At 54.7% G+C, this 56416-nt stretch carries 60 protein-coding genes; 29 read left to right on the top strand and 31 right to left on the bottom strand.

Annotation, left to right across the window (positions count from 1 at the left end; translation table 11 throughout):
• Positions 1–1321 (top strand): hypothetical protein (locus AC2FNN_RS07670; protein WP_496757691.1); only part of this gene is annotated, 1321 nt, incomplete at its 5' end.
• Positions 1322–1416: 95 nt separating this feature from the next.
• On the top strand, positions 1417–2343 hold the full coding sequence (locus tag AC2FNN_RS07675; RefSeq protein WP_496757693.1) for a DMT family transporter: 927 nt from the start codon (positions 1417–1419) through the stop codon (positions 2341–2343).
• Positions 2344–2530: 187 nt separating this feature from the next.
• On the opposite strand, the gene AC2FNN_RS07680 is transcribed toward AC2FNN_RS07675, so the two are convergent.
• Positions 2531–2947: a hypothetical protein gene (locus AC2FNN_RS07680; protein ID WP_496757695.1), complete on the bottom strand. Its 417-nt coding sequence runs from the start codon at positions 2945–2947 to the stop codon at positions 2531–2533.
• A 331-nt stretch (positions 2948–3278) separates the two neighbouring features.
• Positions 3279–3845, bottom strand: coding sequence for a hypothetical protein (locus tag AC2FNN_RS07685; protein ID WP_496757697.1), 567 nt, complete (start codon positions 3843–3845; stop codon positions 3279–3281).
• 434 nt (positions 3846–4279) lie between these two features.
• On the opposite strand from AC2FNN_RS07685, the gene AC2FNN_RS07690 reads away from it, so the two are divergent.
• Positions 4280–5029: a hypothetical protein gene (locus AC2FNN_RS07690; RefSeq protein ID WP_496757699.1), complete on the top strand. Its 750-nt coding sequence runs from the start codon at positions 4280–4282 to the stop codon at positions 5027–5029.
• Position 5030: 1 nt separating this feature from the next.
• On the opposite strand, the gene AC2FNN_RS07695 is transcribed toward AC2FNN_RS07690, so the two are convergent.
• From AC2FNN_RS07695 to AC2FNN_RS07710, 4 genes are all read right to left on the bottom strand, one after another.
• Positions 5031–5480 (bottom strand): hypothetical protein, encoded by a 450-nt coding sequence (locus AC2FNN_RS07695; protein ID WP_496757700.1) that lies wholly within the window; start codon positions 5478–5480, stop codon positions 5031–5033.
• 103 nt (positions 5481–5583) lie between these two features.
• Positions 5584–6084: a hypothetical protein gene (locus AC2FNN_RS07700; protein ID WP_496757701.1), complete on the bottom strand. Its 501-nt coding sequence runs from the start codon at positions 6082–6084 to the stop codon at positions 5584–5586.
• Between the two features lie 350 nt (positions 6085–6434).
• The gene (locus tag AC2FNN_RS07705; RefSeq protein ID WP_496757702.1) at positions 6435–7163 is read right to left on the bottom strand and encodes a 3'-5' exonuclease; all 729 of its coding nucleotides are present in this window, start codon (positions 7161–7163) and stop codon (positions 6435–6437) included.
• Positions 7164–7199: 36 nt separating this feature from the next.
• Positions 7200–7451: a helix-turn-helix domain-containing protein gene (locus AC2FNN_RS07710; RefSeq protein WP_496757703.1), complete on the bottom strand. Its 252-nt coding sequence runs from the start codon at positions 7449–7451 to the stop codon at positions 7200–7202.
• Between the two features lie 18 nt (positions 7452–7469).
• Between AC2FNN_RS07710 and AC2FNN_RS07715 the strand changes: the two genes are divergently transcribed.
• On the top strand, positions 7470–7805 hold the full coding sequence (locus tag AC2FNN_RS07715; RefSeq protein ID WP_496757705.1) for a hypothetical protein: 336 nt from the start codon (positions 7470–7472) through the stop codon (positions 7803–7805).
• On the opposite strand, the gene AC2FNN_RS07720 is transcribed toward AC2FNN_RS07715, so the two are convergent.
• From AC2FNN_RS07720 to repA, 5 genes are all read right to left on the bottom strand, one after another.
• Positions 7793–8017, bottom strand: coding sequence for a metallophosphoesterase (locus AC2FNN_RS07720; protein ID WP_496757706.1), 225 nt, complete (start codon positions 8015–8017; stop codon positions 7793–7795). The genes AC2FNN_RS07715 and AC2FNN_RS07720 overlap by 13 nt on opposite strands.
• Positions 7995–13745, bottom strand: a complete 5751-nt coding sequence (gene proA / locus AC2FNN_RS07725) for an anti-phage protein ProA (RefSeq protein ID WP_496757708.1) — start codon at positions 13743–13745, stop codon at positions 7995–7997. Before proA ends, AC2FNN_RS07720 begins: the two co-directional genes overlap by 23 nt.
• 336 nt (positions 13746–14081) lie before the next feature.
• A complete protein-coding gene (gene repC, locus AC2FNN_RS07730; protein ID WP_496757761.1) occupies positions 14082–15194 on the bottom strand; it encodes a plasmid replication protein RepC in 1113 nt (370 codons plus the stop codon).
• Positions 15195–15360: 166 nt separating this feature from the next.
• Positions 15361–16320 carry a plasmid partitioning protein RepB gene (repB, locus tag AC2FNN_RS07735; RefSeq protein WP_496757710.1) on the bottom strand — a complete coding sequence of 320 codons (960 nt, stop codon included), beginning with the start codon at positions 16318–16320 and terminating at the stop codon, positions 15361–15363.
• The gene (gene repA / locus AC2FNN_RS07740) at positions 16320–17495 is read right to left on the bottom strand and encodes a plasmid partitioning protein RepA (protein WP_496757712.1); all 1176 of its coding nucleotides are present in this window, start codon (positions 17493–17495) and stop codon (positions 16320–16322) included. The genes repB and repA overlap by 1 nt, the downstream gene beginning before the upstream one ends.
• A gap of 358 nt (positions 17496–17853) precedes the next feature.
• Between repA and AC2FNN_RS07745 the strand changes: the two genes are divergently transcribed.
• Together AC2FNN_RS07745 and AC2FNN_RS07750 are read left to right on the top strand one after the other, a co-directional pair.
• Positions 17854–18165: a helix-turn-helix domain-containing protein gene (locus AC2FNN_RS07745; RefSeq protein ID WP_496757713.1), complete on the top strand. Its 312-nt coding sequence runs from the start codon at positions 17854–17856 to the stop codon at positions 18163–18165.
• Positions 18165–19397 (top strand): type II toxin-antitoxin system HipA family toxin, encoded by a 1233-nt coding sequence (locus tag AC2FNN_RS07750; RefSeq protein ID WP_496757715.1) that lies wholly within the window; start codon positions 18165–18167, stop codon positions 19395–19397. Before AC2FNN_RS07745 ends, AC2FNN_RS07750 begins: the two co-directional genes overlap by 1 nt.
• 118 nt (positions 19398–19515) lie before the next feature.
• Here the strand turns inward: AC2FNN_RS07750 and AC2FNN_RS07755 are convergent, their stop codons facing one another.
• The 10 genes from AC2FNN_RS07755 to AC2FNN_RS07800 form a co-directional block, all read right to left on the bottom strand.
• Positions 19516–20061: an AAA family ATPase gene (locus AC2FNN_RS07755; protein ID WP_496757716.1), complete on the bottom strand. Its 546-nt coding sequence runs from the start codon at positions 20059–20061 to the stop codon at positions 19516–19518.
• Between the two features lie 168 nt (positions 20062–20229).
• Complete coding sequence (locus tag AC2FNN_RS07760) at positions 20230–20607, bottom strand: DUF1428 domain-containing protein (RefSeq protein WP_496757717.1); 378 nt, start codon at positions 20605–20607, stop codon at positions 20230–20232.
• A 422-nt stretch (positions 20608–21029) separates the two neighbouring features.
• Positions 21030–21854 carry a VOC family protein gene (locus AC2FNN_RS07765; RefSeq protein WP_496757719.1) on the bottom strand — a complete coding sequence of 275 codons (825 nt, stop codon included), beginning with the start codon at positions 21852–21854 and terminating at the stop codon, positions 21030–21032.
• 173 nt (positions 21855–22027) lie between these two features.
• Positions 22028–22393 (bottom strand): VOC family protein, encoded by a 366-nt coding sequence (locus AC2FNN_RS07770; RefSeq protein WP_496757720.1) that lies wholly within the window; start codon positions 22391–22393, stop codon positions 22028–22030.
• A 149-nt stretch (positions 22394–22542) separates the two neighbouring features.
• The gene (locus tag AC2FNN_RS07775) at positions 22543–22668 is read right to left on the bottom strand and encodes an entericidin A/B family lipoprotein (RefSeq protein ID WP_171331873.1); all 126 of its coding nucleotides are present in this window, start codon (positions 22666–22668) and stop codon (positions 22543–22545) included.
• A gap of 10 nt (positions 22669–22678) precedes the next feature.
• On the bottom strand, positions 22679–23164 hold the full coding sequence (locus tag AC2FNN_RS07780) for a hypothetical protein (protein WP_496757721.1): 486 nt from the start codon (positions 23162–23164) through the stop codon (positions 22679–22681).
• Positions 23165–23441: 277 nt separating this feature from the next.
• Entirely contained in the window at positions 23442–23639 is a 198-nt protein-coding gene (locus tag AC2FNN_RS07785) for a CsbD family protein (RefSeq protein WP_480437187.1), read from the bottom strand.
• A gap of 238 nt (positions 23640–23877) precedes the next feature.
• Positions 23878–24162 carry a sll1863 family stress response protein gene (locus AC2FNN_RS07790; protein WP_496757723.1) on the bottom strand — a complete coding sequence of 95 codons (285 nt, stop codon included), beginning with the start codon at positions 24160–24162 and terminating at the stop codon, positions 23878–23880.
• Positions 24163–24284: 122 nt separating this feature from the next.
• Entirely contained in the window at positions 24285–25220 is a 936-nt protein-coding gene (locus AC2FNN_RS07795; protein ID WP_496757724.1) for a mechanosensitive ion channel family protein, read from the bottom strand.
• Positions 25221–25278: 58 nt separating this feature from the next.
• On the bottom strand, positions 25279–26094 hold the full coding sequence (locus tag AC2FNN_RS07800; RefSeq protein WP_496757725.1) for a response regulator: 816 nt from the start codon (positions 26092–26094) through the stop codon (positions 25279–25281).
• A 94-nt stretch (positions 26095–26188) separates the two neighbouring features.
• On the opposite strand from AC2FNN_RS07800, the gene AC2FNN_RS07805 reads away from it, so the two are divergent.
• From AC2FNN_RS07805 to AC2FNN_RS07820, 4 genes are read left to right on the top strand one after another with little or no spacing between them, the layout of a single operon-like run.
• Positions 26189–26377, top strand: a complete 189-nt coding sequence (locus tag AC2FNN_RS07805) for a NepR family anti-sigma factor (RefSeq protein ID WP_496757726.1) — start codon at positions 26189–26191, stop codon at positions 26375–26377.
• Positions 26370–26915 carry an RNA polymerase sigma factor gene (locus tag AC2FNN_RS07810; RefSeq protein WP_171331880.1) on the top strand — a complete coding sequence of 182 codons (546 nt, stop codon included), beginning with the start codon at positions 26370–26372 and terminating at the stop codon, positions 26913–26915. Before AC2FNN_RS07805 ends, AC2FNN_RS07810 begins: the two co-directional genes overlap by 8 nt.
• A 6-nt stretch (positions 26916–26921) precedes the next feature.
• Positions 26922–28682 carry a sensor histidine kinase gene (locus tag AC2FNN_RS07815; RefSeq protein ID WP_496757728.1) on the top strand — a complete coding sequence of 587 codons (1761 nt, stop codon included), beginning with the start codon at positions 26922–26924 and terminating at the stop codon, positions 28680–28682.
• Positions 28660–30156 carry a phospholipase D family protein gene (locus tag AC2FNN_RS07820; RefSeq protein WP_496757730.1) on the top strand — a complete coding sequence of 499 codons (1497 nt, stop codon included), beginning with the start codon at positions 28660–28662 and terminating at the stop codon, positions 30154–30156. Before AC2FNN_RS07815 ends, AC2FNN_RS07820 begins: the two co-directional genes overlap by 23 nt.
• Here the strand turns inward: AC2FNN_RS07820 and AC2FNN_RS07825 are convergent.
• From AC2FNN_RS07825 to AC2FNN_RS07840, 4 genes are all read right to left on the bottom strand, one after another.
• Entirely contained in the window at positions 30153–31175 is a 1023-nt protein-coding gene (locus AC2FNN_RS07825; RefSeq protein ID WP_496757732.1) for an AI-2E family transporter, read from the bottom strand. The genes AC2FNN_RS07820 and AC2FNN_RS07825 overlap by 4 nt on opposite strands.
• 9 nt (positions 31176–31184) lie before the next feature.
• Positions 31185–31799 carry a hypothetical protein gene (locus AC2FNN_RS07830; protein WP_496757733.1) on the bottom strand — a complete coding sequence of 205 codons (615 nt, stop codon included), beginning with the start codon at positions 31797–31799 and terminating at the stop codon, positions 31185–31187.
• Between the two features lie 142 nt (positions 31800–31941).
• A complete protein-coding gene (locus AC2FNN_RS07835; RefSeq protein WP_496757734.1) occupies positions 31942–32340 on the bottom strand; it encodes a phage holin family protein in 399 nt (132 codons plus the stop codon).
• Positions 32333–32842, bottom strand: a complete 510-nt coding sequence (locus AC2FNN_RS07840; RefSeq protein WP_496757735.1) for a hypothetical protein — start codon at positions 32840–32842, stop codon at positions 32333–32335. The genes AC2FNN_RS07835 and AC2FNN_RS07840 overlap by 8 nt, the downstream gene beginning before the upstream one ends.
• Before the next feature lie 285 nt (positions 32843–33127).
• On the opposite strand from AC2FNN_RS07840, the gene AC2FNN_RS07845 reads away from it, so the two are divergent.
• The 3 genes from AC2FNN_RS07845 (at position 33128) to AC2FNN_RS07855 (ending at position 34814) form a co-directional block, all read left to right on the top strand.
• Complete coding sequence (locus AC2FNN_RS07845; protein ID WP_496757736.1) at positions 33128–33349, top strand: CsbD family protein; 222 nt, start codon at positions 33128–33130, stop codon at positions 33347–33349.
• A 121-nt stretch (positions 33350–33470) separates the two neighbouring features.
• A complete protein-coding gene (locus AC2FNN_RS07850; RefSeq protein ID WP_496757737.1) occupies positions 33471–34088 on the top strand; it encodes a hypothetical protein in 618 nt (205 codons plus the stop codon).
• A gap of 156 nt (positions 34089–34244) precedes the next feature.
• Positions 34245–34814, top strand: a complete 570-nt coding sequence (locus AC2FNN_RS07855; RefSeq protein WP_480755063.1) for a PRC-barrel domain-containing protein — start codon at positions 34245–34247, stop codon at positions 34812–34814.
• Positions 34815–34924: 110 nt separating this feature from the next.
• On the opposite strand, the gene AC2FNN_RS07860 is transcribed toward AC2FNN_RS07855, so the two are convergent.
• Positions 34925–35674, bottom strand: a complete 750-nt coding sequence (locus AC2FNN_RS07860) for a Crp/Fnr family transcriptional regulator (RefSeq protein WP_480437217.1) — start codon at positions 35672–35674, stop codon at positions 34925–34927.
• A gap of 65 nt (positions 35675–35739) precedes the next feature.
• Here AC2FNN_RS07860 and AC2FNN_RS07865 point away from each other — a divergent pair, with 65 nt between their 5' ends.
• The gene (locus tag AC2FNN_RS07865) at positions 35740–36096 is read left to right on the top strand and encodes a hypothetical protein (protein ID WP_480437220.1); all 357 of its coding nucleotides are present in this window, start codon (positions 35740–35742) and stop codon (positions 36094–36096) included.
• Positions 36097–36306: 210 nt separating this feature from the next.
• Here the strand turns inward: AC2FNN_RS07865 and AC2FNN_RS07870 are convergent, their stop codons facing one another.
• Positions 36307–36498, bottom strand: a complete 192-nt coding sequence (locus tag AC2FNN_RS07870) for a PLDc N-terminal domain-containing protein (RefSeq protein WP_496757738.1) — start codon at positions 36496–36498, stop codon at positions 36307–36309.
• Between the two features lie 220 nt (positions 36499–36718).
• On the opposite strand from AC2FNN_RS07870, the gene AC2FNN_RS07875 reads away from it, so the two are divergent.
• Complete coding sequence (locus tag AC2FNN_RS07875; RefSeq protein ID WP_496757739.1) at positions 36719–37573, top strand: formate/nitrite transporter family protein; 855 nt, start codon at positions 36719–36721, stop codon at positions 37571–37573.
• 154 nt (positions 37574–37727) lie between these two features.
• Here AC2FNN_RS07875 and AC2FNN_RS07880 read toward each other — a convergent pair whose 3' ends face one another.
• Positions 37728–38015: a hypothetical protein gene (locus AC2FNN_RS07880; protein WP_496757741.1), complete on the bottom strand. Its 288-nt coding sequence runs from the start codon at positions 38013–38015 to the stop codon at positions 37728–37730.
• A gap of 121 nt (positions 38016–38136) precedes the next feature.
• Here AC2FNN_RS07880 and AC2FNN_RS07885 point away from each other — a divergent pair, with 121 nt between their 5' ends.
• From AC2FNN_RS07885 to AC2FNN_RS07905, 5 genes are all read left to right on the top strand, one after another.
• The gene (locus AC2FNN_RS07885; protein ID WP_171331892.1) at positions 38137–38298 is read left to right on the top strand and encodes a DUF1328 domain-containing protein; all 162 of its coding nucleotides are present in this window, start codon (positions 38137–38139) and stop codon (positions 38296–38298) included.
• 78 nt (positions 38299–38376) lie between these two features.
• Positions 38377–40005 (top strand): acetolactate synthase large subunit, encoded by a 1629-nt coding sequence (locus tag AC2FNN_RS07890; protein ID WP_496757742.1) that lies wholly within the window; start codon positions 38377–38379, stop codon positions 40003–40005.
• 66 nt (positions 40006–40071) lie between these two features.
• Positions 40072–40572 (top strand): Dps family protein, encoded by a 501-nt coding sequence (locus AC2FNN_RS07895; protein WP_171331894.1) that lies wholly within the window; start codon positions 40072–40074, stop codon positions 40570–40572.
• A 145-nt stretch (positions 40573–40717) separates the two neighbouring features.
• The gene (locus AC2FNN_RS07900) at positions 40718–41080 is read left to right on the top strand and encodes a YidH family protein (RefSeq protein ID WP_496757744.1); all 363 of its coding nucleotides are present in this window, start codon (positions 40718–40720) and stop codon (positions 41078–41080) included.
• 92 nt (positions 41081–41172) lie between these two features.
• On the top strand, positions 41173–42450 hold the full coding sequence (locus AC2FNN_RS07905; protein ID WP_496757746.1) for a DUF2254 domain-containing protein: 1278 nt from the start codon (positions 41173–41175) through the stop codon (positions 42448–42450).
• 14 nt (positions 42451–42464) lie between these two features.
• Here the strand turns inward: AC2FNN_RS07905 and AC2FNN_RS07910 are convergent, their stop codons facing one another.
• Positions 42465–43439, bottom strand: coding sequence for an ABC transporter transmembrane domain-containing protein (locus AC2FNN_RS07910; RefSeq protein ID WP_496757747.1), 975 nt, complete (start codon positions 43437–43439; stop codon positions 42465–42467).
• A 745-nt stretch (positions 43440–44184) separates the two neighbouring features.
• On the opposite strand from AC2FNN_RS07910, the gene AC2FNN_RS07915 reads away from it, so the two are divergent.
• From AC2FNN_RS07915 to AC2FNN_RS07925, 3 genes are all read left to right on the top strand, one after another.
• Positions 44185–44340: a hypothetical protein gene (locus AC2FNN_RS07915; RefSeq protein ID WP_496757748.1), complete on the top strand. Its 156-nt coding sequence runs from the start codon at positions 44185–44187 to the stop codon at positions 44338–44340.
• 168 nt (positions 44341–44508) lie between these two features.
• Positions 44509–44883 carry a DUF1206 domain-containing protein gene (locus tag AC2FNN_RS07920; protein ID WP_496757763.1) on the top strand — a complete coding sequence of 125 codons (375 nt, stop codon included), beginning with the start codon at positions 44509–44511 and terminating at the stop codon, positions 44881–44883.
• Entirely contained in the window at positions 44820–44966 is a 147-nt protein-coding gene (locus AC2FNN_RS07925) for a hypothetical protein (protein WP_496757765.1), read from the top strand. Before AC2FNN_RS07920 ends, AC2FNN_RS07925 begins: the two co-directional genes overlap by 64 nt.
• Here the strand turns inward: AC2FNN_RS07925 and AC2FNN_RS07930 are convergent.
• Positions 44963–46006, bottom strand: a complete 1044-nt coding sequence (locus AC2FNN_RS07930; RefSeq protein ID WP_496757749.1) for a hypothetical protein — start codon at positions 46004–46006, stop codon at positions 44963–44965. The genes AC2FNN_RS07925 and AC2FNN_RS07930 overlap by 4 nt on opposite strands.
• A gap of 2074 nt (positions 46007–48080) precedes the next feature.
• Positions 48081–49124 carry a helix-turn-helix domain-containing protein gene (locus AC2FNN_RS07935; protein WP_170357385.1) on the bottom strand — a complete coding sequence of 348 codons (1044 nt, stop codon included), beginning with the start codon at positions 49122–49124 and terminating at the stop codon, positions 48081–48083.
• A 191-nt stretch (positions 49125–49315) separates the two neighbouring features.
• Between AC2FNN_RS07935 and AC2FNN_RS07940 the strand changes: the two genes are divergently transcribed.
• The 6 genes from AC2FNN_RS07940 to AC2FNN_RS07965 all read left to right on the top strand — a co-directional run bounded on the left by AC2FNN_RS07940 (position 49316) and on the right by AC2FNN_RS07965 (position 56233).
• The gene (locus AC2FNN_RS07940; protein WP_170343540.1) at positions 49316–50833 is read left to right on the top strand and encodes a metal-dependent hydrolase family protein; all 1518 of its coding nucleotides are present in this window, start codon (positions 49316–49318) and stop codon (positions 50831–50833) included.
• Between the two features lie 51 nt (positions 50834–50884).
• Positions 50885–52270, top strand: coding sequence for a metal-dependent hydrolase family protein (locus AC2FNN_RS07945; RefSeq protein ID WP_171208892.1), 1386 nt, complete (start codon positions 50885–50887; stop codon positions 52268–52270).
• 74 nt (positions 52271–52344) lie between these two features.
• Positions 52345–54024: an amidohydrolase family protein gene (locus AC2FNN_RS07950; RefSeq protein WP_170392031.1), complete on the top strand. Its 1680-nt coding sequence runs from the start codon at positions 52345–52347 to the stop codon at positions 54022–54024.
• A 68-nt stretch (positions 54025–54092) separates the two neighbouring features.
• Positions 54093–54494, top strand: a complete 402-nt coding sequence (locus AC2FNN_RS07955) for a hypothetical protein (RefSeq protein ID WP_496757751.1) — start codon at positions 54093–54095, stop codon at positions 54492–54494.
• 78 nt (positions 54495–54572) lie between these two features.
• The gene (locus AC2FNN_RS07960) at positions 54573–54938 is read left to right on the top strand and encodes a DoxX family protein (RefSeq protein WP_170342826.1); all 366 of its coding nucleotides are present in this window, start codon (positions 54573–54575) and stop codon (positions 54936–54938) included.
• The gene (locus tag AC2FNN_RS07965) at positions 54935–56233 is read left to right on the top strand and encodes a carbohydrate porin (RefSeq protein WP_170364430.1); all 1299 of its coding nucleotides are present in this window, start codon (positions 54935–54937) and stop codon (positions 56231–56233) included. The genes AC2FNN_RS07960 and AC2FNN_RS07965 overlap by 4 nt, the downstream gene beginning before the upstream one ends.
• Positions 56234–56416: the final 183 nt, after the last annotated feature.

Here is a 56416-nt window from a genome sequence, read left to right on the forward strand (position 1 = left end):
GTATCAGGCCAAATTGCTTGGAAAGGCGGAACAGAACCACCGGCATGTTTCCTGGTTCGCTGCGCTTTGGCGGACGCTGGCCGATGCTAAGGCAGCGGGCCTATGCACAACTGAGCGTTTAAGGCTGATTGTCGAGAACGACAAGTACATCATCCGCGTGCTGCGTCGAAAACCCCTCAGGCATAAGGAACCCATGTTGGTTCTCGATGCAGATGCTGACGTCGGCATCCTGTCCGCGCTTGAATGTGATATCCGCAAGGTTCATGACGTCACGCTGCGCCCAAACGCCGTTGTGACACAGCTGCATGACCGCAGAATGACGAATGGAAGCCTTCTGAGGAATTCCGGTCTGCGCGAGAGCTGGCGGCGGATTATCGCGCGGGAGGTTCTGAACGACCGCCTCGACAAAAAAGCTGGCGTCCTTGTTGGCGCTACACGGAAGGCCGTACGGGCTTTCTTCGAGGATGCAGGTCATTGTTTCGATGGTATGTCAGACAATGAAGTGTCGCGGTTCATGCTGAGCACCAAGCTGCACGGCGCGCAATGGCTCTGGTTCGGTGGCCGAGCCCTCGGCTCCAATCCTTACCAGAATTGTTCTACCGTTATCGTGATCGGGCGGGAAGAACTCCCGGTTTCTGCGCTCGAAGACCAAACTCGCGCTCTTTGGGGAGACGCACCCGGAAACCCATTAAATCTGCTGACCCCGGACTCAATGGGCCAATTGCGCATGCCCGAAGAACCGGTTTCTTACGAGTTGACTGATGGCTCATCGAAAGCCGTTCTGGTGCCGTGCCACCCGGATCAACGCGTGCGCCGGTTGCAGTTGCAAAGCCGAGAGCTGTCGACGCGCCAGCTGATCGAAAGGCTGCGTCTGGCGAGGGCGGAATATCCAAAGAAGGTGATCATCGGCTGCAACATCCCGATCCCGAGTATCCCGGTGGACAGGCTGGTGTCCTGGCAAGAGCTGACACCCGGCCGCCTCGATGCCGCAATAACAGATGGCTTGCTTACACGCGGCGCGATCCGGGTGTCGCCGCAGGGTCTGGCCGATGGTGCGCCGAGGGTGTTTTCGAGTGTGGAAGTCACGCGCACTTTCCTGAAACGCGACAAACGAACACATAAACTTGCCGACTTCGCATCTACGACCCCTCAGACCGGCTCAGGCATTGTCTTCGCCGAGATAAAACGAGCGGCCCGATACGCACGAACTGAGGCCGTGGCTTTTCTCACCCAAAGTGACCCCAAAAAGGAAACTGCCGAACGCATCTGGGGCGAACTCAAGCACTTTCAGCGAATGTCGAAGGATGACCTGAGTGTTTAATGAGAACACTCACTTACATGAAGGGAGCGCCGGACGAAGCGGCCACTCGATGAATCTCTGCTACAATATTCGCTTATATGTGTTAGCCCTTACGCATGGCAACAACATCCACACAATCTGGACCAGCTATTCCCTATGCGCTTGCGGTTGTTGGCGTACTTTTCGCGTCAATTTGTTTCGGGCTGGTTCCCTACTTCAGTCGGGGGCTGACCGAGCAAGGCGTCGCGCCTTATGCTGTCGCATTCTATCGCTACATCGTCGCGGCAATACTGCTGCTGCCCGTTCTCATATTGCACCGAAAAGCGTGGCGCGAGATTTGTTGGGGGCTTTCGGCAGGAGCGGTGATGGGGCTTGGCTGGATTGGATATGTGATGGCGCTGGAGACATTGCCCGCATCGACAGTGGGCGTACTCTATATGACCTATCCAGTTTTCACGCTAATCATTGCATGGGCTTTTTTCTCCGATGCACCTACGAGGCGCGCCTTGCTTGCCTCGGGCCTTATTACGTTGGCGGCGATCATAGCTGGCTCACCCGCATCCGTGCCTCTACAACAAATACCTACAATTTTGATGTCTCTGGCGGCCCCGTTCGGCTTTGGCTTTGGTATATGTGTCCTGGTCCACAGGCTGTCCCGGATCGCGCCCCTTGCACGCATAGCCTCCGTTTCCTTGGGATCGGTTCTCGGTCTATTGCCGTTGATGGTGAGTGCCGACGTTGCCAAATTGCTGCCGGAGGGGCAGTCCGACTGGATCTTGATCGTCGGAATTGGCCTGGTCACTGCGCTTGTTCCGCAGCTCATATACACGATCTGCTCGCCGTTGATCGGCGCATCTCAAACTGCGGTCGTCGGAAGCATAGAATTGCCTACGATGTTTGCAGTTGGTTTTCTGGCTTTTGGCGAAGCGATCACAACGCCCCAGGCCGTCGCCTGCGCTTTAGTTTTGGGTGCGATAGCGGTTACAAGAAGCAGGAAGACGCGCTCTGTAACAACCGTTATCGCGAAAGAGTCGCAAAAGTAGGTTTGGTCTCGAATTTGAATTTCTCCGAAGTGCAACATTGGACAGCGGAGTTCTGACGAATAGCGGTGGAAACTGGAGAATTCAGCGAGGCTCTGTTGGGACAGCATTATGACGCACAGGCAAAAACCGTCTGACGTCCGTCAACACAGTTGGATCAAGGAAGGGGCGAGACTGCCGCCCCATTTTTTTATGCGCGTAGTGTCACGGATAGGCGATCGGCCCGCAAATGAAGGTTCACTTCATAAAGCGCGGCATACAGTGCCGCGACTGCCTCCCGTGCGGTTTCGAATTGCTGGCCCAGATCCGAAAGATGCGTGACCTCGTAGCCACCTCCGGACATGCAATGCTCGTCCGCGACATACCCCTGTTGCGTCTCAGCTGCGGCAGCGTCGTGTAGCATCCTCATCAGTAATCCGACATCTTCTATCAAATTTACAGCGATCAGATCGCCGTCGTCGGCTTCGAAGAAACGTTCCGCAACCGCGTGCAGCATCTCCGGACAATCGGAACCCGAAGTTATGTCAAACACAGCATTCTTGGCGGTGTCTGTAGCGTTCAGCGCTGTATAAAGCGCCTTATGAAGGGGATCGTCGAAAACGCTCATTGACCGGCCTCCACTGCGCTGGCGATGCACTGGAGCAGACCGGTTTCGGTCTTTGAGGAATAGAACATATTGTTCTCCCTTTATTGCCTGGGGCGGGATGCCACAGGTCCAAGTGCAACCGCTCCTCACGTGCGATTGGGATTGTAGGTTTCAATTTGAAGAAGCAGTTGCCTTTGGCGTTGCCGCTCTCACTCAAAAGAGCTGCAATGCCAAACGGCGAATGTGCTATGAGGGTCGGTTTTTCAGTTTCCAACTGAATTGCGCCGGATCAGGTTCATCCGGCGCATAAGGGTATTCGACTCTTTGGAGTTAAACGAGCAATTTGAGGGTATTACCGCATCTGATCCAGTTCATACGCAACCTCCACGATAACTCGCCGCCCGGGCCCGAGGTTCTTAGCCCGCATATCATGCGCACAATCATTGCCTCCTGCACAGAGCTCCGATTTGGGGCGAAAGCAGGGCAGACCAGCCGCAGGCAAGTTTTCCAGAGACCGCGCCATGAGGATGGCAGAGCAATCGTTTCCGTACTCGAGTTTGTTTGCGATCTGGCCAGAAACACGAGACATAAAGCACAGGAGGTCATTGGTAACCAGAAGGTCATCCAGATAGCAGTGGTTGACATTCCCCAGCCAAAGGGCGATTGACCGAACAGTTTGCGACCAATTTTTGTGTTGTGAAATCCAACCGCTTTCAATGTCGAAATTCCACTGTTCAGATCGGTTGTATCGCTCTGAGCAGACACCGAGCAATGCCGAGAATTGCATTTCCTTTCCAACGGCTACGCTATTGAGGGTGCTGTACACCTGATCGGTAAAATGGCGAAAGTCCTCCGGCTCCTCACTCATCAGATCCTGCTCGTCAAACAGAAGAACCTTGCTGACGTATCTCTTGCCCATAGTCTTGTCTTTCTTGTTGTATAGGTGTCATTGCCCGCCGACGGCCCAGGAACGATCTCACGGAATGCCGCGGACGCTCATAAGGTTCATTCAACGCCCAATTTTGAGAAACGGGGTTTGAGAGTTTTTTGAAATTTCCGTAAACCCAAAGTCTGGTCTCCGTGGCCAGTCCCAAGTTTCGGGAAGCAAAAGACAACAACGCAGCACAACCCGTGCACCCACTTGGATGCACTTGGTATCGAAGATCATGAAACGGACAAGAGTAGGGCCGCTGGGCTTCCCAGATGCATCCCGCCCTGCCCTACCTGCCATGCTTTTCGGGTCAGCGATTTACCAAAACTCCAACATGTTCCCATGTTGCCTCCACAGCAGCCTGACGCGATCCGGTTTTCCTGGGTGCGAAGGCGCGTGTGACGCATCAATATGGGACCACTATGCCTTCCAAAGACACCGAACTGACCAACCTCATCCCGCAAGCACAAAGCGGGCACGGCATACTTTGCTACGCGAACGACAGCCTCCCGAAACCGTCATCCGATCGGACACAGCAAGTGCAATGGCGCGCCAGGCTGATGCAGCTCTTTGCCGACTGGCCAGACACCAACACCTCCATTCGTGCTGTCTCCTACGTGTTCACAGATGCACCATTTGAATTGAGCCGCTTCGTTTTTGACGCCGTCGTTGTCTGGGATGGCACGCGGTTTCTTCGGATCGAGGCAGACGACCTGCCAAATGATTTTCGCAAAAAGCTTGCTGGTTTTGAAAATGACGCCCAACAGGCGTTGTTGTGCAGTACCGGTGACGCCGTTCAGAGAATGTCTGAGCTATACCACCACCAGCTCTTGATGGGACAAGCCTACCTGACGTCCGAAACCCTGACCGTGATGAACGTTGAAGGCAAAACCATGACATCGACACCCGAGTTGACACCCCGCTTGCCCTACGCGACCACCCTGTTGCTGACAGGGACGTTTGACAAGGTTTCCGATTGCCGCCCTAAAACGATTGCGCCGGGCGGTGCCTATCACGTTCCGGTCTGGGCCACATCTGAGCAGCAGCACAGCCGGGTATCCGAGGCCCACTGCAAACGTCATCTGCCAGACCGACCACGTCCGACAGTGAAGGATATCAGCAGTTTTCTCGAGCTCGCTCGAAAACACGAAGCCGAGCAGATGAACAGGTAAGTCACCGGGTATCTCCGCCACTCAATTGGCGCGCGCATGGGCTCAGGATTCCCCACATCTTGATTTTCTCATGCGCCGTCGCCCTGTCCTTGCGGAGCGGAATGTCCATGACATCCCTGCCCTCCCAAATAATCGCAACGCCAATTCGGGGCAGCGCATCCTTCACGAAGGCCTTCACGGCGGCTCGGGCGTCGCGGTCATCATGAAACACCGAGAAAGAACAAATCGTATCAAGCCTTCCACTATAGTGCTGCCCGAACAGGACCGCGGCATCGAACGTGTCTTTGACTATATCGTGCAGAATCCGAAGTTTTTCTGCACGCGCCTCGGTCACTTGGCGGTCGCGCTCGATTAGATCTTCGACCCCTTTCCTGTAGCTTTCATCTCCGCCAACATCCGCACGATTATTGGGCGCGCACCCGTCTGTTTGAGTCTCTTTGCTTTTCTTCATTTCTCATTCCTGTTGAATGTGTGTGAGGGCGTTAGCCGGAACGCCCCGGGGGCGGGCTTGAGTTGGCTCCTTTGGTGCCCACCGCGTTCCGGGAAGCCTAAAATCAGGCAGCGGCAGAATTCACGTTGTGCCGTAAAGGCCGGCGGCCGAGAAACGAGCAGCGGCCGTTGTGCACCTGTGGTTTCGGATGGATACCCAGTCGCTCCTGAGCGCAAGAAACAGGTTTCAAACGGCTGTAGCATGTCATCAGTTGCTGGATCCGGCTTGGAAGCAACCGGCCGACTTTAGCGGTTCCCAGGGATCGGTTCTGCTTGAACCGCATATCATCCATTGAAACGCGAATGCGGCGATCCACCTGGAACCGGGTTGCCCGATGCAGGCCCGCCGCCGACCAATCCGACCGCATTTTCAGGATCACAGCGTGTCTTTGATCACGATTGAGATGCAGGTTCGTTGTCCCATAAGCGACAACTACTTCCTTCAGATCCGGATCTTCAGCGACAATCAGACAGACGCGGGTCTTTGCACCACCGTCGCTGAAAGGAAAATCAAACGCGACAAGATCGCCGATAGAAAAACGTTCGCAGGCGGGAGTGTTGGGCATGATGGCTTCCTTCTTTTGTTGAAGGCAACCAGATTTCATTGAACCTCGATCGGCTCATTTTGTCCGGGTGCCATCGTAGACACGCGGACCAAATGAGAGCGACGAGGGACAAATATCACCCGTTTGAGATCGTGCAGAAAGCACAGGTCAGTGACGCAGTTGCACCTTCGAAAGTTGGTGAGAAATTGGCGTCGCTTAGATACTCGGGGCGGTTTCAGTTTCTCCGAGCTTTCGATGTTCCAGCAACTCATTCATTCGAGCGGTCAAAACCACATGAGCAATGCGTCAGCATTGAAATCGACCATCAAACCTGTCTACGCGGCAGGAGATGGTAAGCTACGAACCGCTTCTCATACTCCGTTTTCCTGATCGCCACCTTCCCAAAGGTGCAAATCTTCTTCGGACATCGGGGCCAGGAAATCCGGTGACGCCGTCTTGGGCAGCCCGGATCGGAATGCATACGCTAAGTCGGCTGCATCCGCACCGGCGCGATGGGTCGTGCCTCGATTGGTCTTGGTCTTATACACCCGACCAATTCGACCAGGCGCGAGAACGCCCTCTTCCCGCGAAAACGCAATCCACGCTATCCGGTCGAAGTCCTGAATCTCCAGTCTCACGGACTCGTTGACTGTGCCCAAGAGCCGCTCGAGCCAACGCTGATCGAACCCGGGGCAGTCACTCACAAGAATGTTGTCTCCAACACGCTCAATCAGCCAATGCGCAACCTCATCGGCAGGCATCGCAGTCTCCAGTTCGGAGAAGGGAACGTTGTGCACAGCAGCGCTTTTGTCCGACCAATCGTCGAGGGGCCAGGTTTCGTGTGGTCGAACCAGTTTGCTCTCGACTACCACGCGCCGATCTTTGAGTCGGGCGATACCCACTTCAATGGGCCAGCTTTCTGAGCTCAGGGACGAGGCCTCAAAATCGATGAAGATGAGGCTTTTCGACCCGGCAGGCTTTCCTTCTGCGTCAACCCCAACACCCAGGCCAAGCGCCCGGCGTCTTGCGAAGAAAGCTTCCTCTTCCGCCCCTGGTTTCGCCATCTTTTCCATGAATTCATCGGCGTCCAAATCAGACATGGGGTACAGCCCTGTAACCTTTGAACATGATCACCACTATCGGCACACGGCCATAAAGCGCGTCACGGTCGACCTGTCCGGAAAGCTCCCTGATGGTGCCTCCAGGCCATCAATGTCAGCCAGCGACAAACCAGAGCGCTCCGCCACCTGCTCTCGTGTCATCCCGGCTGTCTTGCGCGCTGCGTGCAATGCAAGCGCCAGGTTTCTCTTGGGTGCATTCCGGTCGAGGTGATCCTTCAGCCCCGGACGGAGTTCCGTAAGTTTCTCAATCAATTCATCAGGGTTCATTTGTGGGCCTCCCGCAGAATGAATGTACCAAAGTCAATGACTTACGGCAACATCTCCGGAACAGATTGGCACCGAGATAGGCCGTCAAAGATCAGCCGATCGAGCTTCTTCAAAAAAGTTCAACAAACCCGCTTTGATGGCTTCAAAAGAGTGCCGAGTTATGCTCACGCCGGGAGACATTCCCTCATCCGCGTCGACCATGCTCGCGCCGATCTGGAAAGGCGGGCCGAATGTCCGGTTCGACAGATCGCTATTGGCGCATTTGCACCCGTGGCGAACTTCCGGTTTCCGCCCGATTCTGATGAAAAACAACCTGTTCCGCATCCGCGCTGGAGCTCCAACTATATCACTTGAAAAGCCGCCGTGCGGGCGCTGCGCTCAGCCCCGTCAAACAGGTCTCCTGCAATCAACAGGGCGGCCACCTCTTTGGCAATGGACGCGTCAACAATCCTAACAAAAGCGGCGCGGCTAACGGTCTGTATGCGTTCACGCATTTCCGGATCGCGCTGCGCCAGAGATTTCAGCGGTAAATCCAGATGAACGTCAGCTGTGTGCAGAACCTCCACTGCCCGTATGGTCCTCGTACCACCGAATGATCTCCTCAATCCGTTGACGCGCTGACCCGCTAACCCGCGACAGGCCAAGGTGGCGGGCCAAATCCCCCGCTGGATCCTCTGAGGCTTTCAGGTCCGTGCCGATCTCATCCAGAAGAGCCGCGACCTCCGTGCGGGACACATCGCGGATGGCGCGGTTTTCCAGCCCGCGATACGGAATTCGATCCTGATAGGTGCCTGCCAGCCAGACAAACGGAGTGCCGAACTCATCATGCAACTCAGCTGCCCCAAGCGCGTGTTCCACCCTTTCCATGATCCGGCGCCCGGTGCGCTGCCACCCGTGGCGGTTTGCGACCTCGCGACCCAGATTGCGCAGCGGCATCGGGGCTTGATCGACCAAAACCTCGTGAACGATCTGCCGCAGAATCCCCATATACCCAAGATCGAAAAAACGGTCCGGGTCAGCCTTTGGCCCGTCATCTTTGTGCAACTCGGGCGCTTGAACCCTCGAGGCGAAAGTCTGAGACCCATCAACCTCTTCCGGCGCGGGTTCCGGCGGCACGCTGTCGGCCTGAAGCGGCTCGGGCGCGGGCAAGGCCCGCATTTCTGGCAGATCTTCTTGCGCTGCTTCAAGTTCTGATACCTGCCGCGCCGCACGGTCTTCTTCCAGCAGTGCTTCCAATCTTTCATGTAATCGCTCAACCACCGCCGCCGGGTCGCGGAACCAGTCGGTCGACCAGATGCGCAGGATCGTCCAACCCAAACCTTCCAGCACTGCCTGACGCACCTTATCCCGATCACGCGCTGTGGCAGAGCTGTGATAGGTGGCCCCGTCACATTCGATCCCGGCCAGATAGGCCCCTGCCCGATCCGGGTTCACAATTCCAAGATCTATGCGGAAGCCTGAGACACCGATCTGGGTTCGCACCTCCCAGCCTTTAGCGCGGAACGCCTCGGCAATAGCCTCTTCAAACGGGTTTTCAGCCGGTCCAAGCGATCCTTCCTCGCGCGCGGCCAGCGCAACCGAGCCGCGTTCGGCATAGTCCAGAAAAGTTTTCAAATCACGCACCCCGGTTGCACGGGTGCGCGACAGATCGATTTGATCATGGGTCAGCGAGGCGAACACATGCAACTCGCACCGGGCCCGCGTGACTGCAACGTTCAGACGCTTTTCGCCGCCATCCGCATTCAGCGCACCGAAATTCATCGACAGTTTACCCGCAAGGTCGGGCGCAAAAGTGATCGAAAACAGCATCACGTCACGCTCATCCCCTTGAATATTCTCGAGATTTTTCACGATCACCGGCTCTTCACGCTCTTCCGCAAAGAACCATTCAAGCTCGGGTGCTTCACGCCGCACCTTATCCAGCAGATCAAGGATCAACCCTTGTTGCTGTGCGTTGAAAGTGATCACGCCCAGCGTCTGCCGGTCCTCCTCGGGGAGGGCCAGCCAGGCAGTCAGGCGCCGTCGGATCAGCGCGACAATCGCCTTTGCTTCATCCGCGTTGGTGCGCCCTGCCCCGCGAGCATATGTGCCTTCGATCTTGTGGAATTTCACAGCGTCACTGCCCGTGCTTGGTGCAGGAAAGGTGACAAGGCCTCCGTCGTAGTAGAAATGGTTCGAGAACGCGATCAGCGCCTCATCACGGCTGCGATAGTGCCAATCCAGCCTCCGCGTCGGAATGCCTGCGGTTGCCACCTCATCCAGAATCGAAGGCATGTCGCCAATCATCCCTTCGGCGTCATCCTCGGCCTCGTCGCTGCGGCCAAAGAAGTTCGTCGGCGGCAACTGCTTGGGATCACCTACAATGATCGACTGTTTCGCCCGCGCAATGGCACCAATGGCGTCCCACGTGGTAATCTGCGAGGCTTCGTCAAAAATCACTACGTCGAACGTTGCCTGCCCTGCGGGAAGATACTGCGCGATCGACAGCGGCGACATCAGCACGCAAGGGGCCAGTTTGGGGAGAACGTCGCCCAGATTCTCCAGCAGAGGCCGGATCGCCATCGACGGGCGTTTCAGCCCCAACTGATGCCGCAACACGCCCAGTTCCGATTTTCTGGGCACTCCGTCCCGTGCAGGCAGACGGTGATGAATGCGCCGCATGACTTCCCGTGGGGCATGTTCGGCAACCTCGTCATCCAGCTTACGGAAGGCCGCAACGATATCCTCGTGCTCCCAATGAGCGAACTGGCGCAGCGGGTCCGAGGCATCCATCGCCAAAGGCAACCACCATCGGGCATATGCGCGGCGGCATTCGGGGACCGGATCACCTTTCAACTGATCCGCCTCAATTGCATCGACCAGAGGCGTCAGCCCGGCGGCTTTGGCCTTGTTCCGAATTGCGACCCAGCGGGTCCAGTCCGCAAGCCGTGCGCGTTGCGCCAGCGTCTGGTCCACGCCCTCCATCAAATCGCGCAAGGGCAGGTCTGTGTCCACTGAGCCGCCAAGCCTCGCGAACTCGGTGAGCGCCGCATTCAATGCGTTGTCCGCCGCCTGCCAGTTTTCCATCGCCTGTCGCAACGCGCCCGTGGGCCCTTCCTCCAGCGCAGCGACAATGGCACCAAATGCCACGGTGTCGGTGATCTCGGATTGCACACCAGCCAGAGTGGCGCGCAAGGAAATCGCCTGAGCCACACGCCCCTTCAATCTGTGCAGCGACCGGTCTACACCGGCGGCATCAGCTACCGGGCTATCCTGCAGCACTGCCAGCTGTTTGCGGCCTTCTTCCAACGCTGGCAGATCCCTGCCCGGTTCAACCTGTCCCGAGCTGGCATAGGTTTGCAGCAGCTTGCGGATCTTGCGCTTTTTCAGGGCGGAAAATGGCCAGAACCCCGCCTCACCCGCGCGCCATTCCGTATCCAGCTGATCCAGCGGCAAGCGTTTCATATTGTCTTCGGTATAGGACGCGCTGCATTGGTCCTGCGCGTCCATGAACGCAACAAGCGCGGTCTCGAACTGATCCACTTCGGCGTGCAGGTCACGCTCTGACAGGCGCGGCACCATGCGCAGATCGCCCGCGTCGGGATCAATACGGCGCGACAGACCGGTCAGCAAAGCGCGTCGTTCCGGAATCAGCGTCCGGTCCGGGCTCAATGCCAACTGCCCTGCAAGATCCGAAGATGATCGCATGACGCGGTCGATACACGCCCTCAGGGTTTTAGCCTGGTCAATGATCTGGTCTTCCCAGGCATGTGACCATTCCACCTCACCGACCAATGGCAGCGGTGTGCCACCACCTACAGCTATATAGGTACGGCCAAGTTCCCCAGTGATCTCAAGCAACCGGTCAAAGCTGTGCTGATCATGGGCATCTTTATCCGCAAAGGACAGTTTCAACCCTTTTGGCGCTCCCGCCGTCCATGAAATCGCGTCAAAAACCGAAAACCCTTGCGCGCCCTTGGCATGAACCGCCTGCACATAGGTGTTGAGCTGGTCGCGTTTGATCCGCAGCTTCTCGGTGATGTCCAGCCAGTCCTGTTCATTGGTGGCCGAGGCCCTGTCCCATCCCCGGCCAAGCTGCGTCAGAACCCGCTTGCGGTCGGTCTTGTTGGAATGCAGTTCAAGCACCGCGTCGCCCAATCCGTGCGCCTCAAGCCTGCGTTGCACAACATCCAAGGCTGCGGCTTTCTCGGCGACGAACAGCACCGTTTTACCATGGGCAAGACATTGGCAGATGATATTGGCGATGGTCTGGCTTTTGCCGGTGCCCGGCGGGCCAATCAGTACGAAATCCCGTCCCTCAGCCGCTGCAACGACGGCTGACAATTGCGAGCTGTCAGCGGGCAGAGGCGTCACCAGATCCTTGGGTGCCAGCCGGTGATCCATCTGTTCGGCCGGGATCGCCTCCCCTGCCCCGCCCTCAAAGGTCTTGTCCGGGTTGTCGACCAGATGCGCCACCAGCCGGTTATTGCGCAACTGATCGGTGCGCTCGACCAGATCTTTCCACATCAGGTATTTCGAGAATGAAAAGGTCGAGATCGCGATCTCTTCCACAACTTCGAACCCCGGCACTTCGCGCACCCGCTGGCGCATCCATTCAAAGATACGCGGCAGGTCGATGCCGCTGTCGTCGCGCGGCAATTCGCCCTCAAGCTCAGGCAGGGTCAGGTCGAAATCACGCTTGAGAAATTCCAGCAGGGTCGAGTTGAACCGAACCTCGTCTTCATGGTGCAGGATTCTAAAGTCCGACCGCGCCGATTTGCGTTCCAGCTTGATCGGGATCAGAAGCAGCGGCGCGCGATAGCTTCGTTTTTCGCCTTCTCGCTGCCAGCGCAGGAACCCTGCTGCCAGAAACAGAGTATTTGTCCCACCTTCCTGAAGATCGCTTTTGGCTTTGCGAAACAGGGCCAGCATTCGGCTCTCAGCATCCTTGCGATCCAGCGGCATCGTGATCTGGCCGCGATCGAACGCATCTTTCGTTGCGCTGGCGATGATCTCGTCCCGTTCCTGCCGCGACAGCTGACGCTCGCCAATGGGATCATCCTCCATCAGTGGATAGGCGCGGAACGCCTTGTCCGCGGCCAAAGCGTCCTCCAGAGCGCCAACATCGGGCACCAGGCAGGGCACTGTCTGCTTGCTTGGCTTGAAGTTCAGCAAGCGGTTACGCAGCGACAAGTCCAACAGCTTGGCCTGCCAGCGCTCGATCCGCCCTTTGGGCGTGTCGGGCACCTGTTCAATCACTTCGGAAGGCAACAGGCCAAAATCGATCGGATCCGGCAGTTTCGCTGGAGCAGCCTCAATATGCTCGGCAACACTTGCTTCAGCTGCCGCATGGCTTGCCAACGGACGGATCCGGGCCGAGCGTGCTCGGGTGATGTCAACGGCCATCAGGAATTCCTGCTCACGATCCTCTGACAGACGGGACCGCCCGGCCTCAACAGCCTGTTCAAATCCGGCAGTCGGGCGTTGTGTCAGCAGCGTGGTTTCGACCGGAATGAATTCTTTCGCCTGCGCCGCCTTGCGCACGGTGATCACGTCAGGCTCGGTCACATGCCCAAAGTCCCGTTTGGTGAGCCATACCCCGACCCAGGCGTGGCTGTGACTGAACAGGACAACCGGATGCAACCCGGCCTGTTCCCACGCTGCCGCCAACAGCAAAGAGGTGTCCAGGCACGTCGCCAACCCCTCGTTGCGAATACGTTCGGGCGCACGGATTTTCTGCCCCTCAACTTCGAACGACGCAGGCGGGTTGGCATAGGTCAGCCCCATACCGGTCACGGCCGACCAGATTGCGCCGGCGATCATCCACGCGCGCTGCGGATCACCGGATTGATAACCTTCAAGCGAGCCGTCATGCCCGCCGCGTTCCAACAATACAGATGCCTCTTTGAGGATCGCAGCCACCACGGGATCATTCGGAGATACAAAGGCCGCCAGTAGCCGGTCCATGTCACCCAGCCCGCCCCATTGATCGCGGGCCAGCAGCTCCAGAGGTCGGGTTTCTGACGTCAACAGCCCCTCGTCCGTCGAAGCCGTCAGGGTCAGAGATCCGACTTCCGTTTCATTGAGACCGGCCAGCTTCTGAACGTCCAAAGGCGTCGCCAGATCACCAAGTTCCATACTTCCCATCGGGGACAACCGGTCAATGATCCAGGTTTTCGATTTTAACACCGTCGGTTGCGCGGCCAGGGTGATTTGGATGTTGTCCAGCGTGCTTTCGGTCGTATTGGTTATCGACAGCGCCTTGAGAACGGGGATGTCATTCTGAGCTGAGGCGAAGTTTACCTTCTTTGCCATGTCAAATTGGAGGCTGGCACAAGGAGCGATCGTATCGATTGGTTCGGCCGCATTTTTGTCAGCTATCGAGGCTTGAGAATGGTCTGTGGTCATAAGTCTTTATTTCAAATTTTCTGACGCAATCGTGGCGCGCGCTTGCCATTTTGGGATGATGGTAAACAACCAGAAATACGTGTATCACTCTGCAACTTAACGCAGGATACGTGAGGAATGCTGTTGCGCAAGTGGCAAGCTTTTGAAATCCAATTCATAGTGACCACAAAAGCGCTTACAATTCGGATCGCATCAAGTTATCAGCCTCTAAAACGCCATACACCGTTGTTATTACGCTATTTTTCAAGTTGTCAGCTGACAATTTCCTGATTTCCTCTTGTTTTCCAAGGCTTTCAGCATTGGCATGCATGAAAATGTGCCGGCTTGCGCTTTTTGCGTCAGTTTGCGCAAGTAGGCGCCGGGGCTTCGAATGTCTTGCAGACGTTCAAGGATGCAGAGGACGGATGTTGCTGCGGCTACGGCTCCCATGCAGACTCGCGCTTCGTTGAAGACCGGAGGATCAATCCCAATCATGGGCGACAGTTTCTCAGCTACTGTTACTAAATCGGCCCAACCCGTGACGGATTTGGGATAGTAGTCCTGAAACTCTGTACACGTATTTAGAACGATATGGAGATTGCCGTTATCGTTTTTTTTGTCAGCCGGGATTTGCGGGCCAGATATCTCTTCTTCAGAGTCAAATTTAGATTCAGATGAATCCTGTATGTGCCGCTCATTTTGACTGTCAGGGGCGCTCAATTGGATAGTTCGCAATTCTGGCTGGTGGACTGCTTTGGCTGTGTTTTCCATTTCACGGGTCAAATCCTGCAGTGCTTGCTCCGAGGATTTGCGACGCAGGATCAGGCGGGCGTTTTCAATCAACGCGGCAAAGCGACTGTCATTCAGAGCAATCAGCTGTTGCCGCGCCAGAGCGATCCGATCACGCAGAGTTCTGATGCGTTCAGCACGGCGAGTGGCGTGTTCAGCGGTCAGGAAAATCTGATCGGCATGGCCGTTCAGCGGCGACAAGTCGAAGCCGAAAGCCAGTTCGACCCCCTGTCCCACTCTGCGGGCATAGCGTTTGCGGTTGGGGCTGTCGTGGCGGTTGACAAGACCCAGCTGAACGAGCCGTGCCAGATGGCGGCGCAGGGTGCTTTCGGGCATCCCGTTCAGGCGTTCAGACAGGGTGCGGTTCGCGGGAAACACAACCGCCCTGCCCGGCTCGATCGGAATGTCCCGATCCGGCAGAAATGTCAGCAAGGCTTTCAGTACGGTCAATGTACGATGAGAGATGTCGAAATCCGCTGATGCCGTGGTCAGTGCGGACAGCACTTCCCATTTGTCGACAGACGATGGAGCAAAGCTCATCCCTCGTCCAAAGTCACTTTGGGACGCGTGTTTCATATTTTTTTTCACGAAACACAAAAAATCCCTGCCCTGCGCAGCACGCAGAGTTGACAGGACCGATTCGGAGGGGCTATTTCAAAGGTGCTAAGATTGAAAAGGGCCTTCCGGGATCATCTGTCCTGGGGGGCTTTTTTGTGGTCTGCTCGTGCCTCCTGTGTTTGCTTCCTCTGTGGTCTTAGTCTTCCGTCCGTTTGTTTATCCAACGGTCGTGAAGTTCGGTAATCAGGGCCTCGGCATTGGTTTCGAACCAGGCGTCAAAGCCATCTGCGGTACGCGACGGAATGTTCAGGGTCACGCCGCGATTTGTCAGCCGGACATCGGCCAGTGCCTTACCTGTGGCGTCACGTAAGGTGCGCGGCTTGAACGCAGCCGGTTTGTTGGTGTTCGGTTTCTTCTGTACGTGTTTTAGAACCGCCTCAAACCGCTGATCCGAATCCAGATTCAGAAACTCCGGGCGGTTCATGTACGTGTTTGCGCGGCTGGTAGCGGCTTTGTCTTTCAGGGCATCGGCCAGCGTCATCCAGCGGTCGCGGCCAATTTTGGGCGCAGACCCGATCTGGCGTAGGAAGGGTAGGGGGAACGCCGTCCCGACCTTGAGCATGCGCGTCACCATTGGCTGGTCTATCGACAGTGCCGCCGCAATGGTTTCACGGTCGTAACCGGCCTCTTTTAGCTGCACCGAAAAACTGGCCTTTTCGATAAATGACAGATCTTGACGCGCGGTGTTTTCCTGCCCCTGCGCCAGAACCAACGCGTGGTCGTCCAGTTGCCGCACCATCGCCTTGACCGGCTGGCCAAGCTCCTTCAGCGCCATAAGTCGGCGGCGGCCATAGACGATCTCGAACCGGCCCGGTTCCTTGGCGTGGGGGCGCAGCAGGATTGGAACCTGTTGTCCGTAGATGCGCAGGCTTTCGACCAATTGTCGTTGTGCCTCGCTGTCCATCCCCAACCGGTCTTTCAGACCGGCGTCGTCGATCAGGGCGCAGTCGATCTCTTGTACCGCGTTTTCCTGCAGTTTCGATAAGGAAGACTGCAAAGCACCAACGGCTCCGCGCGGCATCATTCGAGGTTTTTCAGGTTTTGTCGTCCCGCCGGATTGGTTCTGATTGGTTTTCAATACACCTTTACGTGCCATCAGCGCCTCCATGCATGTTGAAGCAATGACTCGATTTCGTCATTGACAAGATTCAATGAGTCCACCGCACGATCATAGGTGCTGCGGTGAAACTGGCTGCGTTCGACCTCGTAGACCGTCTGCTGAGTCAGCCCGGCATCGGAAATCGCGGTGGATTTAAGCATTGGCGCAACCATGACCTCATTTCCGAACAACTGCCGCAGGAACGCGACAACCTGTTGCTGGGGGCCATCGCTGGGTTCATAGCGGTTGATCAGAAACCGCAGAAAGTCGAAATCCATCGGTGCACCGGCCTCGGCGACCACGTCCAGCAGCTCGGCACTCATTTGCAGGAACTGTGACATCGAGGCTATGTCCAGCATGTTTGGTACAACGGTGATCAGCACCCCGGTCGACGCGCACAGCGCGGACATGGTCAGATAGCCCAGTTGCGGCGGGCAATCGAAGATGATTACATCGTAATTGTCCTCAACCTCTTGCAGGGCTGTCGCCATTCGGGAAAAGAACGCGGGCTGAATGTTGTTCAGCAACGCTTGCGGTGTTTCGTGTTCGAATTCCTGCAGAATCAAACCGGCCGGGGCCAGATCAATGCCGGTGAAAAAGGTTTTCTGGATGATGTTGGAGAGGGGCAGGGGGTCTTCATACCGGATGGCGTCGTAGATCGTGCCAGATTGCAGAAAGTCGTATTCGGGACGATAGCCGAACAGAGTGGTTAAGGACGCCTGCGGATCGATATCAACGGCGAGCACCCGGTATCCTTTCAACGCCAGACGCTGCGCCGTGTGGACCGCGCTGGTGGTTTTGCCCGAGCCACCCTTGAAGTTCAAGAAAGACAGCACTTGCACTTTGTCACCCTGCTGGCGGCCCTTGATGTAAGTGCCGGTGGACTTGGCTGTCGATTCCAGTTCCTTGCGGATGGCCAGCAGGTCTTCGGCAGAGTAATGGCGGCGCCCACCGGGTGTGGTGTGTACGTCGGGAATGCGGTCGTCGAAATGCAGCTTGCGCAGAAAGCTGGGGGAAATGCCCAGCAGTGCGGCGGCTTCTCCGGCGCTGAACAGGCGCAGCTCTTTGCGCGCATCCGGTGCGAACACAGTCAACATGTGGCTTTCCAAAGCCGCAGCCAGGTTTTCAGCGTTCTCACGAACAAGCTGGTTGATGTGGATCGATTCAGCCACGTCTGCCCTCTTTCAGTAACGCTGTTTTTCGCCAACGCTGTTTTTATCGTTTTTTTACGCAAGAAGGGGGGGTTTTGGCAAGACTTTCTTCAAAACCAATATTTGGCGGTACCTGCTATATTTAGTACCCGAGCGGTGTTCAAAAGCAAAGGTCATCATAAATAACTGAAAACAAGAACAAAAATTCTATCTCACTTTGAACCGCCGAAAGCGCCAACTAAATACTGTGGTGAATGGTTTGATTGGATGTCCTGGACTCGGCGGTGCGTTGGAATGGCCGGCATCTCGCTATTCCATTTTTTTATAAAAAACACTATATTGATCTTTGGAGCATATTGGCAACGTAAAGAGTAATATTTTGATCCTTAACTTCGATCTCCCTACACCGAAGGCGACTCAGGACAGGATTCGTCTATCCGCACGCCGACTGCGGCTTGCGCAGAACATGACACAACAGGCCTTGGCCGACAAATCCGGCGTGCCGCTGTCGACGCTCAAGCGGTTTGAACAAAGCGGAGAGGTTTCACTGTCCGCCCTTTTGGCAATCGCCAGCGCGCTCGAGGCGCTGACGGAGTTCGACATCCTGTTTCCAAAGCCAGCGGCCGCAACGCTGGACGAACTGGGATCGGGCAGGGTTGACCGCAAGCGCGCAACAAAAAGGCGGAACTGATGGCGGATCGTCTGAATATCGAACTGGACTTTGGCGACCATCGCCGTTTGGTCGGTCAGGTCGCCTGGGTGAAGGATCAGCGCCGCGCGGCCATCGAATGGGCCCCTGACTTCGTCTCGGACCCGCAGCCGATTTCACCTTATGCGATCCGGTCCTTTCAGGGGCTGCATTTCGGTCAGCATACGCCGTTTGACGGCTTGCCGGGTGTCTTGGCGGATTCGCTGCCGGACGGCTGGGGCCGCTTGCTGATTGACCGCGAACTGGCGAGGCGGGGCAGGAGGGTTCATGATCTGACACCGATTGACCGTCTGGCCATCGTGGGTAAGCACGGCATGGGGGCACTCAGCTATCATCCTGAAGAAGAACTGGCCGAAAAAGACGATATCGATTTGGATTGGTTCGCCGACACCGTCAAACACATAGAACAGGACGTTTCGGTCGAAGATCTACGCCGGTTGCGTGCGGGCAGCGGTGGTTCTGCCGGGGCACGGCCAAAATTTGTGGCGCTGCTCAATCCCGAAACTGGCGTGCTGCGCGACCACCGAGGCCGGGCAGGGGGCGGGTTTAGCCACTATCTGATAAAGTTCCGGTCCGCGTCTGACCCGATCAGTGCGGCGCGCGAAGAGCAGGCCTATGCCGAAATGGCCCGCACCTCCGGGATCGACATGTCGGACACGCGGCTGCTGACGACAGGTTTGGGCGAGGACTTGTTCGCCACCCACCGCTTTGACCGCCCCGAGGGTCGGCGGCTGCATATGCACACGGTTGCTGGCATTCTGAACGCCGAATTTACCGCCCCAACCGTGGACTATGAAAATCTGCTGAGACTGACCCGGTTCATGACCAACCATCAGGGGGATGTGGAAGAGATGTTCCGGCGCATGGTGTTCAACGTTGTGACCCATAACCGGGACGACCACATCAAGAACCACGCGTTCCTGATGGATCATCGCGGAACATGGCGTCTGTCACCGGCCTATGATCTGAGTTTTTCGGACGGCCCCGGTGGAGAACACCATTTGAGCGTCAACGGAAACGGTCGAAATCCCGGCCAAGAGGACCTGATTATAGTGGGGCAGGGTGCAGGAATTAAAGAGCGACGCATCCACGAAATCATCGAACGGGTTCACCATGCCGCTCATCAATGGCTTGTTTTCGCAGGCGCAAGTGGCGTTCCAGAAGCTCGAAGCAGTGAAATAGAAAAAAGACTGAATTTGCTCAGCAAAAACTGATCAATTCGGTTTTTCGCCCTCGAATGATACCTGTCAGGCTGACAAGAGGCTGAGTTGCGGAGCTAATATTGCCAAGGGTCGGTTGGGCTATCAAATCAGTACCAAAGATGACCCGGTTTCAGCATTCTGAATAATCCGACATCCATGCTTCAATTTTCGCGGTTGTTTCTTCTACCGAGAGTTTGGTCGTATTGATTTGAAGAAAGTCATCCGTGCCCCTTCGAATTAGACTGCGATGATATCGGTTCGCGTTGAGTACAGAGCCGTCCATTGGCTTTCGTTTGCCCTGGCGCTCTGGTGATCTCAGGCGTCGTTCATTCTCTTCCGGGTCGCAATCCAGAATGACGCCAAGAAAAGGCCCATTTCGATCACGTGCGAGCCTGATTGTATCGTCCCAGATAGCGTTTCCCCATGCCGAGTCTTCGAACACCGCGTCTGTCGTTATTATCGGGGTTTCTTGTGGTAGAGAAAGAACATGCTCACGCGCGATATTCCGAAGATCCCATACACATTTCTGGAAAGCATCTGAACCCTTCTCCGTCAACGAGAATGCGAGATTGTAAAGTGAGTGAGCGTCAACCAAACGTGCGCCCAACCGTTCAGACAGTAAGCGACCTACAGAGAGTTTACCCACACCGGGGCGACCGTTAATAGCAATAAACACTTTTCCACGTTGGCTTATTTAGGTTCGCATTGCGAGGTATTCCCAGCGTAAGCCCCGTTACAATAGAGCCCACCCGTTTTCTGAGCAGTAAAACTAAAAAACGGCCAATTGTTCAAACCGTTCGGGCGACCGCATCATCGAAACCAACCTGACGGGGCATTCCTCTTGTCAAAGCTCAACGATTGGAGAAAACCCACCAAAGATCAGGCGTGTTCCGTCGAATGGCATCGGGTTTTTGACCGGGTCCATGCGGGGGTCGCTGGTTTCAGGGTTTTCCATCCAGTCCGTCATGGTTTTCATGGCTGCGTCACGGGTGGCCTTGTCTGGCCATTCGACCCATGAGAAGACAACTGTCTCATCCTCCTTGGCTTGCACAGCTCTACGAAAGTCAGTGACCTTGCCGTTGGGCACATCATCACCCCAGCATTCGATGACCCGTGATGCACCGAGGTCGGTGAACACAGTATCGGCCATATTGGCGTGATCGATGAATTTTTGTTTGTTTTCGCTCGGCACGGCGATGACGAACCCATCTACGTAACTCATCTTCTATCTCCTTTCGTTTGAATCGCGACTTTCCCAGCTCGGAGCTTTGAAATGTTGAACTTCTTCGCTGTCATTCTCACCGTGCAGGCGCTTTTGTGATCTCGGCGTCTGAATTTGTAGCCGAGCCTAGCAGCTGATTAGGTGAGAACTGGCAAGATCAGTCCTGATACCTGTCATCTGTAGCATTAGGCGTGACTGGTTCGACCGATTATAGCCATAAACGTTTACTGTGGAGCTACTTTCACATTGGTGAAGTTCCCGGAGATCCTCACTCAGCATGTCGATGAAGTTCGGGTTAAGTATTCTATAGACGCCCCAACAACGGCACCGAGAACAAACATCAAGGACGCGATAATCGTGCACAGATGGGGCAATCCGACTTAAAAACGCTCTTCACCTGCAACGCATACGCAAACCGAACTCTAACCGCTTCCGTTTTCTTGAGCTTCAAGGAGGTAAGAGTAGGTACCGTTCGTGTCGCGTATCAGTGCCATGTCATGTTTTTTAGACCTGCAATTCTGCTGCGCAACAATTTCGCCATTCATTTCGCGCACTTGATCCAGCGCGTCGAAGAGGTTCCCAACCCGAACGGTGGGAACCCACATTGGGCTCCAAGGATCGATCACTGTTGTATGATGCAAACCGACATTGGCATCAGCTCGCATAATCGAATGAGTTAAATTACCACGGCTGCTCTCAGTGTGGCGTTTCCAACCAAACAACTCATCGTAGAATTTGTTTGGGTAGTCATTGCTTTGCGATAGGTAGACCTCGGGACCGAATTGTTTGGCTGGCGCCGGAAAGGCGTGTGTGGAAAAGCAAATGCCAACGAACGCCCCATTGGGATCGCATAAAAGACAGTTGCGCCCGACACCTGGGACCTCGAAGGGAGGTTTCACAACTCTGCCGCAGAGACCGACACACCTTTCCGCGGCCCGGTCGACATCATCAACCTCGACATACGGAACCCAGCCACGTAGGTGCGGCATTTTGGGTTCCACGATCCCTGCACCTGCCTCATTGGACAATACGCTTAGGATATAGTCTCCCTCGCCTCCTCCCCATGCAAAGTTGGTTGCGTGTTCGACCAAGTGACTCCAGCCCGCGACTCTTTCGTAGAAGCTTTGGGACAAGTGTGCATCGGCTGTAAACAAGTCATGCCAAACAATCCGACCCGTCTTGTTTGAATTCATTGCAGTACCTCTCAGCATGAGTGCGAGGTATCGGTATTTGCGCTGTTTGGTCATTGATTTGAGTCAATGCTGTTCGAAACTTCAAAGGCATCCCGCTGGTCCAAAACTGTCATGCGGCATGGATCAAGCATTCTGAAAAATGGTCTGTGGATTAGTGCAACGCGCAGCATTGCCGCAAAGGTGCCACATGGGCTCTCAGCAACATGAAAACCGCGCCCAGCTGCCTGTCATGCCGGTTCCCAAAGTTCGATTGGATTGCCTTCAGGGTCGTTCAGCCATGCAAACTTTCCATTGGGATACGGAGAATCTGGATCAGGGCGCACTTCTATGTTTTCCGCTTCCAGCTGAGCGATGATCTTATCGAGATCGCGAACACGGAAGTTCAACATGAAAGGCCTTTCACGATTGCCAAAATACTCGGTGACCTTTTCGAACGGCGCGAAGACCGTCTCGCCGGCTTCTTGCACCCAGCAGGGCGTTTCATAGTCGTTGGGAACTGGGCTTATACCGAGGTGTTTGAAATACCAATCTGCCAGCGCGGCCGGATCCTCCGCTCTGAAGAAAAATCCGCCAAAGCCAAGTACTTTCTCCATTTTTTGTCTCCGCAACTTAATACCCTGATCACAAAATATACTGAATCGATGGACCACGGATATCTTTACTTGGGCTAAGCAGCGCATGATGCAAGAAAGCCCGGGGCGCAGCCCGGGCTTGTTTGTCTTAGTGGGACGCCGGCAAAAATTTACTGTGCTTCCTGTGCTTCTTCGCTGATCTGGTTTCCGGCGTTAGATACGTCTCGCCCGAACCCTTCAACTGTTTCACATGCCGTCAGTGTCAAAATTGCTATAAGTGCTGCCAGGTTTCGCATTGTTGTTCCCTCACTTCAGTTTTGAAGCGACGTTGTCAGCAAATGCCGCCACAACCGCCTGATAGAATACGTCGCTATCAACCGACACCTCATCAGAATTTGTTCCTTCAGGGTAGAAGACGCGTATCTGGTCAGTGGAGACGGTCAAAGTGTAGTTCTCGTCCTTGCTTGCGTCCGGCATGTCGAGGTCCACATCCCCCACCAGCGTCCATTCGCCAACACCGATCGCGGTTTCGAAGTTGTTCGCAAGTGTTACCTCGTCGAGATCGATCTCGATTTCAGCCCCTTCGACATCTTCCGGAGCGATTTGCGAGACGAGCCTTTCAGCGATTGCTGTTTCGAGGTCTGTTTCCAGGTTCTTCCACGCACTTGCGGCCTCGTATGTTTGAAGGGCAGACAAATCTGCTACCACGTCAATTTTTGAGACCTGCGTTTGAGCAGCAGCGGCGGTTGCCATCACAGAAATCAGTGCTGTGCTTTGGATCAAGTGTTTCATCGTCATTCTCCTTCGTTGCATTCTTTTCAAGAGCGCAGTTGAAGAACGTGTTCCAGGAGAATTGGTTCCGAAGAATTCTGCTATTCACGGGTTTCTGTTAAACAGTGTGCGGAAGCAGGCAAAGACCCCGCAAGATGTAGCAAGTCACTGCGGAAACGGTCGCTTTAGAGACATGATTGCAAGCAATAATCCACGACGACTGAAGTCTGAGGTTGGCCGATCAATTTCCACCAACTCATGCCAAAGTTGATATTTGGTGTACCGGGAAGATCGTTAGCTATTCTGATGACAGAAACTCGTCCACTTCCTTTTCGACATCGCCTCTGGACCTGCCATATTTTTGGTGAATAATCTCGACCAATTTTTCTCGTTTTCCCGCGATCTGATCAATTTCGTCATGCGATAGCTCAGCCCATTTGGCCTGAACTCGTCCTTTTAGGGTTTCCCACTGATCTTGGATATCATCCCAGCTCATAGTGTTTTCCTTTCTTTTCTACCAAACTGGACGCAGGTATTGATTGTTACTAAGCCCGTTGGATTTTGATGAGACCGTTTAAGGAACCACCTGCAGCGGGCAACAATGCTGTGCGGATGGGTATGAAAAGTGCGCAGAAAGCTGCGGTGTATCAGTCATCCAACTTGTTTTCTAAGTTTTGAGGACCTGCCAGATCGCAGGCGAACTTCACCCCGACTGTCTTATCGATTGATGATGATCAGGTGAGTTTATTTGCCGCCTTGCTAAGGGCGTTTTGCATGTCATCCCAGGCCGCCTCATATCCTTCGCGAATGTCGTCCCATGCTTCTTCGTCAGATTTCTGCAATTCTTCTAACTTAGCCTCTGCCTCGGCTCGTGCAGCGCACAACGCTATATGTTGTGTTTGAAGGGCTCTTTTTGCATCTTCCTCAGCTGTTTTTAGCTGTGCTTCGAGATGATCAATTTGAGCATTCCAAGTATCAATTTGCAGCTTCGCTTTCTTCTCGTACCCAACGCGCGTCATCTACTATCCTCTTGTCTGAATTGGAAACTGGCCTTTGGCGAGGGTGATCTGGGTGGTCCGATCAGTTTTGCGCCCAAACGACTGGGACCGCGTCTACCCGTTGCAGCGTCAGCCAGTCTCACTTACTCAGCCGCAATTTTATTTTGTATGTCAGGCGACGCATTCTCGACCATCAATGTGCGCGTCGGGAAGGGGATGTTGATGTCCGCCTCATCCAGGGCTTCTTTCACACGGCGTTTCATGTCCGCCTGATACTGAAAATACTCCGATGAGTTACACCAAACACGCACCAGAAAATCCACACTGCTTGCGCCCAGATTATTGACTTGGATAAAAGGCTCAGGCTCAGAGAGTGAACGTTCATCGGCCATGATCGTGTCGCGAATGACCTTCTCCGCATCTGCCAGGTTGACTCCGTATCCGACGCCAAACTCCCACTCAGCCCGACGTCTGTCGTATACGGAGTAGTTCTTGATCGTGTTTCCCCAGACTTCCGAATTCGGAACGATCACCTTCACGTTCCCCATATCGGCGATTTCTGTGTAATTCAGCGTGATGTCCTTAACCGTGCCGAGCACCCCGTCGACGTCCACGAAGTCACCAATCTTAAGCGGACGAAACAGAATGATCATTACTCCTGCCGCTACGTTTGACAGCGTGCCCTGGAGTGCCAAACCTATCGCCAGGCCGGCGGCACCGATTAGAGCAATAATCGAGGTTGTCTGAACGCCGAATGTGTTCAGAATGAACAGACCGGTGAAGGCCAGAATTGTATATCGGGCCAGATTGCCCAAAAAATTGAATAATGTGTCGTCCAGGTGTTCAGATTGTTCGCCAATTCCTCGGATCTTCCGGCGGATATACCCAGATACGGCGAGGCCCAGCATCAGGATGATGAGCGCTGCAATTGTATTGGCAACCAGCCCCAGAATGGCCTCGAGCGTGAGCAGGTCACTCAACGACTTACCGTCATAGAGCTCTGTGTCTAATATCTGGGTTAGTTGAGCCCACACTGTGTCTTTCACGGTTTCTGCTGTGTCAGCGATTTCATTCGCCATATTGAACCTCACCTTCTGCTGTTTGAATTTGCCATCAGTGCTGATCAGAACGCCATGCTCATACTTCGATCATCGCGCTGGACGCAAAGAACATTGCCTGACTGACGGCAGATTTCACCTGTTCTTCCGTGTATGGTTTTGAAATCAGGAAGGCTGGTTCGGGCCCCTTGCCGGTCAACAGACGCTCAGGAAACGCGGTGATAAAGATCACCGGACGATCGCCGTGCGTCTCAAGAATCCTGTTAACTGCGTCAATACCGCTGGATTTATCGGCCAACTGAATATCTGAGAGAACCAGGTCAAAATGTTCGCGTTCTGCCAGATCCAAAGCGGCTGACTCCGTGCGCGCGACGCCAACAACTCGATGACCCAGCTCAGCAACCATCGACTCAAGATCCATGGCGATAATCGCTTCATCTTCGATGATTAGAACACGGCCAGACATATGCTTGGCCATCTCGTCATATGCAATGTCGATAAGCTTGGAGGCTTCGGATGCCTCAATTTGCATAATCGTCGCAATGTCACTGACGGAAAATTCCTCAACCGTCCGGAGCAACAACGCTTCGCGTGTGTTTGGGGTCAACCGGGCCAGCTGGGCATGTGCACGGGTCAACAGATCGTCGCTGTTGCCGTTGGCTTCGAGAGCATTTCCGGACGTGGCCCAGATTCCATGAAATGTGCGAAAAAGTGCAACTCTCGGTGACAGATCACTGTTATATCGATCAGTGTCTGAAATTATGGCTTCCAGCGTTGCGGCAGCATATGCATCACCGCGGGATTGTGAACCGGTCAACGCTCGGGCATACCGGCGGAGAAAAGGCAAAACAGGGCCGATCTGATCCGCCACAGATACTCCGGACAGCTGCGTCATACTTTGTCATCCTTATTTTTTTCACTATCTTTGAAACCAAACGCATGCTCGTGCGTTATGGTTCCGAGAAAAGGAAAAATTTTTTGATGATGCCATGACAAATCCACAGCAATCGCGCCACGACCGGCGAGAAATAGAACAAAGAATAGACGAAAACCTCAAGCGAGCCTTCGATCAGCTTGCCAGTGAACCCGTTCCTGATCGGTTTGTTGATCTGCTCAGTCAACTGCGCGCCCAGGAGAGCGGCAAAAAAACCGCTGACGCAGGAGGCATAGATGACTGACCCGAGAGACGAACTTGTCGAACATATCGGTCCGATGCGTGCTTTTGCAATTAGTCTGTGCCGGAACGCAGCAACAGCAGATGATATTGTTCAGGACGCTCTGGTGAAAGCCTGGAGCAAGATTGACTCCTTTGAGGAAGGAACCAACATGCGTGCTTGGCTGTTCACGATCGTGCGCAACACGTACTTTTCTCTGCACCGGAAGCGGAAGCGTGAAGTTGAAGACGTGGATGGGGCAATGGCCGAAACGCTCGCGCAAAAACCCGAGCATGACGGTCGTCTTGCCTTCAAGGATTTTTCGGTGGCTTTTGACCAACTGAATGACGAACAACGCGAAGCTCTCATCCTGGTGGGCGCGCAAGGATTTTCTTACGAGGATGCGGCAGAAATGTGCGGGGTTGCTGTGGGTACGATTAAAAGCCGTGTCAACAGAGCGCGTGCACAGTTGGCAGAGTTGATGGGCCTGTCTGATAGCGAGCCAGTAGAGTTGACTGATGCCGTTACGGTCGCAATCGTACAAACGCAACCGGCGGCCTGATAGCCCATGGAAGCAGGGCGCCGCAGCCTGACCGTTTATCTGGCGTTGCTTGTGACGCTGGCGCTTCTACCGTTGGGTTTAATCGCTGTATATCAAACGCGCGCAGTGATCATAGAAGCAGATGAAAAATCGCGAAAATCGGTTCTGGCGCGAACCATCGAAGCCGCTAACCGGGAGCGCGAGCTTCTTCAGAGGGCCGTGGGTGTTGGTTCTGGTTTGTCTGCTTCGTTGGCTTCGGCATCGATTACGGATGCGAATTGCTCCGCAATGATGGAAAGGCTGATCGACAGTGAGCCCGAGTTTGTTTTTGCTGGGTTCATTCAGCCCGATGGTGTCATGTCGTGTTCAACAGCAGGTAGCATCATGGACCTCTCCGGGGCACCTGGTTTTTTGGAGATTTCAGCAAATCCCCAACTATCGTTTTCCGTGAATAGATCGGGCGCTGTTACCGGACAATCGGTAATCATCGTCACTCAGCCGGTCATAAGCCAATCAAATCTGATGGGTTTCGTGTCCATTTCAATCCCGCATGCGTTGGCTCGCACTCCATTGGAAGGCGACAGTTTCTCACATGAAGTGATCATTGCGCTTTTTGACGAGGGTGGAGACGTACTGTCTTCCAATATTGGTCTCGATTTGGTCAATGAGTATTTGCCGCAGAACAAACAGTCTTGGCTTCTGTTATCCAACTCGGGCAAGACCTTCTCGGCGCGGACAGCAGAGGGAGAAGATCGTGTTTTTGCTGTTGCGACAATCGTTCCAGACGAGGTCGCCGTGATCGGCAGCTGGCCTCGTGAAGCCGCCCTTGCCTCTGTTGGTTCTGGTGGAAAGGCGTTGACGGTTGCGTTTCCGATTTTGATGTGGGTGACAGGTTTGGGGGTGGCTCTTTGGGGGTTGCACCGGTTGGTGATCCGTCATCTCGACAGCCTGCGATCGGCGGTTCGCCGGTTTGCGTTGGGAGAGCGTGATCAAATTGAGAGTCTGAAAAATGCGCCGCAGGAGTTTGTGCAACTCCAAACCGCATTCAACAGAATGGTCGTTCTTGTCCGAGAGGCGGAAAACCAGCAGGAACAAGACCTTGTCGAGAAGACACTGCTGCTGCGGGAAGTCCACCACAGAGTTAAGAACAATCTTCAGCTCATAGCTTCGATCATGAACATGCATATGCGCAGTGCAGAGTCTGCCGAGGCCCGCCGCCTGTTGGGCCAACTTCAGCGGCGGGTTCGTGGCCTTGCGATGGTGCACCAAACCCTGAACCAGAACTCGAAGATGACGACTATAAACACTGAGACACTGGTTGGTCGTCTGGTTTCCGAGCTTGCGCACCGCCCACCAATCCTTGGTCAACCCGTCGAAGTGATCTGTGATATTCAACCAATTGAATTGGGCCAGGACCAAGCCGTCACTTTGTCGATGCTCGCAGCCGAAGCGTTGACCAACGCAATAAAGTACGTTGGTGTACCGGAAGAGGGCCCACCAATGATCTCTGCGGTGTTGAGAGCGACCACTGACGGAGCGATTGTCTTGAAGATTGCCAACAGCCGCGGACGCAGTGATGATGAAGAGTCCGCGTTTCATAGCGGCGGGATCGGTCAGAGGTTGATGCAGGCGTTTGTCAGCCAGCTTGACGGATCAGACCATGTCACTGAGACACCCTCTCAATACCTCTACGAGGTGACATTCGAGATTGCCGAGGTTGATGGTGCAAGCATACCAAAAAACCTGCCCAATGATGGAGACGGCGATGCCAGGGCAGCAGCAGAGTGACTTTCAAGTTCTGATCACAGCAGAGCAAGCCTGGCCTGCGTTTGAGCAAGCAGTTCTTGAGGCAAAGGAAGAGATAAAGGCAAGTTTCAGGATCTTTGATTTTGAGACTAAGCTCGTTGGCGCCGCGGCCCGAAACATCGGTGAAACATGGTTTGATTTGCTTGAATATGTTATCCGCAACGGCGTGTCATTTGAGCTGGTTCTGAGTGATTTCGATCCTGTATTTGCCACCGAACTCCATGAGCTGAGCTGGCGCTCAAAAAGGCAGGCGCAGAAGTTGGCCGAGACCCTGGGTCCGAATTTGGCTCAATCCTTGAATGTTCGTGTATCGATGCATCCCGCCAAAGCAGGGACATTACCTTGGGCGGCGCTATTACCTGCGGTTTTAAGAAAAAAGACGCAAAAAAAGCATCTGATCGAGCGAGCGCAATCGCAACGTGACACGGCAGGCAATGGCTCAGACAGTTTGCCTCAACTACACACGGTGTCTCATCACCAGAAAATTGCAGTGATCGATAGACAGGTCTGCTATCTCGGCGGGCTTGATCTGAACGCAAGGCGCTTTGACACACAAGATCATGACCGTTTGGCAAAGAATACTTGGTCCGACGTTCAAATACTGGTGCGCGGCCCTGAAGCGGAAGAAGTCGCACAGCATATTGATAGTTTCGAGAATGAGATTGCCACCGGTACTGCCCAGCCAAAAGGCAAATACCTGCGCCGAACCTTGTCCAGTCCTCGACGGTTTGGGTTTTGGAGATTGTCACCGAAGACAATTGCTCAAGAGATCGAAGATGAACACATCAACGCATTCAAAGACGCCAGAGATCTCATACATATCGAAACCCAATATTTCAGATCAACCCAGCTCGCAGAGGCTTTGGCGGAGGCTGGAAAGAATAATTCGAGTTTGAAGGTGGTGTTGGTATTACCTGCGTTGCCAGAAGAGGTGGCGTTCGGCAAACACACTGGTCTTGATGCACGCTACGGTCTGGACCTACAGGCAAAGTGCCTGAGCATCATTCAAGAGGGATTGGGAGACCGTGTGTCCCTTGCGACGCCAGTGCAACCCGCCTCAGCCAGCGGAGCACATGACGATATTGAAGTGCTCTCGGGATCTCCAATCATTCATGTGCACAATAAGGTGCTTGTTGTTGACGATACTTTCGCGCTTGTCGGGTCCGCTAATCTCAATGGGCGATCATTGCGTTGGGATACCGAGGCAGCTCTGCGTGTGACCGACATAGAACGCATCAACTTGCTGCGTCGAACCCTGGTTGACCATTGGTGGTTTGAAGGCTGTGCGCGATACAGTCTTGAGCCGGGCCAAATGTTCGAATGGTGGAGTCGCGAAGTTCAGGCGAATGGATTGCGTCGCCCTGAAGGGCGCTCAGGCTTCCTGGTGCCGCATGATCCGAAGGCAGGGAGCGAAATTCGACAGCCATTGCCAGGTGTGACCGAAGACATCGTTTAGCCATCCAGTGTGTTGCCGTTTCTCTCAATAGCCGGAGACATAACTTCTGGGTTAAGCAATACGCCAAACCACAGGAGAATGGGCAGAACAACGATCGCTCCAACCGGTCCCCAGAGCCACAATCCAAATACGATCGCGATAAAGACAACCAACGGGTTTACTTGCAGGCGTTGCCCAACAAATACCGGTGTTACGAATTGGGCCTCTGATACGTTGATTATCAAAAAGAGGAGCGGAGGTAAAAAAGCAGCCGCGCCTCCGAACTGTGTGAGGCCAGCGATCAGCAAACCTGTCATGATTACAAGTGGGCCGAGGTAGAGAATGAAGTTCAAAAGCCCGGCGGCCAATCCCCAGATCAACGGATCACTGATGCCGACTATCCCCAGGACCGCTGACGTCACAATCCCCAAGCCGATATTCACAAGCGTTACTGCCGCGAAATAGCGATATACAGCCTGGTCTGCCAAATAGAGGCGTGACTTGAATGCGCCGGCTGAGGCATAGAGCTCGCGCCGAGTTAACACGAAGAAGAAAAGTGTTCCAATGAATATCAGAATCTGAGACCCAAAATTCGGCGCCAACCACAGTGCATCCATGACGGAGGGCAGGGCGGTCTCGGTAGTAGCTTCCCCATCTGCCCCAACTGTTTCTTCTATTTCGCGCCCTATTGTTTCAATGCCTCGCATGAATTCCGACATCGCAGCGACCCACGATTGGAGCTCGCGCCGAATTGCCGGTAATTGCTCGACCAATGTCGAAAGCAACGGTTCCAGAAGAAGAAATGCTGCAACCACTATAGTGCACGTCAGGATCAGCAAGGCAGAAGCTGAAACGACCCGCGGACACCCCGCTCGTTCGAGCTTGTCTGCAAGCGGGGAGGCGACGACTCCGAGGACAAGAGCGAACGCAATCGGGGCAAGGATAGATTTAGCTAAATACAGGGATGAGATCACGGCAATCGCTGTGATGACTGCAATCATTACGCGCAATGCCGTGGTACTCAAAAATGATTGGGACACGACCGACCACTACCCTTGGTTGCGCAACGAAGTCGACGCTCGTGAGGCCGCGTCGTCCAATTTTTCGCTTGCCGCAGCATAAAGCTTGTCCATCTCTTCGGTCAGGGTATTCTGAGCTTTGCGCATCAGTTCGTCGCGCCGCGCCCCCAAAAGTTCATCTTCCTTGCGAGTGTTCGGCAGCAGGGCACCGACCAGCACTCCGACGCCCAGGGCGAGGGCTCCAGCAGCGATTGGTTGCTCATGAAGAAACGACTTGGATGCCTTGGCGGTTCGTTGCGCGCGCTTTTCAACGGCTCTTTGAGCCTCAATCGCAGCTTTGCGGGCGTGCAGGACACGCGAGCGCGCATTCGGGGACAATTTGTCCAACCCTCGGTCCAATGCAGCACTGAGGCGGTTGGCAGAAAAGTCTTGTTCCATCATTCCAGTCATCTCCGTCTTAATTTGCGCATCGGCGGCTTCAACACGTCGATCAAACTCTTCGGACATGTTTTGCGGTGCTTTGGTGCGAGGGTTGTTTTGCAGTGTTCGAACTGGTGTGCCGGGACCGGCCATCAAAAGTGCTAACCCTGCTCCAAACAACGTGAACGCCGCCGGATTCTTGCGGGCGGCAATCCAGACCTGCATACCGATCTCGCCGCCATACCCCTCCACAACCTCTTTTGCGGTTTGCGCCAGACGATCCGGAGCAAGTGTTTCGGTTAGACTATCGAGAGACGTTGCCAACGCATTTCGTTCGTACGCAATGTGATCTTCAAGTTCAGTCAGGTCAGTCATGAGCAGATTCCTTTATCGCATCGACATCAGACTTTAGATTTTGAAGTGTTTTGTCGGGAGATACCGTGGCCAGAGACAGGCGTGCTCTTGCCCAGACAGCGAAACAGCCAGCAATCAGAACCAAGCCCGCGGCAACCATCAGCGACGCAGATCCAACTGACATTCCCTCAGCGACAATTGCGGCAACCAAAGCAGTTGCCAAGAGATGGATTGCGACCAGAACTAATAGGGCGGCCAAAAAAAAGAAGACCAGCCCATATGCTGCCCGAGACAGGTTGAGCGAAAGCTCGGCCTTCGCCAATTTCAACTCACCCTGAATGAGACGGGACAGATGGCGCAAGGCAGTCGCCAACATGTTGGGGGCCTGACGCAGGTCGTGCTCTTTATGCATTGTAGCCCTCATTCATTTTCGCCAGAACTGTTGTGTGGCCTGACGTATCATCCAACGTGTTTCGTTGGGGTTGCTGCTGTGTCGCCCAGGGATCTGCTTCAAATTCTGCAGATGTCGTTTGGCGGGTGTTACGAGCGCCCAGAAACCGCGTTGCGGCAAAGCCAACCAACGCGGCCGAGCCAACAAACAGCAATGGATTTTGGCGGGCAAAATCGGACACCTTTCGGTTGACGGTGCGCAGGTCGGTGTTGCGAACCTGTGCTGCTATGTTTTCCATATTGTCGGCAATTTTCGACATCATTTGATGCTGGACCGAGCCGGCATCAAATGCCTCAGCAGCGGATTCAGCAGCCTGCGCCACGTTGTCTACTTCATTGGCGGCCCTATCCTGCAAGTCTTGAGCGCGAGCCGTAGCTTCAGATTCCACAACAGTCTTCGCTTTCTGCGCCAAGTCCTTCGCGTGTTTCTTCGCACTGCTTGAGTTACTGGGATGGTTTGCCATTGGTGAACTCCTTTCAACAGATCTCACATCACCAACGCGCGACCATTGTGATTGTTCCATTTGGGGCGACAAACTCTTGGCAACTGTCACCTGGACAGAAATCAGTTCCCGGCGAGAAAAATTTGCGGTTGTTGGAACCATGAAAGACGACGTGCGTTTTCCCGACGTCGAGTAGCTGGGTTAGAACCTGCCAAACGACTTGGCCGCCTGCAGTGTTTCGACGCTGGTGCCGGACTTGGTGGTTCGAACCTACAGCTGCAAACGGTGGGACATATGTGTCCAGTGATGTTGGAAATGAAAGGAAAAGCGGATGAATTGGGATCAGATCATGGGTCGTTGGACCGAGTTCAAGGGCAAACTTATGGAGCGCTATGGGGATTGACCGATGATGAAATTGAGCAGGCCCGAGGTGATCGGGAACAGTTGGAAGGGCTGATCCAGCAAAAATATGGCGACACAAAAGAGAATGTCCGTGACGCTGTAAACAGGCTGATCGACGATATGTAAAAGGGTGTTGGGTTGGGCGTAGCGCCTTGAACCAAGTCCCCGATCCGGCCTCTCAGAATCGAAAAAGCGACGGAATGTTTGGCAAGATTGTCCAACATATCAGTCAGAAGGATATCAAACCATGACGTTATCTGCGTTCCTCGGCATGCCGGTCCGCGACCGGACAGGAGACGAAACAGTCGGGGAGGTCGTAGACTTGGCAGTGAGGGCAGGTGACGCTCCTCTTCAGTATATATTGGTCAATCTGAACATGACGGGTGGTTATGATCCCATCATATTTCGGGCGGATACCCTTCGTTTCGAGGAAGAGTATCTGGTATCGGTCTTTTCTGCTCAGGAGATCAGTACTAAGCGTCAGAACAATCCATCGAGCTCGGGAAGCAGCCTGGATCTTTCAGTTCTTCCTCCGCAGGTCATTGGTCCGTTTGGGAATACGATAGCTCCGGTGGTTATCGGAGCGGTGCTGAACGAGGCTCTGCAAGACAAGCCACACCCTGATCCGCCCAAAGACGAGTACTACTGGTTCAGAAAAATTCAGGGCTCTTCAGTCTTCGATCCATCGGGTGAGATCGGTGTGCTTCAGGACATAGGCTGCGATTTTGAAGGCAAATCCATGCTATTCTTGCAGGTCGACAATGGTCATGAGGTGACACAGATTCCTTATGAGGCTTTAAGAAATATCCCCGGGGGCGACTATCTGGTTGTATCAAGTGTCACGGATCCTGTGCGCCCTGTTTAGATGCAAAAACCAGAAGGGTATGGCCGCGTCACTGACGCGGTCTTTTTGTTTAAAAACAAATATTTCCGAAAGAAATAGGGAACCAAACCTCTCGTAGTTCGTTTCTCTTCTGAGACCGCAAGAAATAGCGGTCAACTCAGACAGAAGGAGCTAACTATGAAACATTTCCTGACCACAACTTCGATCGTTCTGATGATGTCAGCACCTGCCATCGCAGAGAGCTCCAACGTGGAAAAGGTGGGCGAAAACCTTGGAGAAGCGGCCGAAGCGGCAGGCGATGCCGTGTCGAATACGGCTGAAGATATCAAAGATGCAGCGAAGAACACGGCGGAAGATGTCGACCAGGCAGCCGAAGCAACCGGAGAGTATGTGAGCGAGAAGGCCAGTGAAGTTGCCGATGCTGTTGATCCGACAACCATCGATATCGAGGGCTACACCCCTGTTGCGTTTGAAACGGTAACGGCGGAAGACCTTACCGGCATGCGTGTTTACGACATGTCGCAAGAATGGATCGGCGAAATCGATAACGTGGTCATCAATTCGGATGGCACCCTGGAAGGTGCGGTGATCGGCGTTGGCGGCTTCCTCGGTGTGGGCGAGAAAGATGTGCTGATCGACTTTTCTCGCGTTTCGCTGATGCGTGAGGTCGATGGCGAGGCCACGTATGCATTCGTGGACGCGGACAAGGAAATGCTGGAGGCAATGCCTTCCTACGAAGAATCGTAAAAGTCAAAAAGCGCCATGCGCGTTGCTAAATTCGCCGGCCGGTTTTTCGGCCGGCGCTTCTGTTCAGACTCCGAGTCTCTTGAAAATTCGAAACACTTTTTCTCAAATAGTCAGATAAGTGGTCTTGGCTCGGCTTGGGTTGTCTCGACCAACCCAATTTCAGCCAGCTTGTCCTGATCAAAGACTTGCAGGACACCTTTTGACCAGTTCGCAAGGTGCTTGTCGCTTAATTTGCGCAGTGTTTTGTTGGTGTGAACCAAGGATAGGCCCAGTGCATCTGCCAGATCCTGTTGACGAAACGGTAGAGGGCAGCGATCATTTTTTACAAGGCCCAGGGCTCGCGACCGGATAAAAAATCTATGAAGGCTCCATGCGATTTTCTCTATCGCGCCGCGCTGCCCGACAGTTGTTAACGCATCTCCAAGAAAGTGCTCTTCCACAGCCGCCAGGAACGTCAAGCTGAATGCACGATCAGGCTGGCTTTGATAGAGCTCGAAAAGCCGAGTGCGATTAAATACACACAAGCGCATTGCCGTGGTTGCCTCTACTGAATGTCGCATGGCGCCCATGACACCGGCCTGCAACCCAATAAAGTCGCCTGGAAAAATGAAACCGACAACCTGGCGGCGGCCGTTTTCCAGCGTCTTGTAGCGTATGCCCATACCGGAGAGCGCTGTATAGAGTTGGGCAGCTTTTGACCCCTCAATGAACAGCTGTGTACCGGGTTCTGCCAGCATCTCCCCGGTTTTGAACTGTTGCATGAAAGACAACTCGTCGTCGTCAAATTGCAGAAAAACCTCCTTTTTCCGAAGCGGGCAGTGCTTGCAATCAATCAGGTTGTTTTGCTCTGGGTATGTCATAGTTAATTGCGCCCTCCGGTCGACTCGATACGGTTTCACATGAAAGCACAGCTGGGTGGAACCAAATGAAAGATCGTCCCCTGACCTTATCAGATATATTGATTGTCACAGGAAACTTTGTCGAAGCAACCGACATACGCGAAGCGCTATCGCCACTTGAGGCCACCCGAATTCAGCATCTGCGCGAAATCAATGACGCTGCCCATCTCCTGCTCGACAGCGGATTTTGTCCGCAGTTGAGTATCATAAGCTACACGCGCGCCGACCTCGAATTTGCGGGGTTCGTGACACGACTTCAGGCATTGGATTGTACTCTACTATTGATCGATGCCCCTGACGCGATCGCTGCGGAATATTCCGCAAACGTCCTTAAACGGCCATTCTCAACAGAGGATCTCGTATCGATGGTCTCGTTGCTTTGAAAAGGCATGATGCCACCAGACCATGGTAACAGGTGGTCTGACGTGAGTTGTGTCAAAATTTAAGGAGGGAGTACCGGGGCTGATACCGACCTACATCGTTAACGCGTAGAATGTGGTAATTTGTGCTGTGTAGATCTGTTCAGCGAAGGTCGGCAGGGTGCGTTCCTTGCCGACCACGCGGTGACGTGAACTCGCGTTCTGCGTGCTGGTTTATGCAACCCGCTTTGTCGCTTTTGGGCCGAAAATCAACCAACAAATAAATCCTATGAGCGGAAGGATCAGGACAAAAAGTACCCAGAGGATTTTCGAACCTGTCGTCGCAGAGGAGCCGATAATCGAAACGACGGCCCAAATTGACAAAACCAACAGGATCAGACCACCAATGCCATAAATCTCAACCATAGCGACGTTCCTTTCATTGTGTGTCTTCATATAGCTACGGTATTTAAACCCTTCCGAAGCCGGATTGTTCCATCCCACGACACATTTGGATTGAATACTGTGAAGGTTGATAATCGCTATCTACCGATACCCAGCGTCGCAGCGATCAAAAGCTTCTTGAAATTTGGAACAATGCAAGCTGCCGCGCGTTTTCATTTGGGCTTTAGCGAGGGAGCACGTCTTGGCAGCTGATACGGAATCCGAAAGACAAGATCTGGTGGAAAAAGAAAGCGAGAAAGAAGCTGTCGAGGAGGCGTCTGGTCTGTCCCCACGGCTGATTTTCGAGACCATCCGCCGGAACGGCGAAGAAGAGCTGCGCCGACCGGTCAGGGCGCTCTTTTGGTCTGGGATAGCTGCGGGAATTTTGATCAGCTTTTCTGTTCTGGGTGAAGCCCTACTGCGTGCCCATCTTCCTGACACCAGCTGGCGGTACCTCATTGAGAACTTCGGTTACTCGCTGGGGTTTCTCTTGGTCATCCTTGGGCGAATGCAGTTGTTTACCGAGAACACGATTACGACAGTTGTACCAACAATGATGACGCCATCCCTATCCTGTTTTTCTAAAACGGCTCGACTGTGGGTGATTGTTTTGGTTGCAAATGTCGTCGGGGCGTTTCTCATATCAGCTTTTCTTCTCTACACGCCGGTTCTGAACAGCGAGACTCTGGCGGTCCTAAATGAGCTCAGCCGCCACGCCACCGGTATGGGGGCCTGGGAAGGCTTTGTGCGCGCTATCCCAGCTGGGATTCTGATCGCAGCGATTGTCTGGATGTTGCCGTCAGCTCAAAACAATGAAGTGCTGCTTATCGTGATTTTTACCTGGCTGATAGCCTTAGGCGATTTTACCCATATCGTGGCCGGATCGGTGGAAATGGCTTTACTTATCCTGCAGGGCATGTTGCCTGCCCACGATGCAGCTTTTGGTTTCTTTCTGCCCGTTCTCGTGGGCAATGTTATCGGGGGTACAGTGGTTTTTACAATGCTGGCCTACGCGCAGATCAGGCCGGAAATTGAAAACCCGAAGCACCTCCGATGATGCTTCGGGTTTTGGATTTTGAGAAGTATATGGCGGCGGCAGTTTCACAGCTAATCTTTTACCGATCCCGAATGAACAACCAGATGAGCAGCGCCGCGAAGATCAGGCCAATGACGGCTGGCCAGACCAATTCAACGCCAATCACGTTGGTCTGTTAGCTGCGGTCGCTTTTCCGAAGTGCAACTCCCAACAAGACGCCAAGCCCAAGCGCCCCGGCAAGTGCAAGCCCGGGATTTTCGCGAACGAAGGTAACGCTTTTTTCAGTTGCCGTCGAAAGTTGCTGTTGCACTTCTTCTTGCGCAGTCTTCAGATTGTCGCGTGTGGCCGAAGCACCATCCTGCAATGCAGTCTTGGCCTCACTGATAACACTTTCAATTCGGTTGGCTGCCTCTTTGTCTTCAATGGCGGGTTCGGTAGCTGGGGCTTTTTTTGTTTGTGACATGGTTGATCTCCTTTCGCTGAAACAACGCAACAGACGATCATTGGTTCCAAGGCCCGATCGGGAACCAACCCGCGTTCTCAGACGTTTGAACCTCATCCACATCGAATTGAAAGGACATCTTATGTTATCCTGGGCAGTCATCTTTTTCGTTCTTGCGATCATCGCAGGTGTTTTTGGTTTTGGCGGAATCGCGTCGGCCTCTGCGGGCATCGCTCAAATCCTGTTCGTGATCTTCCTTGTGTTGTTCATCGGTTCGTTGCTGATGCGGCTCTTGCGTGGGTGATCATCCGCAAATTAGTCGCCGCTTACGCTCTTTTAGCCGCCGCGGCACTGGTTACTATTCAAGGAGGTTTGACGCGTTATGTGGGATTCCCCAGCCACCCAAACATGTGCTGATCTGTTGATTTCGTGTCTGGAAGCGAATGGTGTGACTGCGGCGTTTGGCGTACCGGGTGAGGAGACGACGGAACTGGTTTCCGCGATTGATCGGTCTGGCATCGATTTTGTTCTTTGTCGACACGAGCAATCCGCCGCATTTATGGCCTCGGTTCACGGACGACTGACCGGAAATCCAGCGCTTTGCATCGCGACCCTCGGCCCAGGTGCCACCAACCTGGTCACTGGCGTTGCTGACGCGACGCTGGACCATGTGCCGATGATTGCCATAACAGGTCAGGGAGCTCGAGATCAACTCGGTCGTGAAAGCCACCAGATCATTGATCTTGAGTCTCTATTCGTGCCGATTACAAAGTTCAGTCGCACTCTGGTTTTGGACGACGAGATTCCGCAGGTTGTTGCTGAGGCCGCCCGTCACTGCAATGCCGACAAGCCCGGTGCCGTGCACCTTTCCCTTCCCGAAGATCTTGCTGGTGTTCCGACGACCGCCGAGCCGTTTGTCGCCTCCCCGCCTGCGGAAACGCGGCCTGCGACGGATGCAGTCGTCCGCGCGGCGCGCTTGGTTTCTCAGTCTAAGGAGCCCGTCATTCTTGCGGGCCATGGCGTCATCAGGGCGAATGCAGCTGAACTCGTTCGGGATTTGTCAGAGAAACTTTCAGCGCCAGTTCTAACCACGTTCATGGCGAAAGGCATTCTTGCCCCAGGCCATCCCCTTTGCCTTCACACGATTGGACAGCCGGGGGAGGAGCTGGCTTCTAAAGCTTTTGAGCTGAGCGATCTCGTGATCGCCATCGGATTTGATCCCGTTGAATACCCACCTGCGAAGGTCACGCTGTCTGGGATGCGACCGGTGCTCGAAATATCGGATGTTGCCTCGACGGTCGACGTGAATTGGCCCGTCAAAGCCGCGCTGACTGGAGATTTGCTGCAAAGTATCGGCGCACTTCACAAGGCAACAGCGCAACGCGAGTTGCAAACAGCTTTTGAAGACCTGCGCAGGAAGATCAACGAAACGCTTGAGCAGGGTGCTACCACATCCAAGGGCAAGTGTCTTACGCCGTCCGATATCTGTAAAGAGATATCGAACACACTTCGCGACAGTGATGTCTTGTTGTCTGGTGTCGGGTTACACAAGTTGTGGATCGCCCGAAACGTAGAAGCCAAACGGGCGGGTCAGATCATTATTCCCAATGGTCTCGCTGGAATGGGCCTTGCGCTGCCCGGCGCCATCGAGGCGGCGCGCCAATTGGAAACGGGTCGGGTCATCGCTGTATGTGGTGACGGGGACTTCCTAATGAACGTTCAGGAGATGGAAACCGCCACCCGGCTATGCGTACCGATCACCGTGCTCGTTTGGGAGGACAATGGGTATGGCCTGATCGATGAGAAACAACCCGGTGGTCGCGAGTTTGCATTTGGAAATCCAGATTGGGCATCTCTCGCCCAAGCATTTGGTTGGGTGTATCACGACATTGATACCTTCGCGAAGCTTGGACCGGCTTTGCAGGCCGCGGCTGATATCGCAGTTCCAACGCTGCTTCGAGTATCCGTAGACTACGCAGCAGAAGGTGGAATGCCGGCGGCCAGAGATTGAACAGCCGATTTTGGAACCAAATTCATCATCGCACGTTGTTTTCAAGAGTAGCGAAAAGGAGCAATTATGACAGACGCACTGAACGTAATTCCAAACGAAAACCCTGTCGCAACCGGAGTGAGAGACACGGCGGCACTGGCAAAAGCCCTGTCGAACGTCCTGGCCGATACATACCGCCTGACGTTCAAAACGCACGCCTATCATTGGAATGTGGAAGGTCCGTTGTTCTATTCGATCCATAAACTGACAGAAGAGCAGTACGAGAACATGTTCGACGCTGCAGATGAGGTTGCGGAACGAATTCGCTCATTGGGTCATCTGGCACCGTCACAGATGTCGGAAATTATGGAGCTCTCTGTGATCAAAGATCTTGAAGGAGAAATCTCCGCGGCTGGAATGATAGAAGATCTTGCTGCTGACCATGAACGTGTTGCGCACCGGCTTCACGCCCTGACAGAAATGGCAGGTGATAGGAAAGATGTTGTCACTGAAGATCTCGCGACCGAGCGTTCGGCGTTCCACGAGCAGGCCGCTTGGATGCTGCGCGCGATTGCCAAGTCAAGCTAAGGATGCGCTTTAGAGCGCCACCAACCAGTAATGGTTAGACAGTGACAATTTCGCCCGGGCAGTAGAAACTTCCGGGCGAAATCGGCGCCGACCCGCGTATTTTTTGGCAATTTCTCTCAACTCGGTTGTGCAGGAAGCAGGAACATTGAGCGACAAACAAGAGTTGGCCGAAGACCGAACTGACTGGGCCGAAGACCGAACCGTGCTTGCCAATGAGCGGACTTTTGCGGGATGGATGAGGACAGGTATGGCAAGCGTTGCGATTGCACTTGGCTTGAAAGCTGTCTTTGGGGCTGTGGAACCGACATGGCTGGCCAAAGCCGCTTCTTCTTTGTTTATCGCGGTTTCACTGTTGATCTATTGGGGCGCTTGGCGAAACGCGCTGCGGGTCTACGCGCGTCTGAACCCGCATAGCTCAGAACCTGCTTCAAAGATTCACTTATGCGTTGTTGTCGGGTCGCTATCGATTGGATCGGTGGTCTGTTGTATTGTGCTCTGGCTGATATAGCGGGAGAAAGGAACAAACTTGACTGAGAATGATTGGCCTCCGGAATGCGCCAATAAGGGCAAACATCTCACGCAGCATGAATAGGGGGCTTTATGAAGCAAGTAGACTGGCTACGCCTACGCTTTCTCCGCTACTATCGAAACATGGGTTTGCGCGTGGTGCTCTACGCTTTGCTTTCGGTTTTAGCTGCCTTAATCAGCCCGGTCGTTTCGTTCTTCACGAAGTCACCATTTGGCGGAAATCTACAATTCGAGTCCGTCCTTCCGGTGTTGACCATCCTGGCCACTTCCATGCTCGCTGTGTCGACCTTTTCCCTAAATATCATGGTGTCTGCGCACAGGGCCGCTTCGAACGCTACCACACCACGCGTTCATCGTATTCTGTTGGCTGACACGACCACACAATCGGTTCTTGCGACATTCATTGGTGCGTTTGTCTTTTCCTTGGGGTCAATCGTACTTTATCAAGCTGGTGGATATCCGGCAGAATCCGCCTTCTTTGTGATGTCCGTGACCATTCTCGTTGTTGTTCTGGTCGTTGTATCTTTGCTTCGTTGGATCGATCACCTCACAAAAATTGGCAGCGTGGACCACAGTTTGCAATGCGCCACGCAAAGCGCGCGTGAAACGTTGAAGACCTGCTTAAAGCAACCCAACCTGGGCGCGTCTGAGCTGACGGATGCAACCGTTCTTCCGGATGATTGTGCAAAGATCAAGAGCGAGCAATCGGGCTATGTCCAATTGATTGATACAGTGCAGCTACAGGATGCCTTGCCTGCCACCGGGTCGGTCTATGTTTTGGTTCGGCCGGGTTCGCATGTTGTGTCCGGTGATACGCTTGCTGAGGTTTCCGGCTCCCCAGATTCAAAAAACATAGCAGCGCTCGCCGCTGCGTTCACGATTGGGGAACAAAGAACGCATGAACAAGATGCTGAGTTTGGATTGTTGGTGCTGTCAGAAATTGCCGCCAAGGCCCTTTCCCCGGGTATCAATGACGCAGGAACTGCAATCGAAACGCTTCAAGAGATGAAATCGTTGCTTTGGAATTACTACAACGAAACTTTGTCTGATGAAGATACGCTCGCCGCGCCAAACGTGTTCGTCAGGATGCCGGATGAGCAGTGTCTGTTGGAAGCCGCTTTCCAGTCCTTGGCACGCGATGGGGCGGGAATGATCGAAGTGGCGACACAATTGCAAGAAGCACTATTGAAACTGTCAGAATCGCGAGACCAAAAAGCAGCGTCGGCTGCAATAGAGCTCGCTGATAGGGCGCTCCGCTACGCAAAACAATCAAATTTGCTTGAAGCCGAAAAAGAGCAGCTTGAAAAGGTGGTTCCGAAACACAAACTGGACAAAGCCGCCGAGTCCTGAATTGTTCGACGAGGTCAACCAGTCGTCTTTGTTTGGAAGGCAAGGTCGGACAGCCAGTTTGCAATCATTTTGTGTTGAACATTGGCCAAGGCCGCAACGCGGTAAAACCCGATCAATTCGCGTAGTGGAGAGGATATCCGTTCAAATCCTGAAATAAATGCCACAATCACCCCGACTTGAGTTTCGCCCTGGATCACCAGATAGCCACCGAACAGCATGACCGTCATCGGGCCGATCGCATTCAGAAGATTCAGTACCGACTTCAGCCCGAACTTAATGACGTAAAACCGAATCCTGTTGGAATAGATTTTGGGCAATAGGACCATGGCCTGTGTTTTGTCTTTCTCAGACTCTTGGGAGATCCCTTCGCCAAGATCGCGCAACAGAACCACGCGCTTTTCGAGGAGTTCATTCAGATATTTCTGAATCAAAGGTGTCAGAACAATTTGAGGCACGAGAAATGCCAGTGCAAACACCGCGATTTTAGGCTCTACTACAAACATGTAGATCACAACGCCCAACAACATAACGATGTTTGCACAGGCTCCGGAAAGTGCACCTCCAACAAAGCCGCTGAGTTTTTCAACTTCGGATCCAATAATCGACACTGTCTTGCCAGAACCGGTTTGATCTTGGCGCTGCTCATAGACGCCCAACAGGTGGCGGCGCGTATACAGTGAAGTGCTTTCGGTGAGCCACGACTGATAAATCCAGAGCCCAAACTTCACCACCTGGTGAGTCAGGACCACGGCAACATACGCATATCCGAGCCGTGCCAACAGGGTCAGGTCGCGGCTCTCTACGGCCTCGTTGATTATCCTGCGTTGAAGTTCGATAGGCACAAGGCTCAACAGAGCAGCCACAACTGCGACCAAACATACAAATACCTGGTGCCACTCGCTCATGCGCCAGACATAGCGAAGCAAAGACGCCGCCGGCGCGTCGTCACCTGTTCGTTTCACGTCCAACGGTTTTTCTGAGATTTTCATGGTTTTTGAATTCCAGTCGAGGTCTAACAACTTCTGGCAAACACTACGATGTGGGGTTGCCATTTTTCCGAGCGTTGGATGACTCTCTGTTGTCGTTATTCTTCAGCAAGATAGGGGTTTATCGAAAACCAGTTTAGATTGTGCCCGCTTGTTAATGCTATGCCTTATAATGACTATTATGGTAATAATAGGTTGAGCTTTAAAAGCGGTGCCACCACTCATTTCATACCATGAAAGCCCAAGGAATAAAGAAGTAGCGCTGATGTATGGCTTCATGAATGGGTCTCTTGACAGTCTGACGTTCCAAGGGTCGCAACGGCCTAAGACAAATCTGTTTCCTTCAGACAAATGCATCGCTCCGTAGATTCCTGTGCACGTTGTGCCCTGTTAAATCAGCGACTTCCCATCGTTAACGTGCTGAGAAGTATTTTGTTCCGATTGATTGACACAGAACCAAGAAAAACGGCAACACGAGGGTGATCTGGCAACCCCATTCAGGAAAAAAACAGAAGAATCGTAAGACTTTTTGTTTTGACTGGAACAATCATGGTCGGAACTCAGTTATCTGAACATGAGGTGGGCCAGAAAGGCTCAAAACCTTTGGTTTGCGTGCTTGTCCAATTACCTCGCAGTGCGCCCTCAGTTCCTCGACGTCCATCCCCGGACATACTCAGCCCCGCTAGCTTGCTAGCGGGGTGCTTTTTGGACGTAGCGCGATAAACTGAAACATAGAAATCAAGCAGCCATGATGATGAAGTTCATCGACAGCCTGTGCGATCTCGAAGCCCAAAGTGCCAGCGTCAAAGGCTTGATTTCACTTGCCGGAATGCTGGCCACAGGCAACGCCGTCTTGGGTCTCAGCGCTCTTCAAAGCCATTCCGGAGATTCCGGATTCAAGTAGGTGGTACAAAACGTTATGAGTAGCCATGGTGGAATCTGGCTTGTGGCATGCGCAGGTGTGCTGACGCTCGGCGCCTCGGCATACGGTTTTCACAAAACGCTGACCGAGAGCTATTGCGACCATTTGATCTCCAACGGCATTATGCAATGTTGGAACATAGTTTTGAAAATGGGTGTGATTGCCCAGGCGGCCGTAGTTGGCATTATTGGCCAGCTGACCCTATACGCGGCCACGCGAGCCGACCCGGCGCAAGCGGGAGGACTTTGGGCGGCATTTGAGTGGCTGAGAAACCAGCCGTTTGGTCGTATCTTGATCATTGCGCCCTGCGTCCGGCTTTCGAACTTTTCTTTCTGTTGTGCAGTCAACGCACACTATCGAATTGTTCCTAACGGTGCACCCGTTTTGTCCCTGTTTCCCCACTCACCGGATGTGTCAACTCGCATTAGCTTTAGGGCACCCAAGCAACGAAAGGACAGCACATGGGACGCTACAACGGCAACGATCACAGCAAAGACGAGAACGACAACCACTCGGATCAGATGAACCCCAACAACGACACGTACTGGTCGGACCGCGGCTATGACGAGCGGCCGGACGACTGGGAAAGCGCCTACGACGACGATTAAGAGGTCAAAGCGGGATAGTAGGAGGTCTCCAGGTTCAGAGCCTCCTGCAACCTCTCTTTAGGCATCGCCTGAAGTTCCCGAAAGTCGTCGAAGGGAGAGATCGGATCAAGCGTTAGGTTGCTGGTTTTTCGCAGACCTTCAAATGCTCGCTGACAAAAGCTGGTAGCGTTTGCGAGCATAAAGAGTGCCATGGCCGATCTCTCATCCATATCCTTCTTCAGGTTCGCATGGACACGGAGACAGGTCCCATGGGTGGGTATACTGGTCCCCGCCCGGTATCTTTTGACCTCACGATCAGAACCGGGTGTCGCAGAGAGATTGAACGCCTTTCTGTAGAATTCAGTATTGGTCTCAATGCCGCTTAACTCTTTGGCGCGATCCATGAAGTACCGGATAGCCTCGAGATTGCCTGTCTCAGAGTTCCTGGAGGCAAGCATATCTGAAAATCTCCAGATGACGTCCTGCGAAGGATGTCTTTCCTCCCCCTCGATGATCAGCATCCGAATGCAGGCAAACAACCCCATGGTTCGGGCCGGCAGGTGCCACTTGTCAGATAAATCTGCCTCATTGGTCCGAAGTGCGCTCAGATACCACTGCATTGTATCCGTATGGGCCCAGGGCAGCTGAGAGATCATGTCAATTGCCTCGGAGCGCCTGTTCGCCTGCCAGAGGGCATGACAAATAATAGACCCTCTCGCCAGCTTCGTTGTGAAATCTGCGGTCTGCGGAGCCCAGTTCTTCACCCTGGCCGCCAATAGAAAACGGGACCAATCAGTCTCCCTTTCGCTGTCGGGCGCCTGATTGAAAAACGAAATATCACGCCCCCCATAATTCAGCCTCTTCATCTTGTCATGCAGAGCATCCAGAACGTCCCGACCACCCTGGCTTTTCGCCATCCGTGACATCGGTGTATTTTTCTCACGAGCGCGCTTGGCGGCTTGGTGGGCCCTTTCATTGGTATTCTTACTTCCCAGAAGGTCAGAGGTAAGGCTTCGACCAACGACATTGTAGACATCATCAGGTTCCGGAAAGAAATGCATTTTGTTGGCTCTTTAGTTACTTTGGATTTAAGCATTTGATGAAAACATTTTTTTGCATGTCACAGGCAACCTCACCAATTCCCCAACAAGGCGGGCACAGGCTTTATGACCAATCTGTGCATGTTCAAGCGAGTATCCTGAAAATCCCCCTGCCCTGTGCGTGAACACTGCAGAAGCCAATCGCTTTGGCAGGCACATAGTCGGTCAGCCACACGTCGCTATTCGCACGGTAGAACAGGTGACCCGCTCAATGCGTGCTGCCAGTTTCGGTCCTGAGGACGACGGGTTTGCCGTGGCGCTGCCCTACCTTTTCAGCTGTTTCTTGATCCGGCGACAAGCGCATTTGCTGGCGGGGCTGCAGCCTAAAGGCCGAGATCGACGTCGACAGGAATTTGCTCTGCTTCGACATTTGTTTTTTCTCGTTCTTGACCTACAGTGATCCCCTTCAGCGGATGTTTCTCACCCTCGTGGCACTCCGCTTGTGAAGCGAAAGCCGAACAGTTCGCATAAAGCCAGGTTCGCCGGTATCGGCTTAGCGATGGCCCATTCTGCTCAAGACGTTGGTGTTCCTCTACGACACCCGCCCAAGCATCCACGATCCATTGTTTACGGTCGTTCTCTTTGTGTTCTTGTGTCATATATCTATAATAGATTGAAACCGCTTCGTTGCACACTTATGGCGTAGCACCACCGTAGATTCAGTAACACCTTGCGGGCGCGGTGCAACCAAGTCCTTGGTTACACCCTTAGGTCATGGCGTAACCAGGACAGTCGGATTTTTGGTTACACGGTTAGGGCATGACGTAACCAAAGAAGTGCGCCCGGGGACACGCGGGTATTGAACGGCCGAAATCGGCCCATAGGATTGTGACTAATCCAAGCGTGAGTAGTGCGACTTGCACGCGTGCAAGTAAGAAAAAAAGGAGCTGACATGAGCGGGGTTGAAATAGCTTTCAATGTTGCAGGCGTAAGCATAACGATCGCGAGCATTTTCTACGTGCTCCACCTCCTGAAGACAGCCGGGCGGGATCGCTTGAGAAGCCCTGAGCTCGAAAAGCAGTTCCGCGCAACGGCTCCATATCAGCTACTCGAAGACTCGGTGTCCAACTAGTGAACATCTTCATCGATTTCGAAGCATCGTCACTGAGCCCGCGGTCGTGATGGATGGAAAACGTATCGCGTGGCTCGAAGTCGGCAAGTTCGTCATGTAGAGCAAGTTCACTTGCACGCGTGCAAGTGAGAACCCAACCGACCGGGACCTGAGGTCCGAAGAGAGTCGCCGGCTATCATTCTCCAAAGTACTCAGTACCGGATTGGATACTGATATCGTGTCTGATTGGTCACTAAATGTTGCTTGGAGAGACTCTCCGATTTAAGACGCATCGGGCCTCGATCAACGGTGGCTCTACCTCCACTTTGGTCAATGGGTCAGCAAAATCATCGCTTACGTTCGCGCCCTGTGGCAAGTGAGCTCCAGCAACCGCAATTCCATTTCTTCCTGCCCCTCTTGCCCTCACGAAGCAAAAAAAGAGAATCGATCGTCAGCTCGCCACCTTGATCTGGAAATGGTTCACGTCGTGCAAAGCCATCCAAAATCAAAATATTATTGTTGGTCCCTTTCCCGAAATATTGCGGCGAGTTGAGGGTGTTGCAGCGAACAGCGGGGTATGTTGAATAGGGGTCCCGATCACCCCGTGCGGGTGATGCCACCCCGTTTTCAACATGGTGCGGAAGTTGCGGAAATATCGGCGATGTACGGCGACCGACGGGGCGGCAAAACGTTGTCCCGACAGAGGTCTCTTGCAAACATATGAAATCCATTGTGGCGACTTAGAGCCGTTGGCGCAGCGCACAGCGAAGGTGTTGGAAGAGCCCAAAGGCGACTTAGGCTATGGGCGCAGCATTTGTCGTTTTGGGCGGCAAGCGGGAGTTCGCTGCGGATAGCATGGAGGTCTCCTTTCCCATCGATTGCTCCCCGCGAAGGGCTCGCCGGTTCATGCATCTCTTCGGCATTACCATTGGCGACCGAGGTTCCAAGAGATTGCGGTAGTCGAGAAGTCGCAGCGGGGTCAGGCTAATCTGCAGGCGCTCCGGCAATTTGGGCCTCTTGTGCCTCCTTATTGCGCCAATCTTTCGGGGATATGCCGAAGTTCCGCGTGAAGGCTCGGGTGAGTGCCGATGTTTCGGACAAGCCGACCAATTGGGCGATCTCCTTGATCGAATGATCAGATGTGGTGAGCAGTTCGGAGGCCTTTTCCATCCGCAGCCGGTTGATCACCTTGGACGCCGTTGTTCCGTAGGAGGACAAGCGCTTGTTCAGCACCTTGGTGGTGATGCTGCACATCCGGGCGGCCTCGCTCACCGTCAGCGCCGGATCGGACAGCCTTGATCGCACGAGAATTTCGAAGCCTTCGAGGTAGTCCAGGGGCACATCGACCTGAACCGGTTCTTCGATATCATTGTCGTGGTTCACGAGGAGTTCGGGGTTGATTGGAAGCGACAGCCAGGCCGCCGGAAAGCGGATGGAGAATCCCCTGTTGTTGCACTTGATGCCCCGCACGCCATGAAACTGCTCCGGCAGCAGGGTCGGATCGCAGAGGCGCAGAACAACCTGGGTTGGATCCCATCGGAAATCGAGAACACGGTGCAGCAGGGAGATCCAGATCCCGACGAGAAAGGCGTCCGAATGGCCCGGCGACACCTCGGGTTCGAAATTGCGACTGGTGGTGAAGTAGGCGTGTTCCTCCTCGATCAGGAGCCGGAAGGACACCGCGTTGCTTTCCTTCGAGACGATCTGGGTGAACCGGGTGAAGAAATCGCCAAGGGTCACCGACTGGCCGAGGAGCGCCCCACGCGGCAGGAACTTCAACAGGTCTGTCTGTTGTCCCGCCAAGGCGCAGATATCCGGCCGGGTGATGTCGGCGATGGAGGCCAGCGCCGCATAGACCGTGTCATGCGGGATGAACTCGGCCGGGTTCAGGACCTGTTCCTCGCTCAATCCATGCAGCCCGAGCGCAAAGGCCGGATCCGCATCGAGCCGCCGCATCATCGCTACGACGGGGCCGAGGACCGTAGCACGTACGAGGGACAAACCGTCCTTTTGTTCTCCTTGCGGCATCCACATCACCCTTTCGCTCTCCGACACGCTACGGGCGCGGGCGCCTGACGGCCAAGCAGAAATTGGCTGAAATTGACCGGATCGGGTCAGAAAAATGCACCACGGGATCAGCGGGTCAAAAGAATCTCGGGGCACATGTGCATAGTGGGAGGATCGGTCCGCAGGAAGACCGACCCCTGGGAGGACACCGAATGACAACACTCAACCTGAAGGCGTTGCTGCCGGCCATGTCAATGGCAATTGCGCTCACGACGCCTGCCATTGCGCAGGATATCCCCAACATTCCCTCGGAGGTCACGCTGTTCAAGAACGTGATGGTCTTCGACGGGGTGAATGACGGCTTGAAAGATGTCGACGTGCTCGTCGTCAAGAACAAGATTCACAAGATTGCAGAGGACATTCCCGAATCCGGCACGTGGGAAGTCGAAGTTCGAACGGGCGGAAGCAAGCGCCTGCCCGATCCTGTTGGCGGTATCGACGGCTATTCTTTCACCATCCAGACCGAACGCGGTATCGAGACCAAAGAGGTCGAGGTCAATGTGATCGACGGCGGCGGACGCACCTTGATGCCGGGACTGATCGACAGCCATGTGCATGTGAATATGTACAAGGATGGCACGATCCCGGGCCTTCAGGACACGACATGGGAGGAGATCGGCGCACGTTCTGCGGCCTTTGCGCAGGAAATGCTGGCGATGGGCTTCACAACCGTGCGCGACATGTGCGGTGCACATGGTGGACTTCGTGCGGTAATCGACGAGGGTTCGCTGCCGGGCCCGCGGATATACTCGTCCGGCGCCTGCCTCAGCCAGACCGGTGGTCATGGCGACTGGGGGATCGCCGGGCAACGCAAGAACGAAAGCAATCTTGAACGGCTGGAGATCACGCGGCTTGTCGACGGCCCTGCCGAAGTGCTCCACGGCGCGCGGCGGAACTTTGCGCTTGGGGCCAACTACCTCAAGATCATGGTCAGTGGTGGTGTGACCTCCATCAAGGACCCGATCTACCAGTCCGCCTTTACAGACGAAGAAATCGCCGCTGCCGTCGAGGTGGCCGGGGACATGGATTCCTATGTCGCCATGCATGTCTTCATGGATAGCGACCTGTCGCGCGCGCTCGATCTCGGGGTTAAAGTGGTGGATCACGGCCTGACCATAACGGAACCGACGATGCAGAAGCTGGTAGAGAAGGAAGCGTTCTTCTCGCCCAACCTGACCGCGTTGGCGCCCGAGGCGCTTGAGCATCCGATGCACCAGGACCCGACCTTCCCGCCGACGGCGAAGTTCCTCTGGTTGCGGAAAAACAGCGAGCAGTTGTTTGATCTGGTGCGGAAGTACAAGCCGAAGATGGTGTTCGATTCCGACTACGTGCTGCTGACCGGTGTGCCGTACCGGCAGTCGATGGACTTCACCAAGGCTTTCATGGCGCGTGAGTTCGGCAACCTCTGGGCCTTGCAGATGATGACCTCGAATGGCGGCGAACTGGCCGCACTGACGGGACGCGGAAACCCCTATCCCGAAGGCAAGCTCGGCGTGATCGAGGAAGGTGCCTATGCCGATATCCTCATCGTTGACGGAAACCCGCTCGAAGACATCACTGCCATCGGCGCTGTCGATACATGGTTCGATGCCGAGCCACGCGGGCAGGACGTGCCGAGCATTCGCGTCATCATGAAGGACGGCAAGTTCTACAAGAACACGTTGAACTGAACTTTCGGCGGGGCGCTGGCCCCGCCGTCAACATTGCGGAAGGGCAAACTTATGAAGCATCTTTTCAAGTCCACATTACTGGCGGGCGTGGTGTCGCTCGCTGCCGGCATGTCCTCTGCGCAGGACGAAGCGCTGCCGCAGACCCTGTTCACCAATGTCCATGTTTTTGACGGCGTGAACGAGGCGCGGATCGAAAACGCCAGCGTTCTGGTCGAAGGCAACCTGATCAAGGAAATTTCGACGGACGGGATCGAAGCGCCCAACGCAACCATGATTGACGGCGGCGGGCGCACGCTCATGCCGGGGATGCATGACCAGCACGTGCATTTGCTGGTGTTCAACCCGCTCAGTGACGGGTTGCGCCAGAACATCACGCCCTTCCATCTTGGTGGCGTTGCAACGATCCGGTCCGAGCGCATCCTGATGAACGGGTTCACGACGGTTCGTGACCTCGGCGGACCGGCAAAGTCCATCGCGCGGATCATCGATACCGGTATGTTCCCCGGCCCGAGGATCTATTCCTCGGAGGCCTTCATCACGCAGACATCGGGCCATGCCGATTTCCGCAAGCTGAACGACCGGCATCCAACCCTGTCGGGGCAAGGCCCATCGCATTGGGTCGACACGGACATGAGCTTCATCGCGGATGGCCCGGAGCAGATCCGCATGGCGGTGCGCGAGAACCTGCGGCGCGGGGCAACCCAGATCAAGGTCATGGTCAGCGGTGGGGTCACGTCCGAGTTCGACCCGCTGCATTCGCTTCAGTACCAGGCGGACGAGATCCAGATGGCGGTCAAGACCGCCGAGCAATGGGGCACCTACGTCACCTGCCACGTGTTCACCGAGCAGGCGATCCGCAACTGTATCGACAACGGTGCAAAGACCGTTGAGCACATCCCGTTCCTGACCAAGGAGGCCGCCGAGATCATGGTCGAAAAGCAGATCATGTTCGCGACGGCGGTAGCCCCGGTCTACTCGGTGACGACCGAACAGGCGGAAGCCTTCTACACGCCAGCCTCGTTCGCCAAATGGAAGAGTGTCCGTGACGCCGCCGCCAACATGATCGAGGTGATCCAGACGACACCGGGCATGATCGACCTCTACACTCTGGGCACCGATCTCATCAACAACTGGGACCAGACGCTTGAGCAGGACAAGAAGATGAACGACGAGTTCAAATACCTGCACGAGGCCAAGTTCAAACCCTTCGACATTCTGCGCATGGCCACATCGAACGGCGCCCGCATGAACCGGCTTACGGGCTTGAACAATCCGTATCAAGACGGCCCGCTCGGCGTGGTCGAGGAAGGCGCTTACGCGGATCTCCTGCTGGTCGATGGCAACCCGCTCGAAGACATCCTTCTTCTGGCCGATCCTGATCCCAACCTGAAGCTCATCATGAAGGACGGCGTGATCTACAAGAACACGCTGGACTGAGGAGAGCGCGGGGCGGTCTCCCTCGTCCGCCCCGCGTTTTTTTGCCCGACGCAATCATCCCGGAAGGACTGACCGTGAAACACCTCACTCTTGCCACTCTCATGGCCCTCTGCAGTTCGATGGCGGTTGCTCAGGAGTGCGACGTCGCGCTTCTCAACGGCCGCGTCATGGACCCGGAAACCAATCTTGATGCCGTGCGCAATGTCTGCGTGACCGGCGACAGGATCACCGCGATCACCGAAGATGCCTTGACGGGCAAGCGCGAGATCGACGTTTCCGGGCATGTAGTCGCGCCGGGATTCATCAACACCCATTCGCATTCCTTTGGCGGCTTCGATCAGAAGATGATGGCCCATGATGGCACGACGACGATCCTCGATACCGAGAGCGGCGTGGCGGATGCCGACCTGTTCTACGACAAGTACGAGGGCAATTCCTTTCTCAACTTCGGTTCCGGGATGGGGCACGAGGAGATCCGGCGTGTCGTGATGGATGGGGTTTCAGTCGAGCTGGCATCCGATCCGACCTACATCCTCAAGTCACGCGGTGCAGCCGAGGAAGAAGACGGACATGCCAGCTGGGCGCTGGATATTCCGACTGCGGATCAGCTCGTCGAAGTCATGACCATGTATGAAAAGGGTCTTCGCGCCGGGGCGATCACCGTCAACACGACGGTGGGATACATGGGATACAACACCTATCCGAAGGAGATTTTCGCGCTTCAGAAAATGGCGAAGAAGTATGACCGCTTCTTTGGCGCCCATACCCGTTTCGGTCCGACCGAGAGCCTGCCGCTCTACTATTCCCTGGGCGCAAACGAGGTGATCGCAAACGCCGTTGCGCTCGACGGGGCCCTGATCCTTTCCCACATCCAGAACCAGGGGTGGGAAGAAATCTACGAGCTTGCGCGCCGCCTGCAAATGCGCGGAATGACCATCTTCGCGGAATACTACCCGGCCATCACCGGCAATCCGAACATCGCGACACCGCAACTGCTGCCGGACAAGATCGAGGCGAACAATATCGTTCCGACCCGCGATATCTTCGATACCAGCACCGGCGAACTCTACGAGTCCGACGAGGAGTTCTTCCGGCAGCAGAAGGAGGATCCGAGCAAGCCGATTTTCATCACAGTCCGCCCCGAAGCAGACCTGGAGCGCTGGATCCACATGAAGGATATTGCGATCGCCAACGACATCGTCGGCTTCACCGTCGATGGCGAACCGCTGCCGATCGAGGCCGATTTCACGGAGTACGGGGGGCACCCGCGCAATGCCGGCACCTATGGCATCGTGTTCCGCGAGGCCCGTGAACAGGGCATCGCGCTGATGGAGATGGTGAACAACGCCTCCTACATTCCCGCGAAGTACTTTTCCAAGGTGGGCCTGAAGGCGATGCAGGAACGCGGCCGGATGCAGGAAGGCATGATCGCGGATATCACGATCTTCGACCCCGACACGATCACCGAAACATCATCGATGAAGAAGGGCATGAACGGCTCCTTCACCAAGGGAATCCCCTACGTTCTGGTGAGCGGGCAGGTCATTATCGACGACGGTGTCGCTAATATCGACCTGCGGCCCGGGCAGCCGATCCGTTACCCGGTCATCGAAGGGGGCGAGATCGATCTGGACCTCGGGGACAAGGAATTCACCTGGCACGCCGACATCGAAACGCCAGAGGATGAGCATTCCGAGTTCCCGCTCCGCCCTGCCGAGCTGGAACACTCCATTCCCGGAGCTCCGGGGCATTGAACCCACAAGAACGGTCAGGGCAGCCATGCTGTACTGACCACAACATCGAAGCAATTCCGGGTGGCAAGATGAACAGGATCCTTCTTTCGACAGCCCTTTGCGTCTCTGCGACAGTTGCAGCGGCGCAGGACACAAAAGACATGCGCACCTTCCTGTTTATCGGCGCATCCAACAGCGCCGCCTGGGAGATGCAGAGCGCCAATCCCGGGGACCGCGCGGCCTCGGTGAAGGGTGGGATCGAGGCGCTCGGCGGCGAGCTTTTGAGCTACTATTGGGGGCTTGGGAACGGGAAGAACTACATCACCGTCGCCCTGCCGGACGACCCCACCTTCATCCAGGCCTTCTATGTCAGCCGTCTCGGTGACGGGTTGCTGGAGGATTACCAGATGATCGAGTTGATGAGCAGCGCCGACATGGCCGAAGCCCTCGCCCGTGTGCCGGAGATCAAGGCGCAGGACGATCTCAAGTAACCGGACTGCACACTCGGGACGATCCAGAAGGGAACATCAAATGAACTTCAGCCCTGTGTGTGTCGGCGGAGTCGTATTATGCAAATAGTTGCCATTGGCCTGCTGTCCGCCTTCTTTCTCTTCGCCAGTTCGATCAAGATCCTTGGCTGGCAGAAGCTCATCTTCGAAACGCAACTGGCGATGTTCGTCAAATACGGGCTGAACCGTCAGATCATGGCGCTTGTCGGTGGTGTCGAGCTTTTCGGGGCGGTGGCGATCTGGTTTCAAGGCAGCTTGCTCGGGCCGCTCGGGGCCGCTGCCCTTCTGGGCACGTCGCTTGGCGCAATCGGTTGTCATCTGATCTGGGACACTTGGAAAGACGGTGTGCCTGCCATGATCACGGCTACACTTTCGGCCTTCGTCCTCTGGACGGGCCGGGATGTCGTACTGGCGATACTTGCATGAGCGGGCCGAAGAAGAATCAAGAGCAACAAGAGAGACCTCATATGGGACAGGCAAGGCTTCTCGGTACGGTCATCGTCGCTGGCTTCTGGTTATCAACCGGAGCCTTGGCGCAGGAAAGCCGGCCAACGTCCGCCCTGGAGGCCGCCGCAGCGGTCTCGCTCGGTGGCCCGGCATCCACGCAGGCCCAACTGGAACAAGACCGAGTGCGGCGGTTGCAGGACTCTCGCTGGCCGGGGCTGGATGCGGCATTGGACCCCTTGGAGGCATCGCGGCAACGCTTTGCCGAACGCACCGGCCTGAACCTCTCCTTCGACTACCAGGCCTATTACCAGTCCGCGACCGAGAGCCTGACCGATATCGACGAGGCCGCCTTGGGCCAGGCGCGCATTCTGGGCCAGTGGACGCTGCTCAATCGCGGCGGCGAAAATCCCGGGCAATTGGTCTTCACATTGGAGAACCGCCATCTGCTCGGCACGGACATCGCGCCAAGCGGGCTTGCCGGGGAAATCGGCTATGCGGGCGTCACCGCAACGACATTCAGTGACACCGACACGACCCTCTCCGTCGCCTACTGGTCCCAGACGCTCGCTGGCGGGAAGGCCGGTTTCGTGGCCGGCCGGATCGATCCTGGAGACTACTCGGACATCCTCGGCTACGTGAACCCACGCACGACTTTCTCCAATTTCTCGATCCTGTTCAGCCCGGTCCTGCCGATCCCCGATCCCGGCTTCGGCATTGCGGGGGGCGGTTTCCTGACCGACCAGATCTATGCCCTCGGTGTCCTGTCGGATGCAAACGGCTCGCTGACCGATGTCGAGTGGTTTCCCGGTGGCCCCGAGTTCTACAAATACGCCGAGATCGGATGGACGCCCGAACGCTCGAAGCGCTTTCTAACCAACGTTCACCTCGGGGTATTTCACGTCGATGAACGCACCGAGGCAGGCGTGCCGGAGAGCTACGGGGCGATCCTGTCTGCCAACCACACGATCAACGAGGAATTCATGATCTACGGACGCCTCGGCTGGTCGGAGGGTGAGGCGCCGATCGCCCGACGCGCAGCCAACGCTGGACTTCTATGGCGGCCGGGCCTCTATGACGACCTCTTTGGGTTTGGCGCGACCGTTGCGGACCCGGTAGATGAAACGCTCGACACCCAGACCACAATGGAGGCCTTCTATCGGTTGGACCTGTCGGACAATGTCGCCCTGACGGCGGACGTCCAGCACATGATCAACCCGGGCTTCAACGATCAGGACACGACCGTTTTCGGCTTGAGGCTGCGGATCAATCTTTGACCTGAGTAGCGGCGGATAGAATGCCGTCTGGTTGGGAGTGTCGTGCCTGCGCCGGAACGGCCCATGCAGCCATCGCGGCCAAGGAGGCGACCCCTTGGATGATTGGCATTGCGTCAGGCGAAAGTCTTGACGGCAGAACAACCGTCGAATTTGGCTTGTTGCTCTGCAATGTCAGCCATTCCA

It is taken from the genome of Ruegeria sp. BHSA118 (assembly GCF_059613405.1).

Bases quoted from the DNA above. Each gene is read 5' to 3' on its own strand.
- AC2FNN_RS07795 (WP_496757724.1), bottom strand. From the start codon at position 25,220: ATGGCGAATGAAATCGCTGACACAGCAGAAACCGTGAAAGACACAGTG.
- AC2FNN_RS07705 (WP_496757702.1), bottom strand. From the start codon at position 7,163: ATGTCTGATTTGGACGCCGATGAATTCATGGAAAAGATGGCGAAACCA.
- AC2FNN_RS07870 (WP_496757738.1), bottom strand. From the start codon at position 36,498: ATGGTTGAGATTTATGGCATTGGTGGTCTGATCCTGTTGGTTTTGTCA.
- AC2FNN_RS07940 (WP_170343540.1), top strand. From the start codon at position 49,316: ATGACAACACTCAACCTGAAGGCGTTGCTGCCGGCCATGTCAATGGCA.
- AC2FNN_RS07925 (WP_496757765.1), top strand. From the start codon at position 44,820: ATGGGACGCTACAACGGCAACGATCACAGCAAAGACGAGAACGACAAC.
- AC2FNN_RS07820 (WP_496757730.1), top strand. From the start codon at position 28,660: ATGCCAGGGCAGCAGCAGAGTGACTTTCAAGTTCTGATCACAGCAGAG.
- AC2FNN_RS07915 (WP_496757748.1), top strand. From the start codon at position 44,185: ATGATGATGAAGTTCATCGACAGCCTGTGCGATCTCGAAGCCCAAAGT.
- proA (WP_496757708.1), bottom strand. From the start codon at position 13,745: ATGGCAAAGAAGGTAAACTTCGCCTCAGCTCAGAATGACATCCCCGTT.
- AC2FNN_RS07885 (WP_171331892.1), top strand. From the start codon at position 38,137: ATGTTATCCTGGGCAGTCATCTTTTTCGTTCTTGCGATCATCGCAGGT.
- AC2FNN_RS07790 (WP_496757723.1), bottom strand. From the start codon at position 24,162: ATGACGCGCGTTGGGTACGAGAAGAAAGCGAAGCTGCAAATTGATACT.
- AC2FNN_RS07815 (WP_496757728.1), top strand. From the start codon at position 26,922: ATGGAAGCAGGGCGCCGCAGCCTGACCGTTTATCTGGCGTTGCTTGTG.
- AC2FNN_RS07830 (WP_496757733.1), bottom strand. From the start codon at position 31,799: ATGCAGGTCTGGATTGCCGCCCGCAAGAATCCGGCGGCGTTCACGTTG.
- AC2FNN_RS07710 (WP_496757703.1), bottom strand. From the start codon at position 7,451: ATGAACCCTGATGAATTGATTGAGAAACTTACGGAACTCCGTCCGGGG.
- AC2FNN_RS07835 (WP_496757734.1), bottom strand. From the start codon at position 32,340: ATGCATAAAGAGCACGACCTGCGTCAGGCCCCCAACATGTTGGCGACT.
- AC2FNN_RS07880 (WP_496757741.1), bottom strand. From the start codon at position 38,015: ATGTCACAAACAAAAAAAGCCCCAGCTACCGAACCCGCCATTGAAGAC.
- AC2FNN_RS07675 (WP_496757693.1), top strand. From the start codon at position 1,417: ATGGCAACAACATCCACACAATCTGGACCAGCTATTCCCTATGCGCTT.
- AC2FNN_RS07965 (WP_170364430.1), top strand. From the start codon at position 54,935: ATGAGCGGGCCGAAGAAGAATCAAGAGCAACAAGAGAGACCTCATATG.
- AC2FNN_RS07780 (WP_496757721.1), bottom strand. From the start codon at position 23,164: ATGAAACACTTGATCCAAAGCACAGCACTGATTTCTGTGATGGCAACC.
- AC2FNN_RS07845 (WP_496757736.1), top strand. From the start codon at position 33,128: ATGTTGGAAATGAAAGGAAAAGCGGATGAATTGGGATCAGATCATGGG.
- AC2FNN_RS07930 (WP_496757749.1), bottom strand. From the start codon at position 46,006: ATGCATTTCTTTCCGGAACCTGATGATGTCTACAATGTCGTTGGTCGA.
- AC2FNN_RS07770 (WP_496757720.1), bottom strand. From the start codon at position 22,393: ATGGAGAAAGTACTTGGCTTTGGCGGATTTTTCTTCAGAGCGGAGGAT.
- AC2FNN_RS07700 (WP_496757701.1), bottom strand. From the start codon at position 6,084: ATGCCCAACACTCCCGCCTGCGAACGTTTTTCTATCGGCGATCTTGTC.
- AC2FNN_RS07920 (WP_496757763.1), top strand. From the start codon at position 44,509: ATGGGTGTGATTGCCCAGGCGGCCGTAGTTGGCATTATTGGCCAGCTG.
- AC2FNN_RS07765 (WP_496757719.1), bottom strand. From the start codon at position 21,854: ATGACCAAACAGCGCAAATACCGATACCTCGCACTCATGCTGAGAGGT.
- AC2FNN_RS07955 (WP_496757751.1), top strand. From the start codon at position 54,093: ATGAACAGGATCCTTCTTTCGACAGCCCTTTGCGTCTCTGCGACAGTT.
- AC2FNN_RS07890 (WP_496757742.1), top strand. From the start codon at position 38,377: ATGTGGGATTCCCCAGCCACCCAAACATGTGCTGATCTGTTGATTTCG.
- AC2FNN_RS07910 (WP_496757747.1), bottom strand. From the start codon at position 43,439: ATGAAAATCTCAGAAAAACCGTTGGACGTGAAACGAACAGGTGACGAC.
- AC2FNN_RS07715 (WP_496757705.1), top strand. From the start codon at position 7,470: ATGAATGTACCAAAGTCAATGACTTACGGCAACATCTCCGGAACAGAT.
- AC2FNN_RS07775 (WP_171331873.1), bottom strand. From the start codon at position 22,668: ATGCGAAACCTGGCAGCACTTATAGCAATTTTGACACTGACGGCATGT.
- AC2FNN_RS07785 (WP_480437187.1), bottom strand. From the start codon at position 23,639: ATGAGCTGGGATGATATCCAAGATCAGTGGGAAACCCTAAAAGGACGA.
- AC2FNN_RS07935 (WP_170357385.1), bottom strand. From the start codon at position 49,124: ATGCCGCAAGGAGAACAAAAGGACGGTTTGTCCCTCGTACGTGCTACG.
- AC2FNN_RS07860 (WP_480437217.1), bottom strand. From the start codon at position 35,674: ATGACATACCCAGAGCAAAACAACCTGATTGATTGCAAGCACTGCCCG.
- repB (WP_496757710.1), bottom strand. From the start codon at position 16,320: ATGGCACGTAAAGGTGTATTGAAAACCAATCAGAACCAATCCGGCGGG.
- AC2FNN_RS07895 (WP_171331894.1), top strand. From the start codon at position 40,072: ATGACAGACGCACTGAACGTAATTCCAAACGAAAACCCTGTCGCAACC.
- AC2FNN_RS07945 (WP_171208892.1), top strand. From the start codon at position 50,885: ATGAAGCATCTTTTCAAGTCCACATTACTGGCGGGCGTGGTGTCGCTC.
- AC2FNN_RS07840 (WP_496757735.1), bottom strand. From the start codon at position 32,842: ATGGCAAACCATCCCAGTAACTCAAGCAGTGCGAAGAAACACGCGAAG.
- AC2FNN_RS07800 (WP_496757725.1), bottom strand. From the start codon at position 26,094: ATGACGCAGCTGTCCGGAGTATCTGTGGCGGATCAGATCGGCCCTGTT.
- AC2FNN_RS07695 (WP_496757700.1), bottom strand. From the start codon at position 5,480: ATGAAGAAAAGCAAAGAGACTCAAACAGACGGGTGCGCGCCCAATAAT.
- AC2FNN_RS07905 (WP_496757746.1), top strand. From the start codon at position 41,173: ATGAAGCAAGTAGACTGGCTACGCCTACGCTTTCTCCGCTACTATCGA.
- AC2FNN_RS07680 (WP_496757695.1), bottom strand. From the start codon at position 2,947: ATGAGCGTTTTCGACGATCCCCTTCATAAGGCGCTTTATACAGCGCTG.
- AC2FNN_RS07850 (WP_496757737.1), top strand. From the start codon at position 33,471: ATGACGTTATCTGCGTTCCTCGGCATGCCGGTCCGCGACCGGACAGGA.
- AC2FNN_RS07855 (WP_480755063.1), top strand. From the start codon at position 34,245: ATGAAACATTTCCTGACCACAACTTCGATCGTTCTGATGATGTCAGCA.
- AC2FNN_RS07750 (WP_496757715.1), top strand. From the start codon at position 18,165: ATGGCGGATCGTCTGAATATCGAACTGGACTTTGGCGACCATCGCCGT.
- AC2FNN_RS07760 (WP_496757717.1), bottom strand. From the start codon at position 20,607: ATGAGTTACGTAGATGGGTTCGTCATCGCCGTGCCGAGCGAAAACAAA.
- AC2FNN_RS07690 (WP_496757699.1), top strand. From the start codon at position 4,280: ATGCCTTCCAAAGACACCGAACTGACCAACCTCATCCCGCAAGCACAA.
- AC2FNN_RS07805 (WP_496757726.1), top strand. From the start codon at position 26,189: ATGACAAATCCACAGCAATCGCGCCACGACCGGCGAGAAATAGAACAA.
- AC2FNN_RS07685 (WP_496757697.1), bottom strand. From the start codon at position 3,845: ATGGGCAAGAGATACGTCAGCAAGGTTCTTCTGTTTGACGAGCAGGAT.
- AC2FNN_RS07810 (WP_171331880.1), top strand. From the start codon at position 26,370: ATGACTGACCCGAGAGACGAACTTGTCGAACATATCGGTCCGATGCGT.
- AC2FNN_RS07865 (WP_480437220.1), top strand. From the start codon at position 35,740: ATGAAAGATCGTCCCCTGACCTTATCAGATATATTGATTGTCACAGGA.
- AC2FNN_RS07960 (WP_170342826.1), top strand. From the start codon at position 54,573: ATGCAAATAGTTGCCATTGGCCTGCTGTCCGCCTTCTTTCTCTTCGCC.